Genomic DNA, 56,688 nt, shown 5'->3' on the forward strand with positions numbered 1-56,688 from the left:
CATCAGCGCCACGACGGCAATGCGGCTCATCTCGACATGCAGGCGCGACCAGACGCTGCCCCGCGCCGCAGCGAACAACCGGCGCCAGCCGCCGAGCCGCTTGACCAGCATCAGCACGCCGGAGACGGAGAGCAAGACTAGCGCCAGCGCCGCGACAGAGGCGATCACCTGCCCGCCGAAGCCGAGAAACAGCGAGCGGTGCAGTTCCGTCATGAGCACGAAGAAGTCAGACGCCTGATAGGGGCCGAGCGTCGCGCCGCTCGCCGGATCGATCCGGTCGGCCGAGGCACCACCGGCGCCCGCGCTATAGGCCGTGACCGTGCCGTTGGCCGACCGCACGATGCGGTCGATGCCCGGATGCGTCGCGGCCACAGCATCAGCCAATTGCGCCACCGTGGTCATGCCCGCGCTGCCACCTGCCGACGCATGGTCAAGCGCCGGCTGCACCGACAGCACGGCGCCGGTGATCGCCATGAAGACGACGAGAAGCCCCGCAACGAGCCCGGGCAGCGAATGCAGCTGGCGCAACATGGCCGATCTCCTAGAAGTTGACCGTCATGTGGCTGACGTAACCCGTGCCATCGACAGGCTGACCGTTCTCGGCGCTCGTCAGCGGCACAACGGCGTCACTCGAATAGCTGCCGCCATGTTCGACGGCGCTGTCGACATGCACCTCGTAGCCGGCGTCGATCAGTGAGTCGGCAATGCTGGTATTGACGGTGAGTACCTGACCGCCGCCGACACTGGCGCCGGTGATGCCATCAAGCGAGACCCCTGCGGCGGCGGCACCCTTGGCCCACTGCCGCAAGTCCCGCAGATAGCGGGTGCGGGTACCCGAGACCCACAGCGTGGAATTGTAGCTGCCGTCCGGGTTGGTGACATAAACGGCGAGGTAGGCGGGGTTGCCGCTGTATCGGACCATCTGGACGTCAACGCTGATGTCCTTGGCGATCGCGGCGCTGGGCGCGAGCAGGGCGGTTCCGAGCAGCAGGGCGCTGGTGAGAGGGCGCATGGCAAAAGTCCTTCGATTCATGTTGAACCGAAGATGGCCACCGCAAGCTGACATGAACCTGACGCGGGGCCGTGTCGATTGTCAGCTTCGCGTCAGCCTTGGGTATGGGCCCGCTAGTGCAGGGGACCACCATGATTGCGCAGCACGAGCCCGACGGCGCCCATGCAGCCGCCATTGTCGGTGAACTGGCTGGGCCTCAGGATCGTCCGCGTCTCTTCTCCTACATCGCCCGACTTGACCAGGCTGTAGCGCTCGAACGCTTCCGACAGCGGCCCCATCAGGATATCGCCAGCCGGTGCCAAGCGTCCGCTGACGACAATCAGCGGCGGATTGAACACCGACCCGATGAGACCCAGCCCGCGCCCGCCCGCATAGCCCGCGTCCTTGATCAGTCCGCGACAGAGCTCGTCACCGTCCAGCGCCATCTGCACGACATCGCTGATCCGCAGCCCCGGCTGCCCGAAATGCCGCCGCGCCTCGTCCAGCGGTTCGATGAAACTGGCATAGACTTCGAGGCAACCATGGTTGCCGCAGCGGCACAGCGGACCATCCGGATCGAGCACGACATGCCCGAACTCGCCGCCGCCGCCGGCAATACCCCGCAACACCTTGCCACCCGATACGATCGCCCCGCCCACACCCAGGTCGAGCGTGAAGACGACGAAGTCGTCAAACCCCTGCGCCGCGCCCCAGGTCATCTCGGCAATGGCCGAGCAATTGCTCTCGTTGTCGATGAACACCGGCGCGTCGAAGATCGGGCCAAAGACCTCCTGCAGATTGATGCCGGTCCAGCGCGGAATGCCGCCCCGCATCACCTCTCCACTGCTGTTCGAGACTGGTCCCCCAACCGCAATACCGACACCCAGCAGGCCGGCCTGCGAACGCCACTGCTCCGCATAGGCATCCGAGATCAATTCGCGGATCAGCCGGATGGCATGCTCGGGATCGTAATCGCGCTCGAGGTTGAGCGAGGTATCCGTCAGCACATTGTGCGCGACATCGGCAACGATGACCTGGATTTCCGACTGCCCGATCAGCAGTCCGATGCAGGTGCCCGCTTCGGGGTTCAGCGAAAGCGTCGTCGCCGGGCGGCCGACGCTGCCGGCGGCGTCGCTGCCGATCTCGATCACCACGTCGGCCCGGCGCAGCTCGGCCAATGCCATCGATACCGTCGACTTCGCCAGGCCAGTAAGTCTGGCAATCTGTGCTGCGCTCAGGCTGCCGCGGGCGCTGAGCGCACGCACAATGCGTCCGGTCGGGGTTCCCCCCGCCCGACCACTCACCAATGAGCGCAACTCCATCGTGTTCACACCGCTCCTCCAGCGCGTTGACAAGCGAAATAAGTTCACCCTAGAACTAATAGACGGTCTGCAAAATGCACACCGGCACTGAGAATGCGCAAGGGGCAAATCATCGGCCGATAAAGAGCCGGATTGTCAGTTTGCGCTAGGGAGAGAGATCGATGAATTTCAAGACCAAGGCTGCGGTTTCCGCAGCCACGTTGCTGACGGCTGCGCTGCTGTCGGGCACTGCGATGGCAGAACCCAAGGTGCTTATGCTGCACCAGTGGGCCAGCGGCAATGACGCAGCATCCATCGCTAAGCTCGGCGAGATGTTCGAGGAAAAGGGCGGCACCTGGGAGCAGACCGCCATCGCCGGTCACACTGCCAATACCCTCGCCAAGCTGCGCGCTGACGTGGTGGCCGGCAATGCACCCGCCGCCGTGCAGCTCAAGGGCCCGGAAATCGCCGAGTGGAACGCCACCGGCATGACCGCCGACATGGATGAGCTGGCCGCCGAAGAAGGCTGGGACGCCGTCGTCGCGCCGGAACTGCTCCCGGTGATGAAGCCGGATGGCAAGTGGCGCGCGGCGCCCATGAACATCCACCGCATCAACTGGATCTGGGGCAACAAGGCCGCGATGGAAGAAGTCGGCGTGACCGAACTTCCCAAGACCTGGGCCGAGTTCAATGATGCCTGCGAGAAGGCAATTGCGGGCGGCAAGGTCTGCCTCGCGCATTTCAGCGCCGACTGGTCCGACGCAACGACCTTCGAGACCGTTGTCTACGGTCAGGACATCGACCTCTACCGCAAGGCCTTCGTTGAAGGCGACGTCGACGCTCTGCGCTCGGACGGCATGGTCAAGGCCTTCGATCAGATGCGCCTGATGGTCGACAAGTACATGGATCCGGCGATCGCTGGACGCGACTACGATACCGCCGCCAACATGATGGCCAACGGCGATGCGCTGTTCTACATCATGGGCGACTGGGAACTCGGCCGCCTTGTCTCGATCGGCAAAGTGCCGGGTGAAGACATCCTCTGCGGCCAGTCGCCGACCGACTGGGAGGGTGACGGCTTCATCCTGAACTCCGACTCCGTCGTGTTCTTCCAGCAGAACGACCCGGACTTCCAGGAAGGCCAGGAGCTGCTGGCGTCCACCATCCTGAGCCCCGAGTTCCAGACGGTGTTCAATATCTCCAAGGGTTCGATCCCGGCACGTCTCGATGTTGACCTGACGGACGGTTTCAACGCGTGTCAGATCAAGTCGCAGGACGACCTCAAGGCCTCGATCGACGAAGGCACTCTGGTCCGTTCCATGGCCCACAACATGACCGTGCTGCAGAAGTATCGCGGCGCCATGATGGATCTGATCACCGAGTTCGTGAACGCGCCTGAAATGTCCTCCACCGACGCGGCCAACACCATGGCCGACTCCGTCGAAGCACAGATGTAATTCACATCTTGCATGGTCCGGCCGCGGGATTTCCCCGGCCGGACACGTCTTCGAATACAGGGGGATACGGTGGCTGTAGCCGGTTATTCTGACGTCGCGCCTGCGCCGACGATGATGGAGCGCCTGAGAAGGTGGCTACCGATCTTCGTCATCGCACCCTCGATCGTCGCATCATTTGTCTATGTTTTCGTCTTCGCGGGCTGGACGTTTTACATCTCGCTGAGCGACTCGACGCTCCTGCCGAGTTACAACTTCCGTGGCTTCGACAATTACGCCTCGCTGTGGGCCAACCGCCGTTGGGGCGTCGCCTACACAAACCTGTTCTATTTCTCCGCCTTCTACGTGACCTGCGCGATGGCGTTCGGGCTGCTGCTGGCGGTTCTGATAGACCAAAAGATCCGCGGGGAGTCCTTCTGGCGGACCATTTTCCTCTATCCTCTCGCTGTCAGCTTCATCGTGACCGGTACGGTCTGGCAGTGGCTCTATAATCCCTCCAGCGGCATCCAGTTCATGGTCAACTCGCTGGGCTGGACCGACTTCAAGTTCGCCCTGACGACCGACCGCAACTATGCGATCTGGGCGATCATCATCACCGGCATCTGGAATTCCGCGGGCTTTTCGATGGCGCTCTTCCTTGCCGGTCTCCGGTCCGTCGACCAGGACATCATCAAGGCGGCCCAGATCGACGGCGCTTCCTGGTTCCGCACCTACCGTAAGGTCATTCTGCCCACTATCACGCCGATCTTTTTGGCCGTGGCGGTGGTCTTGCTGCAGTTCGCGATCAAGACCTTTGATCTCGCGGTGGCTCTGACCAATTCAGGCCCGGGTATCTCGACGACCTTCCCGGCAACCTACGTCTACGACTTCATGTTCCAGCGCGGTGAAATCGGCCAGGGTGCCGCCGCCGCCATGATGATCCTCGCGGCCCTCGCCGTCGTGCTCATCCCCTATTCGCTCTATCTGGTCTGGCGTCGTCGCCGGGAGGCTGGTCATGGCTGACGTTGCTGTAAGCGCCAACCCGGTGGAAGATCGCGATGCCGCGATTGCGACGCGCCGCCGCCGCACGTCCCGCATCATCGTCTACGGACTGCTGGGACTGTTTTCGATCTTCTACATCGTGCCGCTGATGGTGGTGGTCACCAACGCTTTCCGCTCGAACGCGGAAATCAGCGCCATGGGATTGATCTCCCTGCCGCAGAGCTTCAGTTTCAGCGCCTGGCCCCAGGCCTGGAGCGACTTCTGTATCGGCGGGCAATGCGATGGTGTCGCCCGCTATTTCTGGAATTCGGTGGGCATGGTCATTCCCGCGACCATCATCTCGACCACCCTGGGCGCGATCAACGGTTACGTTCTGTCCAAGTGGCGTTTCCCTGGTTCGGAAATCGTCTTCGGCTTCATGCTGCTGGGCGTCTTCATGCCCGGCCAGATCGCCCTGCTGCCGTGGGCCTTCCTGCTCGGCAAGATCGGCCTGGCGAACTCGGTGTACGGCCTCGTGCTCGTTCACTGCATTCAGGGCCTGTCGTTCACCACGCTCTTTTTCCGCAACTACTACGTCAACATTCCCGATGACCTGGTGAAGGCGGCACGCATCGATGGCGCCGGCTTCTGGCGCATCTTCTACAAGATCGTCCTGCCGCTCTCGCCGCCGATCATCATCGTCACGGTCATCTGGCAGTTCACCGGTATCTGGAACGAGTACCTGTTCGGCGTCGTGCTCAACTCGGGCTCCAACCAGCCCATCACGGCGGCCCTTGTCGCCCTGTCGATGAGCGGGACCACGGTGCGCACCTATGACGTAATGAGTGCCGCCGTGCTGATCGCCGCATTGCCACCGCTGCTGGTCTACTTCTTCGGCGGCAAATATTTCGTCCGGGGTCTCACCCAGGGCGCCATCAAGTAATCCGGAGCACTCTCATGGCATCCCTCACCATCCGCAATGCGCGGAAAAACTACGGCGCCGTCGAGGTCCTCAAGGGCGTCAATCTCGAGGCGGAATCCGGCGAGTTCATTGCACTCGTCGGCCCCTCGGGCTGCGGCAAGTCCACGCTGCTGGCAATGATCGCCGGGCTTGAAAGCGTCACCGCCGGCGAGATCTGGATCGGCGACCGCATGGTCAATTCGGTCGCCCCCAAGGACCGCGACATCGCAATGGTGTTTCAGTCCTACGCGCTCTATCCGACGATGACAGTGCGCGAGAACATGGCCTTCGGCATGGAAAGCCGGAACGTCCCCAAGGACCAGCAGAAGGAAACCATCGCCCGCGTCGCGGCACTGCTGCAGATTGAGCCGCTGCTCAACCGCAAGCCGGGCCAGCTCTCGGGCGGCCAGCGTCAGCGCGTTGCCATGGGCCGCGCCCTGGTGCGCGATCCGGCACTCTTCCTGTTCGACGAGCCGCTGTCCAACCTCGATGCCAAGCTGCGCGTCGACATGCGGACCGAAATCAAGAAGCTGCATCAGCGCGTCGGCAAGACGACGGTCTATGTCACCCATGACCAGATCGAAGCCATGACGCTCGCCTCACGTATCGCCGTGATGCATCAGGGCGAACTGCAGCAGTTCGACGAGCCCGAGGTGATCTACAACCGTCCTGCCAACGTCTTCGTTGCCGGCTTCATGGGCTCGCCATCGATGAATTTCATCGATGCAGAGCTGTCGAGTGCGAACGGTCAGACAGCAGTCAGCTTTCCGCTTTCTGACGGCAACGTCGCATCCCTGCCGCTTGCCAACGACATTGGCGATCGGGCCGGTGAGCGCCGGATCATTCTGGGCATTCGTCCCGAACATCTCGCACGAAATGATGCCGACACGCCATCGCGTCCCGGCTTTGCGACCATGGACGTGCCGGTCGAAGTGGTCGAGCCGACAGGCGCCGAGACCATGGCCGTTCTCAAATTCGGTGACCGCGAGGTTGTGGGGCGCTTTTCGCCCGACACCGCCCCGCGCACCGGTGAAACCATGCCACTAGTGGTCGATATGACCCGCGCGTGCCTGTTTGATCCAAGCACGCGTCGACTGATCTGAAGGAATCACTGAAATTACTGACTTTGCGACATATCCAAGCCTCGCCGGCCGCGTTGTCTTCGTGTCTGGCGGCGCCTCCGGCATTGGCTCCGACATCGTGCGGGCCTTTGCCGCCAATGGGGCGAAAGTGGCCTTCATCGATATTCTGGAACCGGACGGCAATGCTTTGGCCGAGGAAACCGGATCGGTGTTCATCAAGTGCGATGTGACCGACATTCCCGCGCTGAAAGCCGCCATCGAAAAGACCCGTGACCAGCTCGGCAACATCAGCGTCTTGGTCAACAACGCGGCGAATGACGATCGGCACAAGGCTGATACCGTCACCGAGGAATACTGGGACCGCAATCAGGACATCAACCTGAAGCACCAGTTCTTCGCCTCGCAGGCTGTGCGGCCGCAGATGCAGGCGCTCGGCGGCGGCTCGATCATCAACTTTTCTTCAATCGCCTGGCGCGGCGGCGGGGACTCATTTCCCTCCTATGCGACGGCCAAGGCCGGCGTGCTCGGTTTGACCCGAGCCCTGGGTCGGGATTTCGGCGTCGACAACATCCGCGTCAACGCCCTCGAACCTGGTGCCGTGGCAACGCCCCGCCAGATCCGCCTTTGGTACGGCAGCGAGGACGCCGTCGAGGCGGTCACCGCGCGCCAATCCATCAAGCGGCGGCTGCTGGGCGATGAGATCGCGCGCACCGTGCTGTTCCTCGCTGCCGACGACAGTCGCATGATCACCAAGCAGGCCATCCGCGTCGACGGCGGTCTGCTCTGACCTGAACACCAGCATACGAAAGGGCGGTCGCATGAAGCTGACCACCGGCCTGAACCCCTATGGGCTGACCTACTACCTGGGGCTGCAGGGGATGGGCACCCCGCGACAGAATCCCAACGGCGCCGGCCTTGAAGGCTTTATCGCTCTCACCGAAGAGCTGGGTGGCAAGGCCATCGAGCTGTGGGAAGGCTGGTTCAAGGACATGTCGGATGCCGAATTGGCGGCGTTGAAGGACCGGCTGGACAAGCTGGGCTGGAAGCGCGTCTTGAGCTCCGGTCTGCTGCATTGCGACATGGACCTGCTGCTGCGTAGCGCCAAGGCGCTGGACGCCAAGTTCGTGCGTCTGGCGCTCACCCCGATCCTTTGCGGTGATCGCGTCGCAGCCGGCGCGCGCTGGGATGAACTGGTCAACGAGGTCAACGAAAAGCTGGCCGAATATGCACCGCGCGCCGAAGCCGCCGGTGTCGTGCTGCTGATCGAGAACCACCAGGATTTCACCAGCCACGAGCTCGTCGCCTTCTGCGACAAATACGGCCCGTCGGTGCGGATCGTCTTCGACATGGCCAACACCTTTCCGGTGGCCGAGTCGCCGATCGATTTCACCAGGGTCATTGCGCCCTATGTGCGGCATTGTCACGCCAAGGACTACCGTGCCCAGTTCACCGATGACGGCATCCGGCTGGTCCGCTGTCCTTCGGGCGACGGCTGCGTGCCGTTCAAGGAAATGTTCGAGATCCTCGGCCAGCACAACGACGAGATGACCGCCTGCATCGAGATCGGTGCGCTCGAGGCGCGGCATGTGAAATTCTATCACGCCGACTGGTGGAAAGGGTATGCGCCCAAGCAGGCCAGCGCCCTGGCGGCCTGCCTTCTGGCGGCGCGCCGCAACCATATTCCCGAGGGCGAGGAATGGCGCACGCCCTGGGAGCGCGAGGCGGATGACGAATTGATTGACTATGAACTTGGGCAATATCGGCGCGCGGCCGAAAATCTCAAGTCCCTTGGTTTGATGTGATTGGGAGGCCAGATTGGCTCAGGACCTGACAGGTAAGATTGCCCTCGTGACCGGCTCCGGCCGGGGGCTCGGCAATGTGATGGCGCGCAAGCTCGCCGCGCGTGGCGCAGACGTCATCGTGCATGATCTCGCATGGGATGCGACCAGCAAGTTCGGCGAGGCCTCAAACCTCGGCGAAGTCGTCAAGCAGATCGAGGCTATGGGTGTGCGCTCGATGGGCGTTACTGGCAACATCGGTGATCGCGATGCCGTCGCCGCAATGCGTGACGAGATCGAGAGCAAATTCGGCAATGTCGAAATTCTGGTGAACTGCGCCGGCGGTGACATCGGCGCCTCGGGCAACAAGCCCGAACCCAACAACATCCTCGGCATCACCTATGAGGATCTGACGACGCTGACCAACAACAACCTGATCGGCACCATGCTGGTGACCCAGGCGTTCGTGCCGCAGATGGTGGCGCGCGAACACGGCATCGTCGTCAACATCGCCTCCGTCGCCGCCCATGTTGGCGTCTCGCACGGCGGGATCTACGCGACGCTGAAGGCCGCCGTGACGCATTACACCCGCTGCCTCGCCGACGAGGTGCGCTCGGCTGGTGTCCGCGTCAATGCCGTCAGCCCCGGCCCGGCCAAGACCGCCCGCTTCCAGGCGACCCGGACGGTCGACCCCGACAAGATGAACTCCAATAAGGTCTCGATGGATCGCTATGCCGAGCCCGAAGAGATCGCCGACGCCGTGGTGTTCCTGTGTAGCCCCGAAGCCAAGTTCATGCATGGCCAGCTGCTGCGCGTCGATGGTGGCCTGCAGCTCTTTGCCGGCTGATAGCTAAAGCGTGGGGCGCCGCCATCTGACAGGCGCGCGCCCCTTGCCAATTCTGCCTCCGCCCCGCTAACGCTGGCGCACGCGGAGGGTTTTGAAAAATGCTGCTGACTGCACTGCTGGTGACCGTCGCGGCCTTTATCGTGGCGCTTGCCATCACTTCTGTAGTGCGGCAACGCGCGCTGAGCCGGGGCGAACTCGAGCAGGTGAATGCGCGTTCGTCGCATGTCGTGCCGACGCCCTCTAGCGGCGGCATTGGCATTGCGACCGGCGGGACGCTGGTCACCCTCGCCATCGCCTATCTGCAGCCCTGGGTAGGGATGCCGGTCGCGATCGCCGGAATCCTGATCGCGATTCTCGGCTATGTCGATGACCGCCGTCACATACCGGCCCGCTGGCGGCTGGGCGCTCAAATCATTTTGGTGGGCGTTGTCGTTTCGGTCCTGCCGCTTGATGTGCTGAGCACCGCGCTGGGTATCGCGATGCCCGACATGGTGCTCTTCGTCTTGCTGGTGATTGCCGGCGCGTTCTGGCTGAACCTGTTCAATTTCATGGATGGCATCGACGGGCTCGCCGCCAGCGAAGCGATATTCCTGCTGCTCGCCCTGACGCTGCTGCCATTCCTGATCAGTCCCGCCGTGATGATCCACCCGTCCTTCTGGTGGCCGGTCGGCGTTGCTGCTGCCTGTGGCGGCTTTCTGGTTTTGAACTGGCCACCGGCGAAGATTTTCATGGGCGATGTCGGCAGCACCTGGCTCGGTCTCATGCTGACGTTCTTCGCATTGCTTGGGCTGGTGATGGGCTCGGTAAACTTGCCGCAGTTGCTGATCCTGCCGGCCGCGTTTCTCGCCGATGCGCTGACGACGCTGGGCCGCCGGCTGGCGCGCGGCGAGCGGGTCTACGAAGCGCATCGCCGGCACGCCTATCAGCTCCTGGCGCTGCGCTTTGGCTCGCACCGAAAGGTGACGCTGCTCTATATGGCGATCAATGTCGTCGTGCTGCTGCCACTGACCTGGCACGCCAGAGATCTCGGCGCAGTGGGCTGGCTCGTCGCGCTTGCCGTCTATGCGGTGCTGGTGCCGGCGGCCTGGTGGGCCGGAGCAGGGCGGCCGCTAGACCCACAAAGTGACGAAGAACGCCCCGAGCCCGACAATCGACAGTGATGCGGCGATGGCCGCAAACAGCATGTTCTTGGTAAAATTCACCTGCTGCCGCATTTCGCGGTTCGTCAGGCTGCGGATCAACAAACGTCCCGTCTGCAACTCGTCCATTGCGTAAGCCCCTCAACCTCGCTCCGAGGAACAAAACTGCGGGCGAACTGTGTTCCCGGCCAGCGATTTGCAGAACTACAGTTAATTAAACTCAAATGCCGTGTTTTCTTGCTGGGCAGCTCGGGGGCTGTTGAACGCGCGTTTGCACGCCTTGCCGCCGCCTGCTTTTTGGCTAGGCTAGGTCATCTCGTTTCACCGGATCGAACCGCGCATGTCCTTGTCCCGCCGTGCTTTTGTGGTGCTTGGCATCGCCGCTTTCACCGCTGCTTGTTCGCCCATCGGGCCGCAGCCGGGGGTATCGACACCGCCCGCAGCGCTCACCCAGGCGCGCATCGTTTCGGCCATCAACGGCGTCCGCAAGGCCAATGGCCGCAAGCCGCTGACCTATAACTCAAGGCTCGAGGCGGCGGCCCGCACCCAGGCAAACCTGATGGCATCGAAGGACCAGTTGTCGCACAATCTGGGCAAGACCCTGCGAGAGCGGGTGCGCGAGCAGGGCTATGAGGGCGCGGTCGGCGAGAACGTTGCCGGCGGTCACAAGACGCTCGAGCAGGCGATTCAGGGCTGGCTCGATTCGCCCGGACACCGCGCCGCGCTGCTGTCGCCGAATTTCGAAGAATTTGGCCTCGCCGTTGCCAACGTCGCGCCCGGCAGAAAGTCGCGTTACGGCATCTACTGGTCGTTCATCGCCGGTGGCCCGTTCGATCCTTGGATCAAGAAGTGACCGCCACGGGCTAGCCCGTCGTCAGCGTGCGCTGCACCGCATCGCGCCATCCGGCGAGTTTGCGCTCGCGCGTCGCGTCATCCATTTGCGGCGTGAACTGCCGGTCGAGGGCCCAGCGTTCGGCAAAGCCTTCGCGGTCCGGCCAGACCCCGGCCTTCCAGCCAGCCAGCCACGCCGCCCCGAGCGCCGTCGTTTCGAGGATAGTCGGCCTGTCGACCGCCGCGTCGAGGATGTCGGCCAGGAATTGCATGGTCCAGTCCGACCCGACCATGCCGCCATCGACGCGCAGCACGGTGTCGCTGGCGCCGCCCCAATCCTTGTGCATCGCATCAAGCAGGTCACGGGTCTGGTAGCAGACCGATTCCAGCGCCGCCCGGGCGAGTTCCGGGGCACCGCTGTTGCGCGTCAATCCGGTGAGCGCCCCGCGTGCCGCGGCGTCCCACCATGGCGCGCCGAGACCGACAAAGGCCGGGACCAGATAGACATTCTGCGTCGGGTCGGCCCTAGCGGCGAGCGCCCCGGCGTCGGACGCCTTGTCGAACAGCCCCAGCATGTCGCGCAGCCATTGCACCGAGGCGCCGGCAACAAAAATCGCGCCTTCGAGCGCATATGTGGTTTCGCCGTCGAGCCGGTAGGCGATGGTGGTCAGCAGCCGGTTCTCGGACCGCACGAGGTCGCTGCCGGTGTTGAGCAGCGCGAAACAGCCGGTGCCATAGGTCGATTTCATCATGCCGGGGGTGAAACAGGCCTGACCGATGGTCGCTGCCTGCTGGTCGCCGGCCGAGCCCCGAATGGGGATGGGGGCGCCGAACAGTTCCGGATCCGTGGTGCCGAAGTCGGCGGCATTATCGCAAACCTCTGGCATCATCGATGCGGGGATGCGCAGCAGCTTCAGCAGTTCCGTGTCCCATCTGTTGGTCTCGATATTGTACAGCAGCGTGCGGCTGGCATTGCTTGCATCGGTGACGTGCTTCTGGCCGCCGGTCAGCCGCCAGATGAGGTAGGAATCCACCGTGCCGAAGGCGAGATTGCCCGCCTCGGCGCGAGCCCTGAGGCCCTCGACATTGTCCAGCAGCCAGCTCAGCTTGGTGCCCGAGAAATAGGGATCGATGACGAGGCCGGTCTTGCGGCTGATCATCTCTTCGAGGCCGTCGCGCTTCATCGCTTCGCACATGGCGTGCGTGCGCCGATCCTGCCAGACGATGGCCTTGCCGACCGGCTCGCCGGTCTTGCGGTCCCACACCACCACCGTCTCGCGCTGATTGGTGATGCCGATGGCGGCAACGTCGCTGGCTGCGATCCCGGCCGCGTCGAGCGCCGTCTTCACGCTTTTGACGCAGCTGGCCCAGATCTCGTCGGCGTCGTGTTCGACCCAGCCGTCCTGCGGGAAATACTGGGTGAACTCCATCTGCCCCAGGCCGCACAGCTTCTGCGCCTCATCGAAGACGATGGCCCGGCTCGATGTCGTCCCCTGATCGATCGCCAGCACATATCCGCCCATCACACCCGTCCTCCCAAGCGCTCCGTCACATAGTCGCCGACCCGTGCGATCTGTGTCGCGTCGAGCCGTAATCCCAGCTTGCTGCGGCGCCACAGCACATCCTCGCCGGCCCTCGCCCATTCCCGCGCGATCATGTAGTCGATCTCGCGCGCGGTGAGGCCGGCGCCGAAGGTTTCGCCCATGTCGTCGAGCGATTTTGCATCGCCCAGCACGGTCGGTGCCAGCGTGCCATAGCTGCGCAGCAGCCGATGCAGCACGTCTGGTGCGAAGCCTGGATAGGCCTTTTGCAACTTGGCGAGTTCGGCATCGAACGCCGTCGGCGCAAAGTCGCCGCCCGGCAGTTTTGCGTCATGCGTCCAATGCGCGCCGCGCTTTCCGATCTCGTGGCCGATATCGTCGACGACCTCTTCGCTGAGCCGTCGTGAGGTCGTCAGCTTGCCGCCGAACACATTGATCTGCTTGGGCGTGCCGTCGGCGCCTTCGGTCTTCAGCACATAGTCGCGCGTCGCCTCCTGCGCCGCGGTGGCGCCGTCGTCATAAAGGGGGCGAACGCCCGAATAGGTCCAGACGATATCGGCGCGGGTGACCGGTTTCGCAAAATACTCGCTGACCCCGTCGCACAGGTAGTCGATCTCGGATTCGCTGATAGTAACCGCATCCGGATCGCCGTCGAAATCCATGTCGGTGGTGCCGATCAGCGTGTAGTCGCCCTCATAGGGGATGGCGAACATGATCCGCCCGTCGGGGTTCTGGAAAAAGTAGCATTTGTCGTGGTCGAACAGCTTGTTGACGACGATATGGCTGCCTTTGACGAGGCGCACGTGATGCGCCTCATTCTCGGCGAAGGCCTGGCGGATGACCGCGTCGACCCAGGGGCCGGCAGCATTGACGACGATCTTTGCCCGTGCGGTTTCCATGCCGTCGGGACCGTTCATTTCGATGGCCCAGGCGTCGCCGTCGCGGCGGACGCTGGAAACCTTGGTCCCGACCTTCACCACGGCACCGCGATCGGCCGCGTCGCGCGCATTGAGCGCCACCAGCCGTGCATCATCCACCCAGCCGTCCGAATATTCGAACCCGGTGCGATAACCGGGCTTCAGCGGCTTGCCGGTCGGATCAGTGCGCAGGTCCAGCGTCTTGGTGCCCGGCAGCAGCTTGCGGCCCCCAAGGTGATCGTAGAGGAACAGGCCCAGCCGCAGCAGCCAGGCGGGGCGGAGGCCCTTCTGATGCGGCAGGACGAAGCGCAGGGGCCAGATGATATGCGGCGCCGAGGCCCAGAGCACCTCGCGCTCGATCAGCGCCTCGCGCACCAGCCGGAATTCGTAGTGCTCGAGATAGCGCAGTCCGCCATGCACCAGCTTGGTTGCGGCCGAAGACGTGCCGGAGGCGAGGTCGTTCATTTCGCACAGCAAGACGCGATAACCGCGCCCCGCTGCGTCGCGCGCGATGCCCGTGCCGTTGACGCCGCCGCCGATCACCAGAATGTCGTAACTGTCGGTCATTGTTCTCTATTCCAGCCCCACACAAGCCCTAGCCTGACACGGCCCATGTCACAAGTTGCAGGGTCGCCGCAGCCGTTCACGGCCACGGGCGCTCACCAATCGGTGATTGACCCCTATCAACTCAGGGTGCACTAGAAAAAGACCTTCGCCCGCCGGCTGCCCATGCTCTCCATCATCAACGTTGTCCTGCCCGTTTTCGCCCTCATGGCGGTAGGCTATCTGGCTGTGCGCTTTCGCCTCTACCCGACCGAGGGCGTGCGCGGGCTCGTGGCATTCGTCAACAATTTCGCGACGCCCTGCCTGCTGTTCCGCGCCCTCGCGACGTCGGATTTTTCGACCACCTTCAACTGGGGCGTTATCATCCCCTTTTATGTCGGGGCGCTGACGGTGTTCGTGCTGGGCATCACCTTCGCCCGCCGCCTGTTCAAGGATCGGCCGGGCGAGAGCGTCGCCTCGGGCTTTTCGGCGATGTTCACCAATACCGTGCTGATCGGCATTCCGGTGCTGCAGCGCGCCTATGGCGAAGGCGCCCTGGCGACGGCCTTCTCGATCATCGCCTTCCATGCCTCGATGCTGATCACGCTGGCGATGATCACCATGGAGCTGATGCGCCGCGACGGTGCGCCACTGCATCAGGCGCTTGGCGCCGCCGGCGTGCGCATCGTCTCCAACCCGCTGCTCTGGGGTATCGTGCTCGGCGTCGCGGCAAACTTTGGCGGGCTGACGCTGTATGAGCCGGCGCAGGCCTTTGTCGACATGATGGCGGCGGCGGTGACGCCGGCCGCACTGTTCGGTCTGGGCGGGGCGCTCAATTCCTATCGGCTGGCCGACAGCTGGGGGCAATCGCTGCTGATGGCCTTGCTGAAGCTCATTGTCCAGCCGGCAATCGCCTGGACGCTGATGGTGCCGATCCTGCATGTCGACCATGAGGTGGCGCGCTATGGTGTGCTGCTGGCAGCCATGCCGACCGGCATCAACGCCTATGTCTTCGCCACCTACTACAATCGCGGCGTCAACGTCGCGACGAACACGGTGCTGATTTCGACCGTGCTCAGTCTGCTCACCGTATCGTTCTGGCTGTTCATTCTCGGGATCAGCTAGCGGAGACCAGAGCGCCTACTGCACGGCCTCGATCTGCATGGCGAGCACTGCTGGCTCACCCACGGATGGTACGGACCGCACGGGCGTCGCGCTCGTCGCATCGAGGCCGACGGCCATCCGCACATGCCGGTCGGTCGGGCAATAGCCGAGTGACGGATCGAAGGCGATCCAGCCAAGCCCGGTGTCATAAGCCTCGGCCCAGGCGTGAAATGTGCCATCCATCGCATCGTCGGCCAGATAGCCGGTAACGAAACGCGCCGGAATGCCCAGTGCCCGCGCCGCGCCGATGAAGGCATGGGCATGGGCGACGGGATCGAAGGGCTTTGCCTCTTCAGCCGGGGCTTCCTCAGGGGGAGGTGCGGCCTCCTGGGACTGCGACTGGCTCTGTCCGTCTTGCGACTGGCTTTGGCTTTGCTTCGGAGCCTCGTCCTCGGCGCTGCCGAGGACCTCTTTCACCCGATCCATCAACGCATGCAACAGCGCGATGCGATCCGGGCCGAGCTTGGAGGAGGAGCGGAATTTCTGGGTGATCAGGCCCATCGGCTTGGTCAGCGGCGTCGACCGCATGAACAGCGCCGGGACCGGCTCGCCCGGCGGTTTGCCCAGAACGCCATTGCGGTCGATCGTATCGACCACGCCGGCAATGGTGATGACCAGTTCCGGATCGGGCTTCACCTGGGAAACCAGATGCGCCGAATTGCCATAGGCATCGGTGAACCACACCGCGTCTTCGAGGCCGGGCAGGTCGATCGACCATTCCTTGACCGATTGCGTCGGGCCGGCGCGCGGCGTCAGCAGCAGATGCTGCAGGCTGCGGGCAACGTCTTCGCCGAGGCCAAGGCTCAGTGTCTGGCGTACTTTGATATCCATCAGTAAAAATTATAGCTTTCTGCGAGCGCTTCCGTCACCCGGTTGTTGCGCGAGATGAACTCCGTCAGGAATTCATGCAGCCCGTAGTCGAAGATGCTCTCGATGGACGTGCCTTCGAGCAACTGCTTGACCCCGTCGATGGCATCATGGCCGGGTGTGTGCCCGCCGTAGATCTCTTCCAGCATATCGAGATTCTCATCGAGCCAAAGCACGCTGAAACGCAGCGAGCGCGGCATCTCAGGGCTGAGGATGAGGTACTCGGCGATGTTCTTCGCCTTGAACCGGTCGTGATAGACGTGCTGATAGCTGCGATGCGCCGAGGCGGCGCGCAGGATCATCGTCCATTGCTGGATGTCGATCTCGCCCCCGACCTGGGTCTCGCGCGGCAGCAGCACATAGTATTTCATGTCGAGAATACGGGCGGTGTTGTCCGCCCGCTCGACGAAATTGCCGACCTGGCTGAAGGCATAGCCGTCGTCGCGCAGTGAGGTCGACATCAGGGCACCGCGATAGCGATAGCTGACCTGGCGGACCCAGTTGAGCAGTTCCTGTATCTTGGCGCCGGTGACATCGCGCGGGCGGATGGCCGAGAACTCCAGCCATGCGGCGTTGATCGTCTCCCACATGTCGGTGGTGAGCGCCGTGCGCACTGCGCGCGCATTGGTACGCGCGGCCAGCAGACAGGCCCGGACGGAGGACGGATTGTCCTCGTCGAACAGCATGAACTGCGAGACGTTCTTCACGTCGGCGACGCGCTCTGTGGCGAGGAATTCCTCGTCCACCTCGGCTGCCTGCATCATCGACATCAGGTGCTCGCTGGCCCCGCCCTCGCGCCGCGAGGTGAGGCTCATGCGGTAGCCGACTTCGAGCAGCCGGGCGACGTTTTCGGCGCGCTCGACATAGCGCGACAGCCAGAACAGGCTCTGGGCGGTTCTACCGAGCATGGCAGGCCTCCCGGTTTGTCATGGACGAAATTCCGGCGTGGATCGGATCGTGTGTCATCCTCAATCCTCCAGCACCCAGGTGTCCTTGGTGCCGCCGCCCTGCGACGAATTCACCACCAGGGAGCCCTTGTTGAGCGCCACACGGGTCAGCCCGCCGGGCGTGATCCGCACGTCGTCGCCAACCAGCACATATGGCCTCAGATCGACGTGACGGGGCGCGATGCCCTTGTCGACAAAGGTCTGGCAGGTCGAGAGCGACAGCGTCGGCTGAACGATGTAATTGTCCGGCCGGGCGAGGATCTTCTTGCGGAATTCCGCATGCACGGACTTCGTCGCGGTGGGCCCGACCATCATGCCATAGCCGCCCGAACCGTGGACTTCCTTGACCACCAGTTCCTCGAGATTGTCCATCACATAGGCCAACTCGTCCGGCTTGGTGCAATTGTAGGTCGGCACGTTCTTCAACAGCGGCTTCTCACCGAGATAGAACTCGATGATCTCGGGCACATAGGTGTAGACGGCCTTGTCGTCCGCGATGCCGGTGCCCGGCGCATTCACCAGCGTCACATTGCCGGCACGATAGGCGTCGAACAGGCCCGGCACGCCGAGCATGGAGTCCGGATTGAAGGTCAGCGGATCGAGATAGTCGTCGTCGATCCGGCGATAGATGACGTCGACGCGCTCCGGCCCCGTGGTCGTGCGCATATAGACCTTGCCGCCCTCGACATAGAGGTCGTTGCCTTCGCACAGCTCCGCGCCCATCTGGTCGGCGAGGAAGGAGTGCTCGAAATAGGCGGAATTGTAGATGCCGGGCGTGAGCACGACGAGATTCGGCGTGCCGGTAACGCCCACGGGCGCCACGCTCTCCATCGTCCGCCGCAGCGTCTCGGGATAGGTTTCGACCGGAGCCACATTGTAGCGCTGGAACAGCTCGGGCGCGAGCTGCAGCATCGCCTCGCGATCCTCCAGCATGTAGCTGACGCCGGACGGGGTGCGCAGATTGTCCTCGAGCACATACCACTCGTCGGGACCGACGCGCACGATATCCACGCCGATGATATGCGCATAAACGCCGCGTGCCGGGTCGAGGCCCATCATCTGCGGACAGAACGCTTCATTGCCGACGATCAGGGCTTCGGGAATGCGCCCGGCCTTGATGATCTCCTGGCGGTGATAAATGTCGTACAGGAAAGCATTCATGGCCCGAACACGCTGTTCGATGGCCTTGCTCAGCCGTCGCCACTCCATCGCGGAAATAATCCGCGGGATGACATCGAACGGAATCAGTTTTTCCGTGCCCTCGTTGCTGCCATAGACAGCAAAGGTGATGCCCAGCCGCCGGAACAGCGCTTCGGCATCAGCTGACATCAGCTTGAGCGCCTGCGGCGGCTGTTCAGCCAGCCACTCCTGCAAGATGAGGTATGGTTCGCGGACGGAGCCGTCCGCATTGATCATTTCATCGAACGGTAACGTCGAGGTCATGACTCCCTAGTCGTTGCGGCCTGTCCCACTGCACTGACATTGCTACACGTTTGTGCGCCAGCCACAAGCTGCGTTGCGTGAAAACCGGCACTGAGATGATTTGCGCCTTTGGTTGTCTTCCCGTCTCAACGGTTCCCAACTAAAACGGTTGCCAGTAACGATGACGAGAAGAGACCATGCCGGAAGAAATTATTCAGACCCACAAGCTGCTTGACCGCTGCGAGGCCGCACTGGACGAGCGCTACACGGTGCACCGGCTGCATCTGGCGGAAGACCGCGACGCCCTGATTGCCGAGGTAGCGCCGCGCATCCGCGCCATCGCCGGCGGCAGCGTGCAGGCCGACCTGATGGATCGTCTGCCGCGGCTCGAACTGATCTCCAGCTTCGGCGTCGGCTACGACTCGATCGATATCGCCGCGGCCCGCGAACGCAACATCCGCGTCACCAACACGCCAAATGTGCTCAACGACGCGATGGCCGAAATCACCATCGGGCTGATGGTGTCTCTGGCCCGTCGCCTGCCGCAGTCGGACCGCTATGTCCGCGAGGGACGCTGGCCTTCCGGCAACTTTCCGCTGCAGACCGAGCTCAACGGCAAGACCGTCGGCATTCTGGGGCTCGGCCGTATCGGCAAGGAGATCGCCCTGCGCTGTCAGGCGATGAAGATGCGGGTCGTCTACTACGGTCGCCGCGAGCAGGGCGACGAGCCCCATGTGTACTACGACAAGCTCGAGGACATGGCGCGCGACAGTGACTGGCTGGTGATCATCGCGCCGGGCGGCAAGAGCACCGAGGGGATCGTGTCGCGCAAGGTGCTGGAGGCGCTCGGGCCGCAAGGCTATCTGGTCAACATGGCGCGCGGTTCGCTCATCGATGAGCCGGCCATGGTCGAGATGCTGGGCAATGGCGGCATTGCCGGCGCGGCGCTCGATGTCTTTGCCGACGAGCCGAATGTGCCCGAAGCGCTGTTCGCGCTCGACAATGTCGTGCTCTCGCCCCACCAGGGCAGCGCCACCCACCAGACGCGCAACAAGATGGGCGATCTGGTGGTGGCCAATCTCGAGGCGCATTTCGCCGGCGACCCGCTGCTGAGCGCCGTCGTCTGAGCCATTCGCCCGGCGGGGAGGCCGGGTTTTAGTGAGCCGCCACTGGCCCCGGAAGGGCCGGTGCGCGGCACGGAGGAGACCACCACATGCTGATCGACCTGAAATCAAAGACCGCCATCGTCACCGGTGCCGGCCGTGGCATCGGCCGCGAAATCGCCCGGACACTGGCGCGCGAAGGCGTGCGCGTGGCCATCTTCGACGCCAGTCAGGACCTGCTGGACGACGCGGCGACCGAATGGGAAGCGGCTGGCTGGGACGGCATGCAGCTGGCGCTCGACATCCGCGACAAGGCGGCGATCCGTGAGGCCGTGGATGCGGTCGAACAGCAATTCGAGCGCATCGACATCCTCGTCAACAACGCCGGGGTTGCCGGCGGTGCCAAGGTCGAAACGCTCGACGAGGCGATGTGGGACGTCAATTTCGACGTCAACATGAAGGGCATGTTCCTCGTCTGCCAGGCCGTGGTGCCGGTGATGAAGCGCCAGCGCAGCGGACGCATTCTCAATGCCTCGTCCTACGCCGCCATTACCCCCTCGGTCGGCGGCGCCGCCTATGCGGCCTCGAAGAGCGCGGTGGTCGGCTTCACCCGCGTTCTCGCCGGCGAACTCGGACCCTGGGACGTGACCGTAAACGCCTATGCCCCGGGCATGATCCCGACCCAGATGAACCGCTTCGCCGACCAGCCCGAGGCCCGCAAGGAGAAGCTGCTCGACACCCTGACGCTGCGCCGCTGGGGCGAGGCCAAGGACGTGGCGAACCTCATCTGCTTTCTCTCGTCCGATCTCGCGGGCTATATCACCGGCACGCTGATCGATGTGTCGGGCGGCAAATACGCCACGCAGATGCCTTGGCTCGCCTACGAGCAAAACTGAGACGCAGGCGGGCGCTGGCCACCGAGGCGGGTGCTCCGAGGCCACTGAACGTTTCTACCAAGTTCGTTCACTGCGTGTTTCTGGTGCGGTTCTCCCTCGTCCTCCTGGTCATGCCGGACACAGTCTAGTGCTGACGAAAGCGGCGGGGATAGGCTCGCGAAAGTGCTTGTCGATCAGTCAGTTATCGAGAGTGCTAGCGCAGGGCGCCGAAGGTCGTGTGCAGCAGGCGGCGCGGGCGCACAAAAGCGCCGCGCTGTCGCCACGCCGATGCCGCAGCGATGAACGGAAACTGCCCGGCGTGGGTGCCTAGCCGTAGACCCACTCATAGGTCACCGGGTGGTAGTATTGCGTGTCCCAGCCGTTCGGGGTGCGCACCAGAACCTGGAGGCACCCGTCGCTGGTCCGGGTGACGCGGCGCGCATCGACGCCGCGCTGGCGCAGCGCGATCATCGCCGAATAATCGTTCACATCCCGGTCTCTGATCTCATCGCCGAAATGAAAGGTGATGCCGAAACCGACGTTCACACCTTCATCGAGCTCCATCGCATCGCAGCTCGGCCGGCCCGCGGCGAGGGCGCTGGTCGGCACGGCGACGGGCGCGAGGGTGACGGCAATGAGGGCGAGGGCAGGGGCGAGGCGGCACATAGGGAAGTCTCCGGTCAATGGGGACATATGCCGCCGTGATTTGGGCAGCATCATGGGCCCGTTTCAGTCTTGCGCACCAGCATCGCGACGAGCGGAATGGCGACGGTCAGCATCAGCAGCCGGCTGACGTGATGCGCGGCGATGAAGGCGGTATCGAAGCCGAGCGCCACGCCGAGCGCCCCCATGCCTTCGAGCGCGCCGGGAGAAAGCCCGATCCAGATCTGGCCGAAGGGCATGTCCACGAACTGCGCCGCGCCCGCGGCGACCAGCGTGGTGATGGCGACGGTCAGCGCCGTCCCAGCAAGGCCGCCTACCAGCGCCCGGACGAACTCGGAGCGGGTGATGCCGGCAAAGCGCGAGCCGATCAGCGCCCCCACCATGCCGAAAGTGCCGATGAGGAACCACGGCGGCAGCGCGCCATCGAAGAATCCAAGAAATTTCGCCGTGATCGAGGTGGCCATGGCGCCGAGCGCAAAGGCGGCGGGCACCTTGAGCCAGGTGAAGAGCCAGCCGGTGAGCCAGCAGGCAACAAGCACCAGCGCTAGGCGGCTGAGCGGCATCTGCGCGATTTCGGTGGCGTGAATGGGCGCCTCGCCGACCGGCAGGAACACCGCCCCGATCGGCACGCAGATAGTGAGCAGCAGGATGCGGATGACCTGGATAATGATGATCTGGCGGCTGTCGCCGACCCCCGCCGCGGCAATCGACATGACAAAGCTCAGATGGCCGGGAAACGAGCTGAGATAGGCCGTGCCCTTGTCGAGCTTGAAGACGCGGCGCAACAGATAGCCGGTGAGCGAGATGATGAGGATCAGTTCGATCGCCAGCGCCACCAGCGTCACCGGCCATTGCGCCATCAGCTGCAGCGAGTCTTTGGCGACGCTGGCGCCCATGCTGAGCCCGGTGCAGGTGAAGATCAGATCGCGCAGCCGGTCGGGCATCGCCGTGCGGACGCCGGAGAGCGATGCGACGGCGACGGCCAGCGCCCCACCCGCCAGCCAGGACGCAGGCATGTGCAGCAGCGTCGCGACGGTGCCGCCCGCGAAGGAAATGGCGATGGTGACGAGGAGCCGGCGCAGGAGCACGTCGGCAGCAGGTGAGTCGGACATTATGCCGCAATCCTAGCACAGCGGATGACGCTGTCGCGGCGGCCGCGGCGGAAAACGTCAGTCTGCCGAGGCGGTCTCGACCAGTTTCACCCAGTAGCTGACCCCGACCGGGATCGACTCGTCGTTGAAGTCATAAGTGTCCGAATGCAGTTCCGAACTGTCGCCATTGCCGAGGAAGATATAGGCGCCGGGGCGGGCCTGCAGCATGTAGGAAAAATCCTCACCGCCCATCGTCGCCTCGGCGCTGACATTGACGCGCTCTTCGCCCGCCACCTCGGCCGCGACCCGCGCTGCAAAGTCGGACGGCCCGGGAGCATTGACGGTGACCGGATAGCCGCGGCGATAGGTGATGCTGACCGTGCCGCCGAGGCTTCCGACGAGCCCTTTGGTTACGCTCTTGAGGCGTTCCTCCATCAGATCGCGCACGTCTTCGTCGAGCGTGCGCACGGTGCCGGTCAGTTTGACGATCTGCGGGATGATGTTGAAGGCTTCCCCGGCTTCCATCATCGTGACGCTGAGCACCGCCGAACGCATCGGGTCGACATTGCGCGAGACGATGGTTTGCAGCGCCATGATCAGCTGCGCGGAAATTGTGACCGGATCGACGGCATTGTGCGGCATGGCGGCGTGCCCGCCCGAGCCCTCGATGACGATGTCGAACTGGTCGCTGGCCGCCATGATGCCGCCGTGGCGGACGCCGAAATGGCCGATCGGGGTGCCGGGCATGTTGTGCATGCCGAAGACTTCCTCGATGCCGAAACGGTCCATCAGCCCGTCCTCGACCATGGCGCGGCCGCCGGCGCCACCTTCTTCGGCGGGCTGGAAGATGAGGACGGCGGTGCCGTCGAAATTGCGCGTTTCGGCGAGATACTTTGCGGCGCCCAGCAGCATGGCGGTGTGCCCGTCATGGCCGCAGGCGTGCATCTTGCCCGGTGTCTGGCTCTTGTAGGGGCTGTCGGTCTTTTCGTTGATCGGCAGCGCATCCATATCGGCGCGCAGGCCAATGGTGCGGCCCGGTCCGCGCCCCTTGATGACGCCGACGACGCCGGTGCGGCCGATGCCGGTCACGACTTCGTCCACGCCAAAGCTCTCGAGCAGCTCTTTCACCCGGCCTGCGGTGCGATGCACGTCATAGAGCAGTTCGGGATGGGTATGGAAATCGCGGCGCCATTCGGCGACTTCGTCGGCGAATTCCGCGATGCGGTTGATAACGGGCATAAATGGATAACCTGAACGGATAAGCCTTCAGTGTAGACACGCGGCCAGACCCGTCAAGCCGCCCAGCCGTCGCAGGAGGCCTGCGCCGGGGGCATTGCGGCAGCGCCTGTCAGCGCGAGATGGTTGTGCGGCGCCCGTCGCTCAACTCAACGCTGAGAGTGCCCGGGCCGGACTGACGCAGATCACTGACCGCGTCGCCAGGCAGCGGTATGCGCGCGATCTCTTGGGCGCCGCCGGCAAAGCGCAGCAGCCGGATGGCGCTGCGGGCGCCATCGGGGATGGCGAGGTCGGCAATGCCATCGCCATCGAAATCGGCGGTCACCGCGAGGCTTTGCTGCGGCGTGCCGATCCGGTGGTTGGAGACGTCGTCAACTGCAGCGACCCGTTGCAGCGTGCCCTGCACAAGCCGCCAGAGTTCGAGCCGCTTCCACAGATGCGGCATCTGCACCAATGCGACCTCCAGATGCCCGTCGCCGGTAAAATCGGCGATGCCGGCCGGGTTCAGCCAGCGATGCGTCTGGCCGATGAACGGGGTTTGCGCGGCGATGGTGATCCCGGCATCACTCACCTCCAGCACGGCCAGTGACGCACCTTTGCGCAACGAGCTGAGCACCAGGACGATCTCGTCGGCGCCGTCGCCATCGAGATCGGCGAGCCGCACGATGCTGTCTTCGAACACCTCGGTGTCGGGGAGCATAAGGCTGAGCACCTGACCGTCCGGCAGACGCGCCCTGACGCCACCGGCCTCGACCCGGTTGGCATGGACGTTGTGATCGTAGCGATCCGTGGGCGCAATCAGCCAGGCTTCGGCAATGGAATTGCCCTTCGCCGCGACGCCGCCGGGGAGGGCATCCGGATCGGTTTTTGCGCTCAGTGGTGCAGCAAATGCACTGCCTGAAAGCGCCATAACCAACATCGCCGCGATCAGGGGCACGGTTTTCTCCAGTGTCGCCATTCGACCCTCCGGAATTTCCACCCACCGAACTTGTTCGACTTGGCTCAATTTGCAAAGACACTGCACGCAGTCGGGGCGGTCACTTTGCCCTGAACCGACGGGAGAAGCCGATGAAAATCCTCGTGGCCGTAAAGCGGGTTATCGATCATGCCGTACGGGTGCGCGTCCGCGCCGACTGCACGGGCGTCGAAACCGACAATGTGCGCATGTCGATGAACCCGTTCGACCGTCATGCGGTCGAGGCGGCGGTGCAGCTGGCCGAGGCCGGGCATGCCGACGAGATCGTCATCGTTTCGATCGGGCCCAAACAGAACAGTGACGTGATCCTGACGGCGCTTGCCATGGGCGCGCATCGCGGCATTCTGATCGAGACCGGCGAGCGCGTCGAAACGCTGGCTGTCGCAAAACTGCTGGCGGCCGTGGTCGCCGAGGAAAAGCCCGACCTGGTGCTGCTCGGCAAGCAGGCGGTGGACGACGATTCCAACCATGTCGGACAGATGCTGGCGGGGCTGCTGGACTGGCCGCAGGCGACCTTTGCCTCGGCGATTGCCGTGGTCGGCGGCGGGCTGGAGGTCGATCGTGAGGTCGATTATGGCCGCGCCACCTATGGCCTGGCGCTGCCCGCCATCGTCACCGCCGATCTGCGGCTCAACACGCCGCGCAACGCCGCGCTGCCCATGGTGATGAAGGCGCGCGCCAAGCCGCTGGCCGTGCGCCCGGTGGCTGAACTCGGAGTCGATATTGCCCCGCGGCTGACGATCGAGAAGGTCGATCCGCCGGCCGAACGCGCCGGTGGCAAGGTGCTGGGGTCGGTCGACGAGCTGGTCGCCGCCATCGACGCCGAACGCAATGAACTGGAGGCGCTGTGATGGCTGTTCTCGTCCTCGCCGAACATGATCTCGGTACGCTTTCGGCCGCGACCGCCCGCATCGTCGCCGCTGCCACCCAGCTCGGCCCCGTCGACTTGTTGGTGGCGGGTGAGGGGATTGCGCCCGTCGTCGCCGAAGCGGCGACGCTCGCCGGCGTCGAAAAGGTGCTGAGCGCCGACAATGCCGCGCTCGCAACGCAGTCGGCCGATGCGCTGACCGCGCTGCTGCTCTCGCTGGCAGGCGACTATTCGCATATCGTTGCCGCCTCCGCGGCGACGGGCCGTGACGTGATCCCACGGCTGGCCGCCGGGCTCGACCTGATGCCGGTGACCGATATCGTCGCCATTCTCGGGCCCGACCGGTTCCAGCGCCCGATCTATGCCGGCAATGCCGTCGAGACGGTTGCCTCCAACCAGCCCAGACAGCTGCTGACCATCCGCGCCTCGGCCTTCCGCCCGGCGGCCGGGGGCAATGACGCGCCGGTGGAGCCGGTGCGTGCCGAGCTCACCGCGGTAACCCGGCTCATCGCCGCGCATCGCACCGAGGGCGACATGCCGGATCTCGGCACGGCACAGATCGTCGTTGCCGGTGGCGTCAGCTTCGGTTCGGCCGAAAACTTCAAGCTGGTCGAAGAACTGGCGCAGGTGCTGGGCGCCGCCGTGGGCGCGACCCGTGCCGCGGTGGACGCCGGCTACGCGCCGAACGACTGGCAGGTCGGTCAGACCGGCAAGATCATCGCACCGGACCTTTATATCGGTATCGGCATTTCCGGCGCGCTGCAGCATCTGGCCGGTATTCAGGGCGCCAAGAAGATCGTCGCGATCAACAAGGACCCCGACTCGCCGCTGATGCAGATTGCCGATTATGCGCTGGCCGGCGACCTGTTCGAGATCGTGCCGCAGCTCATCGCGGCGCTGAAACGCGACTGAGCTGGTGAAAGGGGCAGGCGGCACGCCACTGCCACCTTTTCGCGCGCGCCTTCGGCGTCGTCAGCCGTTGCATTTTACCGCATCCCGCCTATAACAGCCCCGCCTTTCCTCATCCCCGGACCCTTCGATGTTTGAGACCCTGAAGAAGGCCACGCTCGACAAGATTTTCGTGCTGATGGCCGAATATGCCGCCGATCCCCGCAAGGAGAAGATCGATCTGGGCGTCGGGGTTTATAAAGACCCGAAGGGCATTACCCCGGTGCTGTCCTCGGTGCGCAAGGCTGAGCAAAAGCTCCTCGAGACCGAGACCACCAAGACCTACAAGGGCGTGGTGGGCAACAAGGAGTTCTCCGCCGCCATTCTGGAGCTGACGCTGGCGGGCGCGGTGGATGCTTCGCGCGTGCGCTGCGTCAACGGCAATGGCGGCACCGGCGCGCTGATGATCCTCACCCAGGTGCTGGGCCGGGCGCGTCCGGGTGGCCGGCTGTTCCTCAGCGACCCGACCTGGCCGAACCATCTGCCGCTGACCGAGAACGCCAACCTCGTTCCGCATTTCTATCCCTATTTCGACCCGGAAACCCGCAAGGTCGATTTCGACGCCATGATGCAGGTGCTCGACGGGCTGACCGGCGACGACATCGTGCTGCTGCACGGCTGCTGCCACAACCCGACCGGCGCCAACCTGACCAATGAGCAGTGGGACGTGGTGGCCGAAAGCCTCAAGCGCACCGGCGCCTTCCCGCTGATCGACCTGGCCTATCTCGGCTTCGGCGACGGGCTGGAAGAGGATGCCTATGGCACCCGCAAGGTGGTCTCGTCCGTGCCCGAGTCGATGATCGCCTTCTCGGCTTCGAAGAATTTCGGCCTCTATCGTGAGCGCGCCGGCGTGGCGATGGCCATTGCCAAGGACTCCGAGGGCGCCGAAGTCGTTTCCTCGCAGATGCAGAACGTCATCCGCGCGACGATCAGCCAGACCCCCGACCATGGCGCGGAAGTCGTGCGCATCATCCTGGAGGACCCCGAGCTGCGCGCCGAGTGGGAAGCCGAGCTCAAAGAGATGCGCGAGCGCATGAAGCGCCTGCGCACCAAGCTGGCCGATGCCATCCGCGAGCGCTCGAACTCGGCCGACTTCGATTTCATCGCCGAGCATTCCGGCATGTTCTCGCTGCTCGGTCTGCCCGAGGAGACCGTGGGGCGGCTCAAGACCGAGGATGCGGTCTATATGATCAACGACAGTCGCATCAACGTCGCGGGAATTCCCGAAGATCGCGTCGGCGAACTTGCCGACAAACTGCTCGCAGCCGTGCGCGCATAAGGACCGGCGCCACCTTGTTCTGGCGCACAATCGGCCTAACTTAGAGGTCGAACCGACAGTTTCCTGGAGGGAACGACAAAATGAAATTCTTCGTCGATACCGCCGAGATCAAGGACATCAAGGATCTCAACGAAACCGGCCTGCTCGACGGGGTGACCACCAACCCGTCGCTGATCGCCAAGTCCGGCCGCGACTTCAAGGAAGTCATCGCCGAGATCTGCTCGATCATCGAGGGTCCGGTCTCCGCCGAAGTCGCCTCGACCGAATATGACGGCATGGTCGCCGAGGGTGAGCACCTCGCCAAGATCGCCGACAATGTGGTGATCAAGCTGCCGCTGACCGTCGACGGGCTCAAGGCGTGCAAGCACTTCACGTCCAAGGGCATCAAGACCAATGTGACGCTTTGCTTTTCGGCCAACCAGGCCCTGCTCGCCGCCAAGGTCGGCGCGACCTATATCTCGCCCTTCATCGGCCGGCTGGACGACATCAACCTCGACGGCGTCGAGCTGATCGAGAACATCCGCCAGATCTACGACAACTACGCCTATTCGACCGAGATCCTCGCGGCCTCGATCCGCACCCCGAACCACATCACCGAAGTGGCTCTGGCCGGTGCCGATGTCGCGACCATCCCGCCGGCCGTGATCTACAAACTGGCTGACCACCCGCTGACCAAGGCCGGCCTCGACGCCTTCGTCAAGGACTGGAAGTCGACGGGCCAGTCGATCCTCTGATCGCTGGCGACCGGATCGCCGTCTCCCTGTGGGGGGACGGAGCTTCGGCGCCGCATGATAAATGTCCTCTCCCGGATCGCGGGGGAGGCGACCAGCGAGGCTGGTCACACGGCTGCCGAGGCGCAGCCTGTCGCCTGACCCGCACCCGCCCTTGAAGCGCCGTCCCGCGATCTGCGAGGCGGCCGCCGGGCACTATCGGGGCAAGCATTCAATGGCCAATGAGACTGTTTCAGCTGCGGTAAAATCCGCGCTTGCCGGGGTCGAAATTCCCGGTGGCGGCAATCTGGCCGATTATGGTGGCCTGTCCGATATCATCGTCACCTCGGGCGCCATCGCCTTCGCGATCTCGGTCGCGCCGGGCATGGAGGCCGCATTCGGCCCGGCCCGCACCGCGGCGCAGGCGGCGACCGAACAGGTGGCCGAGGGCCGCAAGGTCATGGTCTCACTGACCGCCGATCGTGCTCCACCGTCCGCCGCAAAACCCGCCGCGACCCGCCCACCCCCGGTGCAGCGCGAGCCGGTGAAGGGCATCCGCCACATCCTCGCCGTCGGCTCGGGCAAGGGCGGCGTGGGCAAATCCACCGTGTCGGTCAATCTGGCGCTGGCCTTTGCCGCCGAAGGGCTGAAGGTCGGCATTCTCGATGCGGACCTTTATGGCCCCTCGATCCCGCGCCTGCTCGGGCTCGAGGGTCAGCCGGCGGTGCGCGAGGACGGTATCTTCTCGCCGCATGAGGCCCATGGGCTGAAAGCCGTATCGATCGGCTCGATGCTGACCGCCAACCAGGCCGTCGTCTGGCGGGGCCCGATGGCCACCTCGGCGCTGCGCCAATTGCTGCGTGAAACCGACTGGGGCGGGCTCGACCTGCTGGTCGTCGATCTGCCGCCGGGTACCGGTGACATTCAGATCTCGCTGGTCCAGCAGGTGCCGCTTGCTGGCGCGGTGATCGTCTCGACGCCGCAGGATCTGGCGCTGATCGATGCGTGCAAGGCCATCGACATGCTGGCACGCACCAATGTGCCGATCCTCGGGCTAGTCGAGAACATGAGCTATTTCATCGCCCCCGATACAGGCGCGCGCTACGACATCTTCGGCCATGGCGGCGCGAAAGCGGCGGCGGCGGCACAAAACCTGCCGTTCCTCGGGGAAATTCCGCTGGTGATGTCGATCCGCGAAACCTCGGACGCCGGCAAGCCGGTGGTCGCCTCGAACCCCGGTGGTCCCGAGGCCGCAGCCTTCCGCGCCATTGCCGCCAGCATCCTCGCGGAGCATCCCGACTTCCGTCCATGACCACCATACGACCGGCCGGGCGCGCCGATATCGCCGCTCTCCTCGACCTCGATCCGATCGCCCGGACCGAACGCGCCCGCCGCGACGCGATCGCCCGATGGGCCGCAGCCGGGCAGTGCCACGTCGCGTTGCGCGATGGCGAGGTCGCGGGCTATGTCGTCTTCACCCATGGATTTTTCGGCCAGCCCTTCGTCGAACTGCTGATGGTCCGCGACAATGCCCGGCGCGCCGGCGTGGGCGCTGCGCTGACCAACCATTGCGTCGAGCGGGCCGGCGAGGCGCCAAAACTGTGGTGCACGACCAACACGTCGAACGCCGCAATGCAGGGGCTTCTTGCGAAACTCGGCTTCATCCGCTCGGGCCAGATCGACAATCTCGACGACAGCGATCCGGAACTGGTGTTCCTGCGCCGCAGCGACTGACCTGCTGTCAGTCTGTCTTACCCCTGAGGTGACAGATCCGTTTGTCGCTGCTATGTAATCGATTACATAAACATTCGATCCGGCGCCAAGACCGGGTCGTTTGACGACAATCATGATCTGAGCCGGCCTGCCCCGGGGGAGAAAATCGCAATGTTCACCGTCTCACGGGCCGATCTCGGGCCGGGCTTCACCTTTGGCGCGGCCACGGCTGCCTATCAGATCGAGGGCGGCCAGACCGATGGCCGTGGCCCCAGCATCTGGGACAGCTTTGCTGCAACCGGCTCCAATGTGAAGAACCACGACGACGGGTCGGTGGCCTGCGATCACTACAACCGCTGGCCCGAGGATCTCGACCTGGTGCGCGACGGCGGTTTCGACGCCTATCGCTTTTCCTTCGCCTGGCCGCGGCTGATACCCGAAGGCACCGGCGCCGTGAACAAGGCTGGGCTCGACTTCTACGACCGGCTGATCGACGGCATGCTGGAGCGCGGCATCAAGCCCTTCGCGACGCTCTATCACTGGGACCTGCCCAGCGCCCTGCAGGACAAGGGCGGCTGGATGAACCGCGACATCGCCGGCTGGTTCGCCGATTATGCTGCGCTGATCGCCCGGCGCTATGGTGACCGTCTGCACGCCGTGGCGACGATCAACGAGCCCTGGTGCGTCGCCTTTCTGAGCCATTACCTCGGTGTGCATGCGCCGGGTTATCGCGATCTGCGCGCCGCCGCCCGCGCCATGCACCACGTGCTGCTGGCCCACGGCACCGGCGTCGACGCGCTGCGCGTCGAGGGCGCCAAGAACCTCGGCATCGTGCTCAACCTCGAAAAGGCCGAGGCCGCTTCGGACAGCCCCGAGGATGTGGCTGCGGCGGACATGGGCGATGCGCTGTTCAACCGCTGGTATCTCGGTGGCGTTCTGAAGGGCGAATATCCCAAGCTGTTGACCGACGAACTGGCGCCATATCTGCCCAAAACCTATGAGCGCGACATGCCGGTGATCTCGCGATCGCTCGATTGGGTTGGGATCAACTATTATACGCGCGGCATCTACGCCGCGGCGCCCGACCAGCCTTTCGGCATCACCAAGGTGTCGGGTGATCTCGAAAAGTCCGACCTCGGCTGGGAGATCTATCCCAAGGGGCTCGAGGACCTGCTGGTCCGCGTCAGCACGGACTACACGGACCTGCCGCTCTACGTCACCGAGACCGGCATGTCGGAAGACGACGACAGCAAGCGGGTCGCCTATTACGACGGCCACCTCAAGGCCGTCGCCAACGCCAAGGCGCGGGGCGCCAATGTCGATGGCTTCTTCGCCTGGTCACTGCTCGACAATTACGAATGGGCCGAAGGCTACACCTCGCGCTTCGGCATCGTGCATGTCGATTACGACACCCAGGTGCGCACCCCGAAGGGCTCGTATCGCGCGTTTCAGGGCATGCTGCACAACACCAAGTGAGACGCGGCACGACCTGACACGGGGCTCCGGGAAGAACCGGGGCCACCGTTCTATTTGCCGGTGGGTGTCAGTCAGCCGCCGGCGTCTGCCGTCGTCCCTAGGCGTAAACGACGCGGACATCGTTGATCCCCCCGACTGGTCCGTTCGGCCTGTTGCGACTTACGCGCCATTTGGCCGCAGGAATGAGAAGCGCCATGCGCCCAGCGGACGAGGGTGATAACGATATCACAGGAGGAATCATCAAATGTACAAGGTAGATACATGAAATCCCTAAAAGTCCTCATCGCAGCGGGCCTATCGACCGTCGCCTTCGCCTCGATGGCGCATGCGGCTGATCTCATTGTCGATCCCGCACCGGTGATGCCCGGCGTCGTCGAAACGTCCGGCAATTGGGACGGTGCTTTTGTCGGCGCGTTCGGCGGCTATGCGTCTGGCGTGACGGCGCCCGATAACACAGGGTCGACATTCGATCTCGAGCCGGCTGGCTGGCAGCTCGGCGTCAATGCTGGTGTGAACTTCACCCTGAGCAACGGCATTGTAGCCGGTGTCGTTGGCGACATCGCCTGGGCCGATCTCTCCGACTCCCTGACCTTCACGGCGCCTTTTTCCGGATCCTACGATTCCAAGGTCGACTGGCTCGGCTCCCTGCGCGGCCGTGTCGGCATCGACGGTGGCGACTTCCTGCCGTACCTGACCGCGGGTCTTGCCGTCGCTCACAACACGCTGAGCGTGACGGGCAACGGCACCCTGTCCGATGATCAGACTCATATCGGCTGGACAGTCGGCGCGGGCGCCGAGTTCGCCGTCACCGACGAGCTGTCGATCGACCTTCTCTATCGCTACAGCGACTACGGCACGAAGACCTATGCGATCAGCGGCCCCGAAGAAGACGTCGGCCTCACCGCGCATCAGCTGACCGTGGGCCTCAACTACGCATTCTGATCTGTTCGAGCAGATGTGACGACAACGGGCGGCCCTTGGGTCGCCCGTTTGCATTTCGGCCGCGCGTGTCGAGGAGCTTCAGAAGCTGCAATACAAAACGGCTGGGCGATCGCGGCCACCACCGGTCGATGGGCGCCCGGGGGCATAGAGCGAGCTGTCGACGACATGACGACACTCATCGCTGAGACCTGGCCGTTCGGGCTCTCAGTCTGCCTGCAGCGCTAACGCTCTGGATTCTGCCCGAGCGCCTTAAGCTGGCGCCAGCGTGATGGCACGGGCGGTAGCGGGGCGCGCCAGGTTGCGGTCAATCCAGGCGATGACATTCGCGCAGGCATTGATTCGTTCGTCATCAAACATCCGAGCCGTCGCAGCCCAGGGTGCCGCGGCCATATCGGCGATGGAATAGTCACCGGCGATGTAATCGCGGCCGTCCAATTGCGCATTCAGAACCCGCAACAGCCGCACGGTCTCGTCCACGTAACGCTTCTCGCCATAGGGGACCTTTTCGTTAAGGCCGCGGAAGTGGTTCGCCTGTCCCGTCATAGGGCCAAGGCCGCCGATCTGCCAGTGCAACCACTGCATCACTTCAGCGCGTTCCTGCAGGGTCGTGCCGCCAAACTTGCCGGATTTTTCCGCCAGGTACTGAAGGATTGCCCCGGATTCCATCAGGGAAATGCCCGTGTCATGATCGACGATCGCCGGGATTTTCCCGTTGGGGGAGATCGCCAGGAACTCCGGCTGATGCTGTTCGCCGGCACCGATGTTGACCCACTTGATCTCGTACTCGAGCCCCATTTCCTCCAATGCGATGGGAATCTTGTAGCCGTTGGGCGTGGTCCAGAGATATGCCGTGATCATCATCCAGCCTTCTGCATCTTGTTGGTTCTGACAGCTTCGGCGGAGGCGATGATTGCGTCCTTCACCGGGATGAACTTGAAGCCGAACGTCTTTTCGGCCTTGGTGCCTGAAACGGCGAGCGTGCGGCCCAGATTGCCGGCAAGCGCCCTCGCGTCTTTGGAAATCAGTCCCATGAAACGAAGCAACCATGCTGGCGCCTCTCGACCCGGTGTCTTGAGGGAGGGATCCCACGCCTTCAACATGTTGCCCATTTCGATGAAGCGGTATGTTCCGCTCACAGCCGCAAAGCGTTCCCCCTTGGTTGCGTCCAGCTCGATTGCCGCGACATGCATCCGCGCGACGTCCCGCACATCGACTGCGACCATGTCCATGGGCGGCGCCATCGGCACCTTGCCGGTCATGAGCTGCTCGACGAGTTCCAGCGACGAACCGTAGCGGCTATCCATCGGCGGACCGAAGACCGCCCCGGGGTTGATCGTCGTCAGCGCGATCTCGGGATGCTCGGCCACGAAGTCCCACGCGGCCCTCTCCGCAAGGGTCTTCGAGGCTTCGTACGCGCCTACTGAAGGGTCATCCGGGCTCGTCCAGTTGGTTTCATCAGAGGGCGACATCTTTGCTTTGCCTGCCTGCTTGTAGATCGCCGCGCAGGAGGAGGTGAGGATCACGCGTTTGATCCCCGCGTCCCTTGCCGCCCGCATTCCACGCAAGGTGCCATCGACGGCCGGGCGGATGAGGTCCTGAGGGTCTTTCGGCTCTGTCAGTGGAAAGGGAGAGGCCGTGTGTACCAGCACATCGCAGCCCATTAGGGAATTCTGCCACCCGTCATCCTTGTTGAGGTCCAAGCTGACAAATTCCAGCACAGCATTGGGAAACATCGCCTCCAGCTCGGCCTTGCGCCCGTCCGATCGGACAGAGGCCCGCACGTCATACCCCTTCTCAAGCAGCTCGCGCAGAATGTGCTTGGCGATGAAACCGGATGCGCCGGTCAGGAAGACTTTGGTCACTGGGTCAATCCTATGGATGTGCAGAGCATTTCGAAGGCGAGATCCTCGCCTGCTCTGTCGAGGCCTTCGTTGATGACGAGATCGAGATGGAAGAAAGTCAGCTGGCCGATGAACGAGACGCTGGGTCCGCGAATGACGCCATCTTCAAGTGCTCTTCGCGTCCATGCCGTATAGGGCGCGGCGATCTCATAGACCTCCGCCTGCGTCTGGGCCGATGCGAGACCTGCATCGAGCAAGAGATGCATAACCCGGCGGGTTTCGGGGTTTTTCTCAGCCCAGCCCAGATAACCATCCCAGTTGGCACGCAGGTTGCTGCGATTGTACGGCGCCTCACCAAAACAGGGTGCCGACCTGAACATGGCCGCTTTCGCGTTTTTGTAGATTGCGTCGATCAAGGCCTGCTTGGTTGCAAAAACATTGAACAAGGTGCCATTCGACACCCCTGCGGCTTTCGCAATGCGTGCTGTCGAAACCCCCACGCCCTCGTCGAGAAAAAGCGTCGTCGCTGCTGAAATGATCTGTTGCTTGCGGTCACTCATACGATCTGCATAAGCTAGAGTGACTAGTCAGTCAATGTCGTGCTGTTTTGGATTGAGCCTCTGGCGCTGGCGGGTGGCATCGCCAATCACGGGTTCTTCGGATGGCGATGACGCGGCTGAGCGGTTGAATCCAAGCTCAAAAGCGGATGCCTGGAGACCTTGAGGCGTCGGCCAGACTGGCCCCGGAGCGGAAATCTGGGCGGTCCTTACGGGCGCAGGCAAGTGCCCCTTTTCGCATCGGTTCGATGGCGCAGCCAGCCTATGTCTGGTCGGGGGGATCTCGGCTATTCCGTCCGCAGCCAACGACTGGCGCCTGTGTCCGCCCAGAATCAATGACCCTCCGGGTGGAGACTTATCCGCGCATCGCCTTACGGGCCGTCTCTGCTGCGTCCCGGCAGAAGCATTCGGCGATGTGGTCGTTGACGAGGCCCATGGATTGCATGAAGGCGTAGCAGGTGGTGGGGCCGACGAAGCTGAAGCCGCGTTTGCGCAGGTCCTTGCTGAGCGCAGTGGAGGCGTCGGTCTTTGCCGGTATATCAGCCAGGGTTTGAGGCGCCGGACCGGGGGCGGGCGCATAGCGCCACACATAGGCAGCGAGCGAGCCGAACTCGCGCTGCAGTTCCAAGGTGCGCTGCGCGTTGTTGATGGTCGAGGCAATTTTGCCGCGATGGCGCACGATCCCCGCGTCCTGCAGCAGGCGTTCGACATCGGCCTCGGTCATTTCCGCGACCCGTGCGATCTCGAAGCCATGAAAGGCGGCGCGAAAGTTCTCGCGTTTGCGCAGGATGGTGATCCAGGCGAGACCGGACTGGAAGCCTTCGAGACAGAGCTTTTCATAGAGCCGGTTGTCGTCGGTGACCGGGAGCCCCCACTCGTTATCGTGATAGGCCTGATAGACCGGGTCGGACCCGGCCCAGCCGCAGCGAATGATGGTCTCGCTCTCGTTCATCTGGCGCCCCCGTGATGCTGGACGCTTGGCGTAGACCGGCGCCGGCCGGCGAGCAAGTCCGCGCCACAGCCGCGCATCAACCCTCTGTTCACCATGGCGCCCCGGTTTTTGCTAACCATGCCGGTTTACTGCAATTTGGGCTTTGCCGCCAATATTGGACAAAATCCTGCGGGTCGCAGGTCAATTGCCGAGGGGTAACCGATGAAGAACACACTATTCTCCCGGGCCGCTGTCTGTGGTCTGGCCGTCATCCTGTCGATGAGTTCTATGGTCGAGGTCGCACAGGCGGGTTCGCGCCTGAATTTCTTCGAGCGACTACAGCAGAGCTTCGGCGAGCGGGATTCGCGGCCCGTGGCCCGGCAGAGCTCCCGTCAGGCCAAGCTCGACCGGCGCTTCCAGCGCCAGGTGGTGCCCTATCGGACCAACCAGCCGGTCGGCACGATCGTCGTTTCGACGGGCGACAAGTTCCTCTATCTGGTGCTCGGTAAAGGCAAGGCCATGCGTTACGGCATCGGCACCGCGCGCTCCGGCTTCGAGTGGAGCGGCACCCACAAGCTGACCGCCAAGCGCAAATGGCCCGGTTGGACGCCGCCCGCCGCCATGCGCAAACGCCAGCCCGGCCTGCCGGCCCATATGCCCGGTGGCATCAACAATCCGCTTGGCGCGCGTGCCCTGTATATCGGCTCGACGCTCTACCGCATTCACGGCACCAATGAGCCCTGGAGCATCGGGCACAACGTGTCCTCGGGTTGCATCCGCATGGTCAATGCCGATGTCGAGGACCTTTACGAGCGCGTCAAAATTGGTGCCCGGGTGGTTGTTCTTTAGTTAGGACTCTTAGGCAAAATGCCGCGCGAACAATGGTGGTAAAATCACAGATGCGCGGCTTTGCTGACCTGCTACGACGCTTTCAGTCCGATGAGCGCGGGGTATTCCTCGTGATCTTCGGGCTGTTGGCCGTTGTGCTGATTGCAGCGGCCGGCGCAGTCGTCGATTTCACGTCAATTCAGCAGTCCCGCACCCGTGCTCAGCTGGCGCTGGATTCGGCCGCACTGGGCCTGCAACCAACCATTTTTCAGCAAGGTGTCACGGCTGAAACGCTGCGCACGCGCGTTCAGGCCCTCCTCGATGAAAGGCTGGCAGACACCAGCGTGACGAGCGTCGTGGGCGTGCCGACCATCGACACGCAGCTGGGGCAGTTGCGCCTCGAGGCGAGGATCACCGTGCCGACGGCCTTCGTTCAGCTTGTCGGGTTTCCGACGGTCGACGCGAACCTGGTTGCCGAGGCGCGGCGCCGCCAGCTCAACCTAGAAGTCGTCATGGTGCTCGATAATTCGGGATCCATGGGCAATTACAGCCGGATGGCCAACCTGAAGGCGGCAGCACGCTGCGCAACCAATGTGCTGCTGAACGACGACTGCGACAGCGTCGCGGTGGAGACGACATCGCCGAATGTTCATATCGGCATCGTGCCGTTCACCGAATTCGTCAATGTCGGCACCGGAAACCGCAACGCGACCTGGATGGATGGCGCCGGCAATGCCCCGGTGAGCCAGGACAATTTCGACGACGACAACAATTCCGACACCGCTTTTGCCTCGCCGGTGAACCGGTTCACGCTCTACAGCAACCTCGGCATCAACTGGAGCGGCTGCGTCGAGGCGCGCGATCACGTGCAAGCGCCGAGCGGCCTGTACTACGATACATCCGACGTCGAGCCGGACGTACTGACACCCCAGAGCCTGTTCACGCCGGTGTTCGCGCCGGATCAGCCGGACAGCGGCGGGTATGCCAACAGCTATATTTCGGACACGCCGAATGCCTGCCCGTCCCGGGCGACCTATACCTGGACGGAGGCCCGGACGGAGTGTCGCTATCAGATGTATTACGTCTCGGATTTCGGCGATAATTGCACCGGCCCGACCACCAACACCTATGAGCAGACGGTGAACGGGGTAACCACGGCAACGTCTTCAACCCGCCCTTCCGAGATCAACGGAGCGTCCGAGGTGGCCAGCTCCTCCACCTATTACAATCGTCGGGACAGCTACTACGGGTATCGGCGCTACTCGCACCTGCGCGTCCGCGAATGGACCTATGACTTCTCCGACCAGGAGAAGCAGGAGCGTCTGTGCAAATATGTGGTGGGGGCAAGCGTGAGCTGGCTCAGCAGCGGGCCGGGCGGTCGCACGGGACCGAATGCCGACTGTCCCAGTGCAGCCATGCTGCCGCTGACCGACACAAAAGCCAGCGTGACGAGCAAGATCGAAGCGATGAATTCGAATGGCGGCACGAACATCCATCAGGGTGTGATGTGGGGCTTTCACATGCTGTCCCCCACCGAGCCGCTGACCGAGGCCGGCGCCTATCAGGCTTCGCGTTCGAAGGCGATGATCATCATGACCGACGGTGAGAACACCCACAGCCGCCGCAACGATTTCGCGGGGGCCGACTGGTACACTGCATATGGCTATCCGTATTCGGGCCGGCTCACCGGGAACTCGACCTATGCGCTCGAAACGGAAATGAATGCGCGGACCGAGGCCACCTGCACCAATGCCAAGGCAGCCGGCATCATTATCTACACCGTCGGCCTCAGCCCGCCGACCCAGGCCACCCGTGACATGCTGCTCAATTGCGCCAGCGACGGTTCGAAGGCGAAGTTTCCCTCGTCACCGGACGAGCTGACCCAGGTGTTCGAGGATATCGCCACCCAGCTGTCCAACCTGCGGTTGGCGGAATAAAAAGAGCTTCAGTTCGAAAGAACGAAACGACCGCCGCCGGGGAACGCGGCGAGCGCGGCGCGCTGCTGCGATTCGTCGATGCCTTCGAAGCGGACTTTCATGACCCGCTCGGGCGCATCGAGATGCGAGATCGGGCGGGATGGCTGGCGAAGACGGCGACCGTCTGACGCGGCGAGCCACAACATCGGCCGTGTGGACTCAGAGCCATATCTGAATCTTGCGCGGTCCATGTGCTGATCTCTCCTCTTTCGCTACTGTCCTGATAACGATGGCTCGCGAGTTGAAGTTGCGTGCGCAAGATCACGGTCGCGCCATCGGACATTCTTGGTTGCCGGACAATGACGCAAAGGTGGTGAACAATCCGCGAAGACGGTGTTCATCTTCTGTTCATCTGCGGCAAGCGCGAATTGCGCCGCCGATCGTCTTGGCCGCGCCAGCAAAGTGCCGCGAAACAGACGCGCACGCGCGCCACCATGAGCCAGGCTCACGGTGCAGCGTGCAGCGAAATGCAGGAGAGAAATGGTACCGCCTCCCCGGTTTGAACGGGGGACCCCTAGATCCACAATCTAGTGCTCTAACCAACTGAGCTAAGGCGGCCCAAGGCGCGCGGAACATAGATTCTGCAGCCGCGACTGGCAAGGCCCGAATTACACCCTTTTTAAAACGCCTTGGGGGTATCACCCAACTTAACCATCGGGGGCATTAGGCAGCCCGGACGCGGCGTCGGCGCTGGACCGCCGTAACGCCCCGGGATATTTAGGATGCATTAAGTATCGCGTACGGCGTGTGTCATTCTGGCACAGCCGGAAAGAGTGTGTGTGGACGCTGAGTGGATCAAATCGTCGACGGCGAGGCGCATTGTGGCGCACTGGTCCGATGCGCGTCCCGCCTGGCTGTGGGCGCATGACGGCCAGACGCTGCTCTGGCGCAACGAGGCTGCGCGCTTCTTCCTCGGCAAGGTCAAAAAGCACGGCGTCAGGTTCATGCCGGAACCGGTGCCGATCCGCGGCCAGATCGCCAGGTTGCTGCGCCTCGGCTCGCTGGGGCGCTCGAGCCTGAGCCGTATCCAGTTGCTGGCAGGCGGCAAGCCGATCTCGATGACCTGCACCTGCACGCCGCTGAACGTGGCGGGGCAGGGGCTGGGACTGCTGATCGTCGGCGTCGACCCGATCGATCCTGAACTGCTGGTCTATGGCGAGGGCGCGACGGACGACCCGCTGGTCACCTCGCTGCTGCCCGAGGGGGCCGATTATCTGCTGGTCAATGAAGACAGCCAGATCACCGGCGGCTCTTCGCATGCGCTCGCGACCTACGCCGAGGAAATTGAAAGCGAAGGTCTGCCTGGCTTCGATGACGGCGATAGTGCCCGCGTCACCATGGCCGGGACCGAACTGACCCTCACCCGTTTCGTCGCCAGCCCGCATGAAGCCATGCTGCTGCTGTTCGAGCCGGCCGGTGTTGCAGCAGCGCGCCCGACGATCGCCGAGGTGCGCGACGACGAGGGCATGGACGCGCAACTCGAGGACCGTGAGGACGAGGCCCAGGATGAGCCCTTGAGCCTGCCGCCGGAAGTGGCGGATGAAGATGAACCGGCCGACAGCGAAACGCGCGGTAACGACAGCGTCCCGCCTGAAGAGCAGCCGGCACCGACCGGTCCGCTTGCCTCATTGTTCGATCGCCTCGCCGATGATGACGGGCTTTATGGGACGCTGAGCGCTGCGGACGAGACCTATGACGGTCCGCCACCGTCAGAACCCGAAGTCGTGCTCCGTCCCGAGGACCCCGACGCCGCGGCAGAGGGGCCGGTGGCGATCGAGGATCCGGGTGTCGTCGATCCGCCGCGCGCGTTCGAGACGGAAGACGTGCACGATATCGATGTGATCGGCGCGTTGATCGAATACGCGGACGAAGAAGACGCGGCGGATGCCGAGGTGCCTGATCCCGGGCCGATCGCTGAGACGGCACCGGAACCAGAAGCGCCCGAGACCGAGCCGGATACGGACGAGGCTGAGGCGACACCAGAACCGGCGAGCGCTGATATCTCCGAAGCGGATGAACCCGCTGCGCCGGTGGTCACCTGGCGGGTGATCGGGCGCGGCTTCGTCGCGAAGGCAGATGAAGAGTCTGTTGCGCCAACGGCTGATACCCCACCGGAAGAAACGCCTTCCGAGCCGACCGAGCCCCGGGATGAGCCGGTTGACGATGGCGCGGCCGAGATCGTGCCGTTTATGGGTGGCGGTGATGAGCAGTTGCCGGTGCCGATGGACGAGCCGGAAGCGCCGAGCGATATCGCGCTGTTCACCGAGGACGGCGCCACAGAGATGACTGACAGCGCAGAGCCCGACGCGGAAGCGGAGGCGAGCGCACCTGACGGGTCGGAGCCTCACGACTCACACGACAGCTTTTCGGGTGCACCTGATGATGCGCCTGCTGACGGGGCCGATCAGTCCGATGAGGCCGAACAGCCTGACGAAATGGACGTTCAGGACGAGGAAGCTGCATCCGGCGCGCCGCCCGATGCCGACACCGTGGACCGGGTCTCGCGCTACAATTTCGATGAGCTGACGCGCATCCTGACCGACCGCGTTGCGGCGGCCCCGACGGGCGAGCAGACGACGCCGGTTACCAATGTCACCGATGGCGGGCTGGTCAATCTCGCCGGCGAGACCTTCATCCTCAATCGCCTGCCGCTGGGTATCCTGGTGTTCCGCGACCAGCAGGTGCTATTCGCCAACCGGGCCCTGACCGAGCTGACGGGGCACACCAGCATCGAAAGCCTGCGCAATGCCGGGCTGACCTCGGTGTTTCCCAGCGAGGACAGCGCCATCGCCGGCCCGGTGACGCATTTGCTGCGCAGCGACGGTGAACTGCTGCCGGTCAGCGCGCGGCTGCAGTCGATCAGCTGGCACGGCAAGCCCGCGCTGATGCTGTCGGCCAGCGAGATCGAGAACCGGCTGGGGCACGAAGGCGCGGTGCGCACCTTCTCAGAGCTTGCCGCCGATCTGCGCGAGGACGGCTATGTTACCGCCGACCGCGCCGGTATCGTGACCCATGTGTCACTGCATGGCCGGATGATGCTGGGCCAGATCGAAGAGGATCTGATCGGCAAGCCGTTGGCCGGGCTGGTGGCATCCGGGGCCGTCAACGATCTGCGGCAGTTCCTCGAACTCCCCGCGCGCTTTGCCGAAACGGCGCGGCCTGCGATCCAGTTGCCCTCGACTGTCGAGGGCACGCAGCTGCACCTGTTTGCGGCCGGGCAGGCGGGTATCGTCAACGGCTATTTCGGCTTCATTCACCGCCGCAGCCGTCCTCCGGCCGAGGCACCGCGGCCACCGCAGGACCAGCGCGACGAGCTGGAACCCTCGATGCTGGTGCGGATCAGCCGCGGCGTGCGCCGGCCGCTGAACACTGTCATCGGCTTTGCCGAAATGATCCGCTCCGGCGCCATCGAGCCAGGAGATACGAGCCGCATCGTCGAATATGCCCGAGACATCAAATCGGCCGGCGAGGAGATTGCCGCGCTGGTCGACGAGCTCGACGACTACGCCCGGTTGCGCGAAGGGCGCTATGAGCTCAGGACCGACGAGTTGGAGCTCACCACGCTGCTCGAGACCTGCCTGATGCGGGTGCGCGGCCAGGCCGCGACGGCCCGCGTGCTGGTGCGCAGCGCCATTTCCGAACGCCTGCCCAACATCATCGCCGACCGCCCCTCGCTGACCCAGGCCCTGCTGAACCTGCTGGCCAGCGCCATTGACCAGACCCCGCCGGGCGGCACGGTGATCCTGTCCGCCCAGCTCGAGGACGACGGCGCCGTGGTGGTGAACGTGCGCGACAACGGCGCGCGGCGCAGTGACCTCGGCGAGCGCTTCGTGGTGTTCCGCGATGGCGTGGGCAAGGAGGGCGAGGCGCTGACCCCCGTCCGCTCCAGCGTCGGCCTGGCGCTGACCCGCTCGCTGCTGGCGGTCAACACGCTGTCGCTCAATGTCGATCCGGCAGCAGGGGCGGGAACGCTGTTTTCGCTGGTCGTGCCGGCCGAACTCGCCCGGCGATAATTGTCGCAGGCACGGCACCGCGCCGGAACGCCCAAGCTCTTGTAAAAAAGCACCTATCTTTTATCAGTCTGGAATGGCTCCAGACTGCTTGCTTCCAGCGGTCTGCCGGCGGCTGCCGCTTACCTTGACTGTTTGTGTCAGAGTTCGCACAAGACGCGCCGCGACCACCTGGAGGAAGAGCGATGAAGACGATTTTGATGGCGGCAATGGCGGCCCTGGCATTCGCGGGCCCCGCGGTGGCGCAAAGCTCGGTCGTCAATGTCTACAGCTATCGTGAGCCCGGGCTAATCCAGCCGCTGCTCGATCGCTTCACCGAAGAAACCCAGATTCGCACCAATGTGCTGTTCGCCGGCGATGGCCTGTTGGAACGCGTCGCGGCCGAGGGCGAACTGTCGCCCGCCGACGTGGTGCTGACCGTCGATATCGGCAATCTGGTTGGCGCCAAGGAAGCGGGGCTGACCCAGCCGATCACCACGCCCGCGGTGGAAGAGCGGCTGCCCGCCGCCTTCCGCGATGTCGACAAAGAATGGGTTGCCCTGTCGCTTCGCGCCCGCGTCTTCTATGTCAGCAAGGATCGGGTGTCGGAAACGGCGCTGACTTATGAGGACATCGCCGGCCCCGAGTGGAAGGGGCGCATCTGCACCCGCGCCGGCGACCATGCTTATAACATCGGACTGATCGCCAACCGCATCGCCGCCTGGGGGCTCGACGAGACCCGCACCTGGCTGGCCGCGGTACGCGACAATCTCGCCTTTGCGCCGACCGGCAACGACCGCGCGCAGGTAAAGGCAATTCTCGAAGGCAGCTGCGACCTGGCGATCGGCAACACCTATTATATGGGCCTGATGCTGAACAATGACGCCGAGCCCGAGCAGAAGGAATGGGCCGCTGCGGCGCGCATCATCTATCCCGACACCGATGGCGACGGCACGCAGGTCAATGTCGCCGGTGCGCTGATCGCCAAATATGCGCCCAACCCGGCCAATGCAAACAAGCTGATCGAATTCCTGCTTTCCGATGAGGCGCAGGCGCTTTATGCCAACGGCAATTATGAGTTTCCGGCAGTCGCCGGCGCACCCGTCGATCCGTTGATCGCCAGCTGGGGGGCGCTGAACCCCTCGAAGGTGACGCTGGCCGAAACGGCCGCGCACCGCGACGAGGCGGCGGCACTGGTCGACGAGCTGCGGTTCAATGAAGGGCCGCAGAACTAGTAACGGAGTGCGCCGATAACCGGCACCGTCGATAGCGCGAGACCTGAGCGAACCGGTGGATGGCAGCGTCCGCCGGTTTCCGCTATTGCGCTGACCCTGATCATGGGGCTGCCGATCATCTGGCTGACCATCGCGGCGGTGAGTGCCACCGATGGCGGTGGCGGGCTGGCCGCGACCATGCTGCCAACGGCGCTGCGCGAAACCGTGCTGCTGATGATTTCGGTGGGCGCGGCGACCGCGGTTCTCGGGCTCGTCGCGGCCTGGCTGACGGCGCATTACGAGTTTCCCGGCCGCCGCATCTTCGATTGGGCGCTGGTGCTGCCGCTGGCGGTGCCGACCTATCTCGCCGCCTATTGCTATGTCGAGTTTCTCGATTTCACCGGCCCGATCCAGCAGGTGCTGCGGGCGGTGATCGGGGCCGAGACCATCCGCGACTACTGGTTCCCGCCGATCCGCAGCGACGGCGGCGCGGTGTTTGCGCTGACCTCGGTGCTCTACCCCTATGTCTATGTCTCCTGCCGCAGCTATTTCCTGATGCAATCAGGCTCCGTCGCGGCGGCGGCGCGGACCCTCGGCGCCAGCGGCTGGCGCAGCTTTTTCGGCGTGACGCTGCCACTCAGCCGGCCGGCCCTGGTCGTCGGCGTGACACTGGCGATGATGGAGGTCGTCAACGATCTCGGGGCCGTGCAGTATTTTGGCGTCAACAGCCTGACGGCGGTGATCTATTCGACCTGGATCAACCGCTCGAATTTCGGCGGCGCGGCGCAACTGGCCGTCACCATCGTCTTGATCATCGGCATCCTGATCCTTGCCGAACAATGGGCCCGCCGCAACCGCGTCTACCTGCTGCATCGCGATACGCGGGTGGCCCCGCCGCGCGAGAAACTGGTTGGCTGGCACACGGTCTTCGCCTTCGGCTTTTGCAGCCTGCTGGTGATCCTTGGCTTCGGCATTCCATTTGGCGAGCTGCTGGTGCTGGCGCTGCGCAATCTCGGGCCCGATACGCTGGGGCTGACGCTCGCCGCCGGCTCGACCACGGTCGTACTGGCGGCGCTCGGCGCGCTGGTGACCGTTGCCATCGGCCTCGTCACCGCGCGCCTGCAACGGCGCGGCGGCGCGCAGATGCTGATCCGCATCGCGACGCTCGGCTATGCCATTCCCGGTACGGTGCTGGCGCTGGGGCTGCTGCAGCCGCTGGGGCAGGCGGACCTTTGGATCAACCGGCTGACCATGGCTGTCGCCGACTGGCGGCCGGGGCTGATCCTTTCCGGTTCGGCGGCGGCGCTGGTCTACGTCTATGCGATCCGCTTTCTTGCCGTGTCGCATTCCTCGCTGGATGCCGCGCTGAAAAAGCGCGGCGACTCGATGCTCGATGCGGGCCGGGTGCTCGGCGTGACCGGATGGCGGCTCTTGCTGCGGGTCGACCTGCCGACCCTATCGCCAGCACTATTGGCGGCGGCGACGCTGGTCTTCGTAGAGATCGTCAAGGAACTGCCCGCGACCCTGTTGTTGCGTCCATTGGGCGTCGAGACGCTGGCGACAGTCGTCTATGCCCGCGCCAATGTGAGCCTGTTTACCGAAGCGGCGCTGCCGGCCCTCGGGATTGTTGTCGTCGGGCTGGTGCCGATGATCCTCGGCACCTGGCTGAGTGACCGGCGCCAGCGTTAGTCGGTTCAAATGTAATCATTTCTTGACTAAACTGCGCCGGCTGGCCTTTTGTTGAACAGATCAGCTGGAGCAGCCCGGAAATGCAAAGCGCGGCAGCGGTGCGCCTAAAATTACGTCCACGCCGGGCTGGCCACCGGTTGTGAACCTGTTCGTGCGACGCCTGCTGCCCCGGTTTCTGCTCGTCGTCTTCGGCGCGTTGCTGGTGCTGTTCGTGCTGCTCGAATTGCTGCCCCATCTGGCGACCCGCGGCGGGCTCGACCCGCAACTGCTGCTGGCGGCGCTGCTGCGCATGCTGGCGCTGTCGCCGCCGGGCGAGGACGTGGGCGCCATATTTGGCCGCCTGGCGGTGACCCTGCCGCTGAGCCTCATGGCGCTTTGCGTCGCCCTGCTTGCCGGCCTGCCGCTCGCGGTCGTGGCCGCGGCGCGCCCCGGTGGCTGGTTCGACCGGTGGTTCGGGGCGAAATCGACCATTCTGGCGCTGCTGCCGCCCTTCTGGCTGGGGCTGGTGCTGGCATTGATGCGGACCGAATGGCTGCCTGCGCTGCCCGCAGGCGGCTTCATCCCCTGGGATCAGCCGTTGGGGGCTTTTGCCTCGCTGCTGCTGCCAGCGCTGGCCCTCGCCATTCCGCATGCCGCGGTCGTGGCGTTGAGCCTGCGCGGCGAGATCGCAGCGCGCAGCACCCAGGCCGAGATCGAACTGCTGCGTGCGGCGGGACTGACCGGCGCCGCGGCGCGCAGCCGGCTTGCCATCGCGGCGTTGCGATGCAAGGGCGCCGACATCGCGGCGACCTGTTTCGGGACCATCGTCATCGGCGCCGTGCTGGTCGAGGGCGTCTTCTATCTGCCGGGGCTGGGCCGGCTGGTCCTGGGCGCGGCGACGACACGCGACCTGCCGGTGCTGCAGCCGGGGCTCTATGCGCTGGAGCTGCTCGTGGCGCTCGGCATGCTGGTGCTGCGGCTCGGCCGGTTGCTGCTCGATCCGGATCTGGAGCGCCGCGCATGAAACTGCGGTTGCCCACAATTATCGGCCTGGGGCTGGTAGCGCTGGTCGTCGTTGCGGCGATCGCGGCGCTGTTTGCACCACTGCCGGTCGGGACACCCTTCGCGCCGCCGGACGGGACGCATCTGTTGGGCACCGATCAGACCGGACGCGACCTGCTTCAGGCGGTGCTCGGCGGTGCAATGACGACGCTTGTGATCGCTGGGCTGTCGGCGCTGGCCGGCCTCCTGCTCGGTGGCGCGATGAGCGGTCTGGCGCTGCGCCTCTGTCCGCTCCCCGATGCGGGCACGATCGCTCCGCGGCAGGGCATGGTCGCGATCATTGCCGGACTGGTGCTCGCCGGCTTGCTGGGGCCGGGCATGGCCAATGCGGTGATCGCCATCGGCATTTCCGTGACCCTGGGAGCCTGCTCGGAGCTGCATCTGCAACTGGATAGAATGCGACAGCTGCCCTATGTGCAGGCGGCGCGGGCGGCAGGACTGCCGACGATTGCAACCGTACAGCGCCACCTGATGCCCGAACTGCTGCCCTGGATTTCGGCGCTCGCCCTGCGCCAGCTCGCGGTGGCGGTCCTGCTCGAAGTGGCCCTGTCCTTTGCCGGGCTGGGCGTGACGGCGCCGGCGATGAGCCTGGGCAGCATGATGACGGGCGCGCAGACGCTGCTGACCCTCCAACCCTTGCTGGCCGTGCTACCGGGCGCGCTGGCCTTCGGGATCGCCGCAGCGCTGTTTCTGGCGGCCGCCGGGTTCTCCCCAAGACCGGGCAGGGGGGTGAACCATGCCGCTGTTTGACCTCACGCGCCCGGCGCGCGACGGCGAGACCCTGCGACTGACGCTGGAGCCGTTGGGGCGGCTGGCGGTTGTCGGTATCGGGCCTGCCGAACGGAAGATGCTTGCGCTGGCTGCTGCCGGTCTTCTGCCCGAGGGCGAGACTTTTGACGGCGCTCTGCTGCTGGCCGGAACGGCCTATCCGGTAGGTGAAAAGCCGCTGGCCAAATGGCGCGGCCGCCGCATCGGCTATCTCGGGCCACCCAAGCCGGTGCCGGGCGATGGCACGGTGGATTTTCATATCCGGCTGCTGCTCGGCGCCAAGGTGGACGCTGATGAACTACGCCAGCGCGCCGGGCTGACGCCGGAGGACGGGCGGCGGCCGCTGTCGGGCCTGACCCGGGCGCAGCAGCAGCGCTTGCGCCTCGCGATCGTCTTGTGGCCGGCGCCGGAACTGGTGGTGGCGCGCGACCCGGTAACGGGCCTCGACCCCTGGGAGTCCGCGGGTCTGTTCGACCGGCTGAAGGCGGCCGGTTGCGCCGTGCTGATGTTCACCGATGACGCCGAGGCGGCGCGATCGCTGGACGGCGAGATCGCGATCGTTGACGGCGGCCGGGTCATTGAGCGTGGACCGCAGCAGAAAATGACCGATGCCGGCCAGCAGGAGGTGACAAGGCATTTGCTGGTGCCGGAGAAGCGGCGCAGCTGGACCATGGCGCGGCCGCCGATCGGTGGCGATCTGTTGGAGGGCAGGGGCATCGAGACCGAGGCCTTCCCCGGCAGAGCGGTGGACCTGACGGTGCGGCGCGGCGAAACGGTTGGCGTGCTCGGCGAGGCCGGAGCGGGCAAGCGCGCTTTGTTGCGTGTCATCGCCCGGCTCGATCGCCCGCGGGCGGGGACGATCCGGCTCGACCGGATCACCTATTCTGGCGCTGACCCCGCAGCCCCGGCGCGCACCGGCATCGCTTTTATCGGGCGCGACCCGCACCTGGCCTTCAACCCGCAGCTCTCCGTCGGGCTGACGCTGACCGAGCCGCTGCGGGTGGAGCAGCAATTGCTGGTGGAGGAACAGGCCGAACGGCTGGCCGAGGCGGTGCGGGCCGTGGGGCTCAATCCCGATCAGCTCGACCGGCACCCCGACCGCTTCAGCCCGGCCGACCTGCAGCGGCTGGCGCTGGCGCGGGCGCTGATCGCCCGGCCGATCCTGCTGGTGCTGGACGAGCCGACGGCCCGCCTGCCGCCCGAGGCGCGCACCAACTTTCTGCTGCTGGTGCAGCGGGTGCGGGCCGATTTCGGCCTCAGCGTGCTGATTGCCAGCCGCAGTTTCGACGCGCTGCGCGACATGAGTGACCGCATCGTCGTTCTGGCGGATGGCGCCGTTGTCGAGACCGGGAAACCCGGCGACTTGATTGAATCAGCGCGCGAAGAGATCACGCGACGCCTGCTCGGCTATCCGCGTCCGGTGCCGCCTGAGTCGGAGCCGGAGCCTGAGGGGGAACGGGAACCTGAGCCTGAGGTAGAACCGGAAGCCGCAGTTTCGACTGTCGCGGTCCCTGCGGAAGAGCCTGAGACACTGCCGGCCAGTGAACCGGAAAATCCGCCGGTTGCGCCGTCCCAGCCCGTTACGGTGCCGCTGGTCCAACCCCAGCCTGCGCCAATGAACGCCGTCATTGTGGAGGTCACTGCTGCGCCAACGGCCGCGTTCACTATCGATACAGCGGCGCCTGTCGCGCCGGTCGTCTCGGAAGTTGAAATTGTGTCGGCTGAAGATGAGCCGGGTGCAGGGGCGGTCGCAGACGCCGTCGCCGCGCCGGTGCCGGTCGCGCCCGAACCCGCCGAACCCGTCGTGGATGAAGCGCAGCCGGTTGTCCCGCCGCCAGATGAGGTCGAGGCTGAAGCAACCTTGCCCGATTCAGCCGCCGTGCCGGATGAGCATTCCGAACGCGACGCTGATGAGCTGACACAGCAGGGTGAGGCCGCGCCTGAAGCTGCAGACCGAGCTGAATTTGTCGGTCCGCCGGCGCCCGAGGCGCCAGAATCGCCCGAGGAAGAAGCAGAGCCCGACCCACCGCGCGAACGCGGCAGGCCGGAGCCCTGAGTGTCCGCCTCAGGGGCGGGTCATCAGCAGGATGAGCAGCATCAGGCGGCTCTCCCTGTCTGCACCGAAAGGCAGGTCCTTGTGGGTCCTGGGATCCTTTGGGCGTGGTGCACCGAAAAGGTGCAAAAGAGTCAAAAGCATCGTCGTTCCGGCCGCGGGGTTACCGCGCCGGCTCCTTGAAAAAACTGGAAAACTGAAACGGCCGCAACCGGTCTGCCCCGCCGTCTCCGACGGGGCAGATCAGCTTACTGGTGGTCCCAGTACCTGCGGGATTCGGGCTCGGGCGGCAGCCCGAGGTCCTGTCGCAGGTGCCGGGGCACCGGTGGCGAACCGCGCGACTGATGTTGCCGGACAATGCGGCCAAGCTGCATGCGGGCTGAGATGACAGCGGCTGCAGTCAGCACCCAGCGCACCAGTCCCCGGCGGGGCTTGGCGACTTGCGTGTCCTGGCGGGTTTCAAGATCTAGAGACATGTGATCCTCCGGGCACGCGGCCCGGTCCTCTGGTTTGGTCGGAAATGAAACCGGAAGCGGCCGACGGCAGAGTCAGCTTTGCCGAGGACGGTTCAGGTCTGGTCTTGGAGAGAAGAGGCGGAAAAAGCGGGCCGAAGGCCCGGAAGGTGCATCAGGCGGTGATGCGGGTTCCGCGATGTAGAACGCCAGGACCGGTGAGGTGCATAAACATAGTCATGTAGCGCCCCTTTCCTGTTGGCGTTGAACACCGGTGCTGATACCCGTGACTGCGGGGTTTGCCAAGCCCTTATGCGACGCTCGGTCGCACCACGGCAGTGCGGCGTGTCGCCTGTTGCCGTTTCGCCACAGGTGGGTTCCTTGAGTCGGCTGGGGGATTCCGCTAGGAACCGGCACAGATTCCGGCGCGCGTGCACCAGAGAAAATGACCGTAAAACTCAAGAAAATAACACCGAGGCTGCCCCGCGGCTTCGAGGATCGCCTGCCCGCCGAGATTGCGGCCGTGAACGAAATGGTGGCCAAGATCCGCTCGGTCTACGAGCGCTATGGATTCGACCCGGTGGAAACGCCGCTGTTCGAATATACCGAGACGCTGGGCAAGTTCCTGCCCGATACCGACAGGCCCAATGCCGGTGTGTTTTCACTGCAGGACGATGATGAGCAGTGGATGAGCCTGCGCTACGACCTGACCGCGCCGCTGGCCCGGCATTTTGCCGAGAATTTCAACGATCTGCCAAAGCCCTATCGCAGCTACCGCCAGGGCTATGTGTTCCGCAACGAGAAGCCGGGACCAGGACGCTTCCGCCAGTTCATGCAGTTCGACGCCGACACGGTCGGTGCGGCGGGGCCCGAGGCCGATGCCGAAATGTGCATGATGATGGCCGACACCATGGATGCGCTCGGTTTGACCGGGAAGTATGTGGTTCGAGTCAACAACCGCAAGGTGCTGGATGGGGTGCTGGAAAGCGCGGGTGTCACCGACGACGGCCAGAAGCTGACCGTGCTGCGCGCCATCGACAAGCTCGACAAGTTCGGGCCCGAGGGCGTGAAACTGCTGCTCGGCAAGGGGCGCAAGGACGAGAGCGGCGACTTCACCAAGGGCGCCGAACTGTCGGACGCCGGCATCGAGACCGTGCTCGCCTATGTCATGGCGGCTGGTTCAGAGACCCTGTTCAACGACCTCGAGTCCGGGCCGCTGGCCGGCAGCGACATCGGCAAGGCCGGCATCGCCGAACTGCGCGCCATGGCCGACCTCTTCGCCGCCGGTGACTACGGCACCCGCATCAAGATTGACCCCTCGGTCGTCCGTGGCCTCGAATATTACACCGGCCCGGTGTTCGAGATCGAACTGACCTTCAAGGTGCAGAACGAGAAGGGTCAGGACGTGGTGTTCGGTTCGGTCGGCGGCGGTGGCCGCTATGACGGGCTGGTCAGCCGCTTCCGCTCCGAGCCGGTGCCGGCGACGGGGTTTTCCATCGGCGTGTCCCGCCTCGCCAATGCGCTGAAGCTCACCGGCAACCTGAACGCGCAGGAGCCTGTCGGGCCCGTGGTCGTGCTGGTGCTCGACAAGGACGAAGCCCCCCGCTACCAGGCCATTACTTCGGCTTTGCGCAAGGCTGGTGTTCGCGCTGAAATGTTCATGGGCAACACCAAGAACTTCGGCAAGCAGGTCGCCTATGCCGACAAGCGCAATGCCCCCGCGGTGATCATCGAGGGCAGCCAGGAACGCGAGGCCGGCAAGGTGCAGATCAAGGATCTGATCGTCGGCAAGGAGGAGGCCAAGGCCATCACCGACAACGCCACCTACAAGTCCGAACGCCCCGGCCAGTTTGAATGCGACGGCGATCTCGACGCCATCGTTGCGGCGATTTCGGCACTGCCGGCAGTGAAAACCTATCTGGATGGCGCCAAGTGAAAACGCCGGCGGAACGCTACACAGCTCTGGTGCGGCTCGTTGAGTCGCGCACCGTCACGCGGTCTGAACCGCCGCTGTTGCAGCCGGCCGGTCCCTATTTCGATCTCGCCGGTGAGGAGTTCGGTCGCAACCTGCTGCTGACCACCACCAATGCTGGCGTCGAATATTGTCTGCGCCCAGATTTCACCCTGCCGATTGCCCAGGCCTATATCGACGAGGGCATGCTGGGGACGCCACTGGCCTTCACCTACCTCGGCCCGATCTTCCGTCAGCAGGGCGGCCAACCGGTTGAGTACGAGCAGGCGGGGCTGGAACTGCTCGGTCAGGCCGACCCCGATCAGGCCATAGAGCAGGTGCTGACCTTTGCCCGCTGGGCCCTGAGCATTTTCGAGATCACCGCACCCAATGTCCGGCTGGGGGGCGTGGGACTGTTCGAGCAGTTTCTGGAAGCCGCCGAGGTGCCGCCGGCGTGGCGCGCCCGCATCCGCCACCGGTTCGGCCATCCCGATGCCATGCAGCGCCTGATGGATAGGTTGCTCAACCCCGAGGAACGCGTCACCGGCCCGGCGCCGGACAGCCGCGACACGGTGATCGAGATCGTCACCGATGCCATGCTGTCGGGCGGGTTGAGCCTGATCGGCTCGCGCACGCCCGAAGAGATCGCCGATCGCTATCTCGAAAAGCAGGCGCTGGAAGCCGCGCCGATCGATCCGCGGACCGTCGAACTGATCCAGGATTACCTGTCGATCGCCGAACCGGCGCAGACTGCGCTCGATCGTATTGGCATGCTGTGCGAGGAAACCGGCTTCGATTTTTCCGAGCCGCTTGACCATGTGCGCGGCCACGCCGCCGCACTGGCGGCGCTGTCGCCCAATGCCGAAGTGATCTTCGACGCGAGTTTTTCGCCGCGGCTCGACTACTATACCGGCCTGGTGTTCGAAATGACCGGAGCGCAGGGCACGGTGCTGGCCTCGGGCGGCGAGTATGATCGCATGATGGAACGGCTCGGCGCCGAGGAGCCCGTGAACGCGTCGGGCTGTGCGCTCTGGGTCGACCGGCTCGAGCAGGAGGCATCGCAATGAGCAACCTGCCTGTCGGCGGACTGACGCTCGCCATTCCTTCGAAGGGCCGGCTCGAGGAGATGACCCGCAAGGCCTTCACGTCGTCGCGGCTGACCATCGCCCGGCCGGGCGGTGCACGATCCTATGTCGGCTCGATCAAGAACCAGCCGCAGGTGACGGTGCGTTTCTATCCAGCGGCCGAAATCGCGCGTGAGCTGATCAACGGCAGCGTCGATATCGGCGTCACCGGTGCCGACCTCGTGCATGAGGCTTCCGAGAATGGCGCCGACAATGTCGTCTTCGTGAGGGGCCTGGGGTTCGGCGAGGCGGATGTCGTGGTCGCAGTGCCCGACGCCTGGATCGACGTGCAGCAAATGAGCGATCTCGCCGATGTGGCCTCGGATTTCCGCGCGCAGCACGGCCGCTGGCTGCGTGTCGCGACCAAATATGTGAACCTGACGCGCCGGCACTTTGCCAAATATGGCATCGCCGAATACCGCATCGTCGAAAGCGCCGGGGCGACCGAAGCGGCGCCGGCTTCGGGCTCGGCCGATCTGATCGTCGACATCACCTCGTCGGGTTCGACCCTGCAGGCCAATCAGCTGCGCATTCTCGAAGACGGGCTGATCATGAAGTCGGAGGCGAACCTCATCGTTTCCCGCACGGCCGACTGGACACCCCTGCGCAAGGCGCAGCTCGAAGCCCTGCTGTCCATCATGGGCGGCGTGCCCCCGGGGATCTCGACCCTGCTCTAGGCGTGACGCCGCGCTGCCCGGCCGCGACTTGGTAAGGGTTAATAGACGGTTTCGCGCTAGATTCGGGCCATGTCCGAGATCGAACTCACCATCCTGATGCCCTGCCTCAACGAGGCTGAGACCCTCGAAGTCTGTATCAACAAGGCACTTGGATATCTCGCGCGCAGCGGCGTCGCGGGTGAAGTGCTGATTGCCGACAACGGCTCGACCGACGGCAGCCAGCAGCTGGCCGAGGCCGCCGGGGCGCGGGTCGTTCCGGTGCCGACCAAGGGCTATGGCGCGGCGCTGATGGGCGGTATCGAAGCGGCGCGGGGCCGCTATGTCATCATGGGCGACGCCGACGACAGCTATGATTTCGCCAATCTCGACCCGTTCGTCGCCGAACTGCGGGCGGGCCGCCAACTGGTGATGGGCAACCGCTTCAAGGGTGGCATCGCGCCGGGCGCCATGCCCTGGCATCATAGATACATCGGCAACCCGGTGCTCAGCTTTGTCGGGCGGCTGTTTTTCAAGACCAAGCCGTCGGACTTTCATTGCGGGCTGCGCGGCTTCGACCGCGAGGCCATTCTTGGGCTGGGTCTGAGAACGACCGGAATGGAATTCGCCTCCGAAATGCTGGTCAAGGCGACGCTTTCTGGGCTCGATGTCTCGGAAGTGCCGACGACGCTCAAGCCGGATGGCCGCTCGCGTCCGCCGCATCTGCGCTCCTTCCGCGACGGCTGGCGGCACCTGCGCTTTCTGCTGCTGTTCTCGCCGCGCTGGCTGTTTCTCTATCCCGGCTTTGCCATGCTGGCGGTGGGGCTGTTCCTGGGCGCGCTGCTGTGGAACGGCCCGTTGCAACTGGGGCGGATCGAGATCGACATCCACACCTTCCTCGTTGCCGGCATGCTGATCATTGCCGGCCTGCAGTCGGTGTCCTTTGCGATCATCGGACGGCGCTTCGCCTCGCGCTATGGCTTCATCCCGCCGTCGCGCAATTTCGAGCGTGTCATGGAATGGCTGTCGCTGGAGCGCATTCTGATCGGCGCCGTACTGCTGGTCGTGGTCGGCTGCGTTGCGCTGATCTGGGGCTTCGACCAATGGGCCGACCGTGGGTTCGGGCCCCTGAACCCTTCGCGCACAATGCGGCCGATGATCGTCGCCATGACGACACTGGTGGCCGGGCTGCAGCTGGCGCTGACAGCATTCATGTCGTCGATGATCAATATTCCGCTGGCCGAACGGCGCGTGCAGGCGGTGCCGATGGAAGATCACATGCTGCGCCGCATGGACGACCGCTCCAACGCGATCAATCGCCTTTGAGGGTGAGCCCGAGCTCGCGCCTGGCATAGCGGGCGACGAAGCTCTCGGGCTCGATTAGCAGCGTGCCCTTCGGATTTTTGGGGCGCAGATCGGAGCGCTTCCGCAGCGCCTCGTTCCACAGGTGCAATCCGATGGTCTCATCGGTCAGATAGGACTCGGTGTCCCAGCCTGCCATCAGCGGACCATGCGCTGTCCGGGAGCCGACCGGGTAGAAAACCTCCTGTGCCCTGGCCTGTTCCGCTTCGCCGGACTGCTGTGCGAACCAGGTAAGCGCCCGCGGCCCGAACACGCCCCAGCCCATGGTCGTGACATGCCGCGGCAAGCCGATCGCCTTGCGGAAGCGCAGGAGGGCCTGCTTCTTCGGCCGATAGAACGGCGGGATGGGGTAGGGTTCGGCAGTGAATGCCAGCAGATCAGAAAGGCTTTTGCTGTCGGCGGGGAGGTGGAGCACTGCACAATTTATCAAGCTCCGATTCTGCCAGCCGAACACAGGGCCGGATGTGACTGCGATAGGAGCCAACAGCAGCATATCGGAGTCAAGCCAGAGGCCGGCTTGTTGCTGCATCAGGCGAAAACGGAACACGTCTGTTCCCAGCGCGGGACTGCCGGTGCTTGCGTGAAAAAGAAATCGACGGCGAGGAATAATGTCATTTGCATCTGCCAGTTCGACGCCTTCTGGCAAGGGCCCGATCGGGCCATAGCTGAAGATGCGCACCTTGTGGCCCTGCTTCTGCATGGAGAGCAGGCACATCAGTTCGAGCTCGCCCAGGGGGCGGCCCGTCCAGAAGCTGTTGACCTGAAACAGTTCAGCCATTCGCCGGCTCTCTCGCGGTCGCTTCCCAATCCGTGATCCGGCCAGCGAGCCGCGTGCGCACCTGTGCGCCGGTGCGCGCGCCCATGGGGGCGTCCGTAATCCGCCAGTTGACGAGATATTCGCCGATAAAGAAGTCGAGAAAGGCGCGGCGGAGCGCAGCGTCGAAGTGCCAGTCACCGACCCGGGCGACCTGTTCGGCCAGAGCCTGGCGCGTATGGGCCAGTTCAACCAGCCCGGGCATGCCGTAATTGGCCTGGCCGAGTACCAGAACCGGCACGTCGAACAACAGGCTCTGCAGCCCGACAGAGGAGTTGAGCGTCACGACGCCACGCGAGCGGCGCACCAGCTCGAACGTATCGGTCGCATTGTCGACGGCCACCCGGTCGCCGACCAGCGCCTTCAGCTGTTCGGCATTGCCGATGCGGCATGAGGGGTGTTCGCGAAAGACGATCTTCCAGCCGGCCGGCAGGGTTTTGGCCGCTGCCGCGAGGCTGGCGATGAAATCCGGCATGCCCTTCACCCAGCCGCCCTGTATCGTCACCTGGGTGTCGCCACGCACCTGGAGCGGCGCGAACAGATAGGGGCGGTCGAGATCGGTGGCACCAAGACTGTCGCGTGGCTTGCCGGCACGGGCAACGAGCCGGTCGCGCAAGCTGTCGAGATCGGTCTGCAGGCTGTTGGCGGCGCCCCAGGCACGAAAATAGTCCGGATCGCGGGGCAGGGCGCCACTGGCGTTGACGCCCACCGGATCGAGCGTGATCTTGCCCGGAAACGCCGCGAGTTCCGCATAGAGCAGCTGCAGCCCGGCGCGCTGCGCAGCATCGACCAGCACGCGGCGCCGCCCGCCGGACCCGTT

52 protein-coding genes and 1 tRNA gene (1 of these 53 only partly in view) are annotated in these 56,688 nt (G+C 64.3%); 32 read left to right on the forward strand and 21 right to left on the reverse strand.

Annotated elements, in window-relative coordinates:
- The 3 genes from ACN0TK_RS11670 to ACN0TK_RS11680 all read right to left on the reverse strand — a co-directional run.
- Window positions 1–531, reverse strand: a 531-nt coding sequence (locus ACN0TK_RS11670) for a PepSY-associated TM helix domain-containing protein (RefSeq protein WP_417309671.1), incomplete at its 3' end; no start/stop codon positions are given.
- Between the two features lie 10 nt (window positions 532–541).
- Window positions 542–1,012, reverse strand: coding sequence for a DUF2271 domain-containing protein (locus tag ACN0TK_RS11675; protein WP_417309672.1), 471 nt, complete (start codon window positions 1,010–1,012; stop codon window positions 542–544).
- Window positions 1,013–1,125: 113 nt separating this feature from the next.
- Entirely contained in the window at window positions 1,126–2,256 is a 1,131-nt protein-coding gene (locus tag ACN0TK_RS11680; RefSeq protein WP_417309673.1) for an ROK family transcriptional regulator, read from the reverse strand.
- Between the two features lie 218 nt (window positions 2,257–2,474).
- Here ACN0TK_RS11680 and ACN0TK_RS11685 point away from each other — a divergent pair, with 218 nt between their 5' ends.
- The 9 genes from ACN0TK_RS11685 to ACN0TK_RS11725 all read left to right on the forward strand — a co-directional run bounded on the left by ACN0TK_RS11685 (window position 2,475) and on the right by ACN0TK_RS11725 (window position 11,366).
- A complete protein-coding gene (locus ACN0TK_RS11685; RefSeq protein WP_417309674.1) occupies window positions 2,475–3,749 on the forward strand; it encodes an ABC transporter substrate-binding protein in 1,275 nt (424 codons plus the stop codon).
- A gap of 111 nt (window positions 3,750–3,860) precedes the next feature.
- The gene (locus tag ACN0TK_RS11690) at window positions 3,861–4,748 is read left to right on the forward strand and encodes a carbohydrate ABC transporter permease (RefSeq protein WP_417309809.1); all 888 of its coding nucleotides are present in this window, start codon (window positions 3,861–3,863) and stop codon (window positions 4,746–4,748) included.
- Entirely contained in the window at window positions 4,741–5,649 is a 909-nt protein-coding gene (locus tag ACN0TK_RS11695) for a carbohydrate ABC transporter permease (RefSeq protein ID WP_417309675.1), read from the forward strand. Before ACN0TK_RS11690 ends, ACN0TK_RS11695 begins: the two co-directional genes overlap by 8 nt.
- Window positions 5,650–5,663: 14 nt before the next feature.
- Entirely contained in the window at window positions 5,664–6,770 is a 1,107-nt protein-coding gene (locus ACN0TK_RS11700) for an ABC transporter ATP-binding protein (RefSeq protein ID WP_417309676.1), read from the forward strand.
- Window positions 6,771–6,831: 61 nt separating this feature from the next.
- Window positions 6,832–7,536 carry an SDR family NAD(P)-dependent oxidoreductase gene (locus ACN0TK_RS11705; protein ID WP_417309677.1) on the forward strand — a complete coding sequence of 235 codons (705 nt, stop codon included), beginning with the start codon at window positions 6,832–6,834 and terminating at the stop codon, window positions 7,534–7,536.
- Window positions 7,537–7,567: 31 nt separating this feature from the next.
- Window positions 7,568–8,551 carry a sugar phosphate isomerase/epimerase family protein gene (locus tag ACN0TK_RS11710; protein ID WP_417309678.1) on the forward strand — a complete coding sequence of 328 codons (984 nt, stop codon included), beginning with the start codon at window positions 7,568–7,570 and terminating at the stop codon, window positions 8,549–8,551.
- Window positions 8,552–8,564: 13 nt separating this feature from the next.
- Window positions 8,565–9,374 (forward strand): SDR family NAD(P)-dependent oxidoreductase, encoded by an 810-nt coding sequence (locus ACN0TK_RS11715; RefSeq protein ID WP_417309679.1) that lies wholly within the window; start codon window positions 8,565–8,567, stop codon window positions 9,372–9,374.
- A 98-nt stretch (window positions 9,375–9,472) separates the two neighbouring features.
- Window positions 9,473–10,534, forward strand: coding sequence for an MraY family glycosyltransferase (locus ACN0TK_RS11720; protein ID WP_417309680.1), 1,062 nt, complete (start codon window positions 9,473–9,475; stop codon window positions 10,532–10,534).
- A 319-nt stretch (window positions 10,535–10,853) separates the two neighbouring features.
- The gene (locus tag ACN0TK_RS11725) at window positions 10,854–11,366 is read left to right on the forward strand and encodes a CAP domain-containing protein (protein ID WP_417309681.1); all 513 of its coding nucleotides are present in this window, start codon (window positions 10,854–10,856) and stop codon (window positions 11,364–11,366) included.
- Window positions 11,367–11,376: 10 nt separating this feature from the next.
- Here ACN0TK_RS11725 and glpK read toward each other — a convergent pair whose 3' ends face one another.
- Window positions 11,377–12,867 (reverse strand): glycerol kinase GlpK, encoded by a 1,491-nt coding sequence (glpK, locus tag ACN0TK_RS11730; RefSeq protein ID WP_417309682.1) that lies wholly within the window; start codon window positions 12,865–12,867, stop codon window positions 11,377–11,379.
- Window positions 12,867–14,369, reverse strand: coding sequence for a glycerol-3-phosphate dehydrogenase (gene glpD, locus ACN0TK_RS11735; RefSeq protein ID WP_417309683.1), 1,503 nt, complete (start codon window positions 14,367–14,369; stop codon window positions 12,867–12,869). Before glpD ends, glpK begins: the two co-directional genes overlap by 1 nt.
- Window positions 14,370–14,531: 162 nt before the next feature.
- Here glpD and ACN0TK_RS11740 point away from each other — a divergent pair, with 162 nt between their 5' ends.
- Complete coding sequence (locus tag ACN0TK_RS11740) at window positions 14,532–15,470, forward strand: AEC family transporter (protein WP_417309684.1); 939 nt, start codon at window positions 14,532–14,534, stop codon at window positions 15,468–15,470.
- 15 nt (window positions 15,471–15,485) lie between these two features.
- Here ACN0TK_RS11740 and ACN0TK_RS11745 read toward each other — a convergent pair whose 3' ends face one another.
- Genes ACN0TK_RS11745 through ACN0TK_RS11755 form a run of 3 tightly spaced genes read right to left on the reverse strand, consistent with a single transcriptional unit; the run spans window position 15,486 to window position 18,766 of the window.
- Window positions 15,486–16,340 (reverse strand): transglutaminase family protein, encoded by an 855-nt coding sequence (locus ACN0TK_RS11745; protein ID WP_417309685.1) that lies wholly within the window; start codon window positions 16,338–16,340, stop codon window positions 15,486–15,488.
- Window positions 16,340–17,284, reverse strand: a complete 945-nt coding sequence (locus ACN0TK_RS11750) for an alpha-E domain-containing protein (protein ID WP_417309686.1) — start codon at window positions 17,282–17,284, stop codon at window positions 16,340–16,342. Before ACN0TK_RS11750 ends, ACN0TK_RS11745 begins: the two co-directional genes overlap by 1 nt.
- Window positions 17,285–17,344: 60 nt before the next feature.
- On the reverse strand, window positions 17,345–18,766 hold the full coding sequence (locus ACN0TK_RS11755; RefSeq protein WP_417309687.1) for a circularly permuted type 2 ATP-grasp protein: 1,422 nt from the start codon (window positions 18,764–18,766) through the stop codon (window positions 17,345–17,347).
- 176 nt (window positions 18,767–18,942) lie between these two features.
- Between ACN0TK_RS11755 and ACN0TK_RS11760 the strand changes: the two genes are divergently transcribed.
- Together ACN0TK_RS11760 and ACN0TK_RS11765 are read left to right on the forward strand one after the other, a co-directional pair.
- Window positions 18,943–19,872 carry a 2-hydroxyacid dehydrogenase gene (locus tag ACN0TK_RS11760; RefSeq protein WP_417309688.1) on the forward strand — a complete coding sequence of 310 codons (930 nt, stop codon included), beginning with the start codon at window positions 18,943–18,945 and terminating at the stop codon, window positions 19,870–19,872.
- A gap of 86 nt (window positions 19,873–19,958) precedes the next feature.
- Window positions 19,959–20,744 (forward strand): SDR family NAD(P)-dependent oxidoreductase, encoded by a 786-nt coding sequence (locus ACN0TK_RS11765; protein WP_417309689.1) that lies wholly within the window; start codon window positions 19,959–19,961, stop codon window positions 20,742–20,744.
- A gap of 306 nt (window positions 20,745–21,050) precedes the next feature.
- Here the strand turns inward: ACN0TK_RS11765 and ACN0TK_RS11770 are convergent, their stop codons facing one another.
- From ACN0TK_RS11770 to ACN0TK_RS11785, 4 genes are all read right to left on the reverse strand, one after another.
- The gene (locus ACN0TK_RS11770) at window positions 21,051–21,389 is read right to left on the reverse strand and encodes a hypothetical protein (protein ID WP_417309690.1); all 339 of its coding nucleotides are present in this window, start codon (window positions 21,387–21,389) and stop codon (window positions 21,051–21,053) included.
- 50 nt (window positions 21,390–21,439) lie between these two features.
- The gene (locus tag ACN0TK_RS11775; protein WP_417309691.1) at window positions 21,440–22,498 is read right to left on the reverse strand and encodes an AbrB family transcriptional regulator; all 1,059 of its coding nucleotides are present in this window, start codon (window positions 22,496–22,498) and stop codon (window positions 21,440–21,442) included.
- Window positions 22,499–22,555: 57 nt separating this feature from the next.
- Window positions 22,556–23,716 carry a M20 aminoacylase family protein gene (locus ACN0TK_RS11780; RefSeq protein ID WP_417309693.1) on the reverse strand — a complete coding sequence of 387 codons (1,161 nt, stop codon included), beginning with the start codon at window positions 23,714–23,716 and terminating at the stop codon, window positions 22,556–22,558.
- Between the two features lie 109 nt (window positions 23,717–23,825).
- On the reverse strand, window positions 23,826–24,671 hold the full coding sequence (locus ACN0TK_RS11785) for an FG-GAP repeat domain-containing protein (protein WP_417309694.1): 846 nt from the start codon (window positions 24,669–24,671) through the stop codon (window positions 23,826–23,828).
- A 110-nt stretch (window positions 24,672–24,781) separates the two neighbouring features.
- Here ACN0TK_RS11785 and ACN0TK_RS11790 point away from each other — a divergent pair, with 110 nt between their 5' ends.
- The 8 genes from ACN0TK_RS11790 (at window position 24,782) to ACN0TK_RS11825 (ending at window position 32,625) form a co-directional block, all read left to right on the forward strand.
- Window positions 24,782–25,540: an electron transfer flavoprotein subunit beta/FixA family protein gene (locus ACN0TK_RS11790; RefSeq protein ID WP_417309695.1), complete on the forward strand. Its 759-nt coding sequence runs from the start codon at window positions 24,782–24,784 to the stop codon at window positions 25,538–25,540.
- Complete coding sequence (locus ACN0TK_RS11795; protein WP_417309696.1) at window positions 25,540–26,469, forward strand: electron transfer flavoprotein subunit alpha/FixB family protein; 930 nt, start codon at window positions 25,540–25,542, stop codon at window positions 26,467–26,469. Before ACN0TK_RS11790 ends, ACN0TK_RS11795 begins: the two co-directional genes overlap by 1 nt.
- A 127-nt stretch (window positions 26,470–26,596) precedes the next feature.
- Window positions 26,597–27,784 carry an aromatic amino acid transaminase gene (locus ACN0TK_RS11800; protein WP_417309697.1) on the forward strand — a complete coding sequence of 396 codons (1,188 nt, stop codon included), beginning with the start codon at window positions 26,597–26,599 and terminating at the stop codon, window positions 27,782–27,784.
- An 80-nt stretch (window positions 27,785–27,864) separates the two neighbouring features.
- Window positions 27,865–28,518 (forward strand): fructose-6-phosphate aldolase, encoded by a 654-nt coding sequence (gene fsa, locus ACN0TK_RS11805; RefSeq protein ID WP_417309698.1) that lies wholly within the window; start codon window positions 27,865–27,867, stop codon window positions 28,516–28,518.
- Window positions 28,519–28,729: 211 nt separating this feature from the next.
- Window positions 28,730–29,806, forward strand: coding sequence for an Mrp/NBP35 family ATP-binding protein (locus ACN0TK_RS11810; protein ID WP_417309699.1), 1,077 nt, complete (start codon window positions 28,730–28,732; stop codon window positions 29,804–29,806).
- The gene (locus ACN0TK_RS11815; RefSeq protein WP_417309700.1) at window positions 29,803–30,228 is read left to right on the forward strand and encodes a GNAT family N-acetyltransferase; all 426 of its coding nucleotides are present in this window, start codon (window positions 29,803–29,805) and stop codon (window positions 30,226–30,228) included. Before ACN0TK_RS11810 ends, ACN0TK_RS11815 begins: the two co-directional genes overlap by 4 nt.
- A gap of 150 nt (window positions 30,229–30,378) precedes the next feature.
- Window positions 30,379–31,683, forward strand: coding sequence for a GH1 family beta-glucosidase (locus ACN0TK_RS11820; RefSeq protein ID WP_417309701.1), 1,305 nt, complete (start codon window positions 30,379–30,381; stop codon window positions 31,681–31,683).
- Between the two features lie 261 nt (window positions 31,684–31,944).
- Window positions 31,945–32,625: an outer membrane protein gene (locus ACN0TK_RS11825; protein WP_417309702.1), complete on the forward strand. Its 681-nt coding sequence runs from the start codon at window positions 31,945–31,947 to the stop codon at window positions 32,623–32,625.
- 249 nt (window positions 32,626–32,874) lie between these two features.
- On the opposite strand, the gene ACN0TK_RS11830 is transcribed toward ACN0TK_RS11825, so the two are convergent.
- The 4 genes from ACN0TK_RS11830 to ACN0TK_RS11845 form a co-directional block, all read right to left on the reverse strand.
- The gene (locus tag ACN0TK_RS11830; RefSeq protein ID WP_417309703.1) at window positions 32,875–33,486 is read right to left on the reverse strand and encodes a glutathione S-transferase family protein; all 612 of its coding nucleotides are present in this window, start codon (window positions 33,484–33,486) and stop codon (window positions 32,875–32,877) included.
- Window positions 33,483–34,487 carry an SDR family oxidoreductase gene (locus ACN0TK_RS11835; RefSeq protein ID WP_417309704.1) on the reverse strand — a complete coding sequence of 335 codons (1,005 nt, stop codon included), beginning with the start codon at window positions 34,485–34,487 and terminating at the stop codon, window positions 33,483–33,485. The genes ACN0TK_RS11830 and ACN0TK_RS11835 overlap by 4 nt, the downstream gene beginning before the upstream one ends.
- Window positions 34,484–35,026, reverse strand: a complete 543-nt coding sequence (locus tag ACN0TK_RS11840; RefSeq protein WP_417309705.1) for a TetR/AcrR family transcriptional regulator — start codon at window positions 35,024–35,026, stop codon at window positions 34,484–34,486. The genes ACN0TK_RS11835 and ACN0TK_RS11840 overlap by 4 nt, the downstream gene beginning before the upstream one ends.
- A gap of 352 nt (window positions 35,027–35,378) precedes the next feature.
- Window positions 35,379–35,975, reverse strand: coding sequence for a DNA-3-methyladenine glycosylase I (locus tag ACN0TK_RS11845; RefSeq protein ID WP_417309706.1), 597 nt, complete (start codon window positions 35,973–35,975; stop codon window positions 35,379–35,381).
- Window positions 35,976–36,233: 258 nt separating this feature from the next.
- On the opposite strand from ACN0TK_RS11845, the gene ACN0TK_RS11850 reads away from it, so the two are divergent.
- Both ACN0TK_RS11850 and ACN0TK_RS11855 read left to right on the forward strand, forming a co-directional pair.
- On the forward strand, window positions 36,234–36,803 hold the full coding sequence (locus ACN0TK_RS11850) for a L,D-transpeptidase (protein WP_417309810.1): 570 nt from the start codon (window positions 36,234–36,236) through the stop codon (window positions 36,801–36,803).
- A 50-nt stretch (window positions 36,804–36,853) separates the two neighbouring features.
- Complete coding sequence (locus ACN0TK_RS11855; RefSeq protein WP_417309707.1) at window positions 36,854–38,719, forward strand: pilus assembly protein TadG-related protein; 1,866 nt, start codon at window positions 36,854–36,856, stop codon at window positions 38,717–38,719.
- Window positions 38,720–38,727: 8 nt separating this feature from the next.
- Here ACN0TK_RS11855 and ACN0TK_RS11860 read toward each other — a convergent pair whose 3' ends face one another.
- Together ACN0TK_RS11860 and ACN0TK_RS11865 are read right to left on the reverse strand one after the other, a co-directional pair.
- Window positions 38,728–38,904 (reverse strand): hypothetical protein, encoded by a 177-nt coding sequence (locus tag ACN0TK_RS11860; protein ID WP_417309708.1) that lies wholly within the window; start codon window positions 38,902–38,904, stop codon window positions 38,728–38,730.
- 335 nt (window positions 38,905–39,239) lie between these two features.
- Window positions 39,240–39,316: transfer RNA gene (locus ACN0TK_RS11865), tRNA-His, on the reverse strand.
- Window positions 39,317–39,579: 263 nt separating this feature from the next.
- Here ACN0TK_RS11865 and ACN0TK_RS11870 point away from each other — a divergent pair.
- The 6 genes from ACN0TK_RS11870 (at window position 39,580) to ACN0TK_RS11895 (ending at window position 49,515) form a co-directional block, all read left to right on the forward strand.
- On the forward strand, window positions 39,580–42,771 hold the full coding sequence (locus ACN0TK_RS11870; RefSeq protein ID WP_417309709.1) for an ATP-binding protein: 3,192 nt from the start codon (window positions 39,580–39,582) through the stop codon (window positions 42,769–42,771).
- Window positions 42,772–42,953: 182 nt separating this feature from the next.
- Complete coding sequence (locus ACN0TK_RS11875) at window positions 42,954–43,982, forward strand: extracellular solute-binding protein (protein WP_417309710.1); 1,029 nt, start codon at window positions 42,954–42,956, stop codon at window positions 43,980–43,982.
- Window positions 43,983–44,084: 102 nt separating this feature from the next.
- Complete coding sequence (locus tag ACN0TK_RS11880) at window positions 44,085–45,650, forward strand: ABC transporter permease (protein WP_417309711.1); 1,566 nt, start codon at window positions 44,085–44,087, stop codon at window positions 45,648–45,650.
- 151 nt (window positions 45,651–45,801) lie between these two features.
- Entirely contained in the window at window positions 45,802–46,653 is an 852-nt protein-coding gene (locus ACN0TK_RS11885) for an ABC transporter permease subunit (RefSeq protein ID WP_417309712.1), read from the forward strand.
- Window positions 46,650–47,441: an ABC transporter permease subunit gene (locus ACN0TK_RS11890; protein WP_417309713.1), complete on the forward strand. Its 792-nt coding sequence runs from the start codon at window positions 46,650–46,652 to the stop codon at window positions 47,439–47,441. Before ACN0TK_RS11885 ends, ACN0TK_RS11890 begins: the two co-directional genes overlap by 4 nt.
- Window positions 47,428–49,515 (forward strand): ATP-binding cassette domain-containing protein, encoded by a 2,088-nt coding sequence (locus ACN0TK_RS11895; RefSeq protein ID WP_417309714.1) that lies wholly within the window; start codon window positions 47,428–47,430, stop codon window positions 49,513–49,515. The genes ACN0TK_RS11890 and ACN0TK_RS11895 overlap by 14 nt, the downstream gene beginning before the upstream one ends.
- Before the next feature lie 245 nt (window positions 49,516–49,760).
- Here the strand turns inward: ACN0TK_RS11895 and ACN0TK_RS11900 are convergent, their stop codons facing one another.
- Window positions 49,761–49,988, reverse strand: a complete 228-nt coding sequence (locus ACN0TK_RS11900; RefSeq protein WP_417309715.1) for a hypothetical protein — start codon at window positions 49,986–49,988, stop codon at window positions 49,761–49,763.
- Between the two features lie 421 nt (window positions 49,989–50,409).
- On the opposite strand from ACN0TK_RS11900, the gene hisS reads away from it, so the two are divergent.
- The 4 genes from hisS to ACN0TK_RS11920 all read left to right on the forward strand — a co-directional run bounded on the left by hisS (window position 50,410) and on the right by ACN0TK_RS11920 (window position 55,018).
- On the forward strand, window positions 50,410–51,900 hold the full coding sequence (gene hisS / locus ACN0TK_RS11905; protein ID WP_417309716.1) for a histidine--tRNA ligase: 1,491 nt from the start codon (window positions 50,410–50,412) through the stop codon (window positions 51,898–51,900).
- Window positions 51,897–52,982 (forward strand): ATP phosphoribosyltransferase regulatory subunit, encoded by a 1,086-nt coding sequence (locus ACN0TK_RS11910; RefSeq protein WP_417309717.1) that lies wholly within the window; start codon window positions 51,897–51,899, stop codon window positions 52,980–52,982. Before hisS ends, ACN0TK_RS11910 begins: the two co-directional genes overlap by 4 nt.
- Window positions 52,979–53,716, forward strand: coding sequence for an ATP phosphoribosyltransferase (gene hisG, locus ACN0TK_RS11915; RefSeq protein ID WP_417309718.1), 738 nt, complete (start codon window positions 52,979–52,981; stop codon window positions 53,714–53,716). Before ACN0TK_RS11910 ends, hisG begins: the two co-directional genes overlap by 4 nt.
- A gap of 69 nt (window positions 53,717–53,785) precedes the next feature.
- The gene (locus ACN0TK_RS11920) at window positions 53,786–55,018 is read left to right on the forward strand and encodes a glycosyltransferase family 2 protein (RefSeq protein WP_417309719.1); all 1,233 of its coding nucleotides are present in this window, start codon (window positions 53,786–53,788) and stop codon (window positions 55,016–55,018) included.
- Here the strand turns inward: ACN0TK_RS11920 and ACN0TK_RS11925 are convergent.
- Together ACN0TK_RS11925 and ACN0TK_RS11930 are read right to left on the reverse strand one after the other, a co-directional pair.
- Entirely contained in the window at window positions 55,005–55,832 is an 828-nt protein-coding gene (locus tag ACN0TK_RS11925) for a hypothetical protein (RefSeq protein ID WP_417309720.1), read from the reverse strand. The genes ACN0TK_RS11920 and ACN0TK_RS11925 overlap by 14 nt on opposite strands.
- Window positions 55,825–56,688: the 3' portion of a hypothetical protein gene (locus ACN0TK_RS11930; RefSeq protein WP_417309721.1), read on the reverse strand. 333 nt of this gene lie beyond the right edge of the window; 864 of the gene's 1,197 nt are visible here — the last part of the coding sequence; its start codon lies off the right edge, out of view; its stop codon occupies window positions 55,825–55,827. Before ACN0TK_RS11930 ends, ACN0TK_RS11925 begins: the two co-directional genes overlap by 8 nt.

The organism is Devosia sp., from assembly GCF_048261455.1.
GTDB lineage: Bacteria > Pseudomonadota > Alphaproteobacteria > Rhizobiales > Devosiaceae > Devosia_A.

Bases quoted from the DNA above. Each gene is read 5' to 3' on its own strand.
- ACN0TK_RS11815 (WP_417309700.1), top strand. From the start codon at position 29,803: ATGACCACCATACGACCGGCCGGGCGCGCCGATATCGCCGCTCTCCTC.
- ACN0TK_RS11775 (WP_417309691.1), bottom strand. From the start codon at position 22,498: ATGTCCGACTCACCTGCTGCCGACGTGCTCCTGCGCCGGCTCCTCGTC.
- fsa (WP_417309698.1), top strand. From the start codon at position 27,865: ATGAAATTCTTCGTCGATACCGCCGAGATCAAGGACATCAAGGATCTC.
- ACN0TK_RS11825 (WP_417309702.1), top strand. From the start codon at position 31,945: ATGAAATCCCTAAAAGTCCTCATCGCAGCGGGCCTATCGACCGTCGCC.
- ACN0TK_RS11900 (WP_417309715.1), bottom strand. From the start codon at position 49,988: ATGTCTCTAGATCTTGAAACCCGCCAGGACACGCAAGTCGCCAAGCCC.
- ACN0TK_RS11685 (WP_417309674.1), top strand. From the start codon at position 2,475: ATGAATTTCAAGACCAAGGCTGCGGTTTCCGCAGCCACGTTGCTGACG.
- ACN0TK_RS11820 (WP_417309701.1), top strand. From the start codon at position 30,379: ATGTTCACCGTCTCACGGGCCGATCTCGGGCCGGGCTTCACCTTTGGC.
- ACN0TK_RS11920 (WP_417309719.1), top strand. From the start codon at position 53,786: ATGTCCGAGATCGAACTCACCATCCTGATGCCCTGCCTCAACGAGGCT.
- ACN0TK_RS11755 (WP_417309687.1), bottom strand. From the start codon at position 18,766: ATGACCTCGACGTTACCGTTCGATGAAATGATCAATGCGGACGGCTCC.
- ACN0TK_RS11880 (WP_417309711.1), top strand. From the start codon at position 44,085: ATGGGGCTGCCGATCATCTGGCTGACCATCGCGGCGGTGAGTGCCACC.
- ACN0TK_RS11790 (WP_417309695.1), top strand. From the start codon at position 24,782: ATGAAAATCCTCGTGGCCGTAAAGCGGGTTATCGATCATGCCGTACGG.
- ACN0TK_RS11770 (WP_417309690.1), bottom strand. From the start codon at position 21,389: ATGTGCCGCCTCGCCCCTGCCCTCGCCCTCATTGCCGTCACCCTCGCG.
- ACN0TK_RS11925 (WP_417309720.1), bottom strand. From the start codon at position 55,832: ATGGCTGAACTGTTTCAGGTCAACAGCTTCTGGACGGGCCGCCCCCTG.
- ACN0TK_RS11740 (WP_417309684.1), top strand. From the start codon at position 14,532: ATGCTCTCCATCATCAACGTTGTCCTGCCCGTTTTCGCCCTCATGGCG.
- ACN0TK_RS11710 (WP_417309678.1), top strand. From the start codon at position 7,568: ATGAAGCTGACCACCGGCCTGAACCCCTATGGGCTGACCTACTACCTG.
- ACN0TK_RS11785 (WP_417309694.1), bottom strand. From the start codon at position 24,671: ATGGCGACACTGGAGAAAACCGTGCCCCTGATCGCGGCGATGTTGGTT.
- ACN0TK_RS11860 (WP_417309708.1), bottom strand. From the start codon at position 38,904: ATGTTGTGGCTCGCCGCGTCAGACGGTCGCCGTCTTCGCCAGCCATCC.
- ACN0TK_RS11700 (WP_417309676.1), top strand. From the start codon at position 5,664: ATGGCATCCCTCACCATCCGCAATGCGCGGAAAAACTACGGCGCCGTC.
- ACN0TK_RS11830 (WP_417309703.1), bottom strand. From the start codon at position 33,486: ATGATGATCACGGCATATCTCTGGACCACGCCCAACGGCTACAAGATT.
- ACN0TK_RS11890 (WP_417309713.1), top strand. From the start codon at position 46,650: ATGAAACTGCGGTTGCCCACAATTATCGGCCTGGGGCTGGTAGCGCTG.
- ACN0TK_RS11695 (WP_417309675.1), top strand. From the start codon at position 4,741: ATGGCTGACGTTGCTGTAAGCGCCAACCCGGTGGAAGATCGCGATGCC.
- ACN0TK_RS11855 (WP_417309707.1), top strand. From the start codon at position 36,854: ATGCGCGGCTTTGCTGACCTGCTACGACGCTTTCAGTCCGATGAGCGC.
- ACN0TK_RS11760 (WP_417309688.1), top strand. From the start codon at position 18,943: ATGCCGGAAGAAATTATTCAGACCCACAAGCTGCTTGACCGCTGCGAG.
- ACN0TK_RS11690 (WP_417309809.1), top strand. From the start codon at position 3,861: ATGATGGAGCGCCTGAGAAGGTGGCTACCGATCTTCGTCATCGCACCC.
- ACN0TK_RS11720 (WP_417309680.1), top strand. From the start codon at position 9,473: ATGCTGCTGACTGCACTGCTGGTGACCGTCGCGGCCTTTATCGTGGCG.
- hisS (WP_417309716.1), top strand. From the start codon at position 50,410: ATGACCGTAAAACTCAAGAAAATAACACCGAGGCTGCCCCGCGGCTTC.
- ACN0TK_RS11895 (WP_417309714.1), top strand. From the start codon at position 47,428: ATGCCGCTGTTTGACCTCACGCGCCCGGCGCGCGACGGCGAGACCCTG.
- glpK (WP_417309682.1), bottom strand. From the start codon at position 12,867: ATGGGCGGATATGTGCTGGCGATCGATCAGGGGACGACATCGAGCCGG.
- ACN0TK_RS11745 (WP_417309685.1), bottom strand. From the start codon at position 16,340: ATGGATATCAAAGTACGCCAGACACTGAGCCTTGGCCTCGGCGAAGAC.
- ACN0TK_RS11750 (WP_417309686.1), bottom strand. From the start codon at position 17,284: ATGCTCGGTAGAACCGCCCAGAGCCTGTTCTGGCTGTCGCGCTATGTC.
- ACN0TK_RS11725 (WP_417309681.1), top strand. From the start codon at position 10,854: ATGTCCTTGTCCCGCCGTGCTTTTGTGGTGCTTGGCATCGCCGCTTTC.
- ACN0TK_RS11810 (WP_417309699.1), top strand. From the start codon at position 28,730: ATGGCCAATGAGACTGTTTCAGCTGCGGTAAAATCCGCGCTTGCCGGG.
- ACN0TK_RS11780 (WP_417309693.1), bottom strand. From the start codon at position 23,716: ATGCCCGTTATCAACCGCATCGCGGAATTCGCCGACGAAGTCGCCGAA.
- ACN0TK_RS11795 (WP_417309696.1), top strand. From the start codon at position 25,540: ATGGCTGTTCTCGTCCTCGCCGAACATGATCTCGGTACGCTTTCGGCC.
- ACN0TK_RS11800 (WP_417309697.1), top strand. From the start codon at position 26,597: ATGTTTGAGACCCTGAAGAAGGCCACGCTCGACAAGATTTTCGTGCTG.
- ACN0TK_RS11850 (WP_417309810.1), top strand. From the start codon at position 36,234: ATGAGTTCTATGGTCGAGGTCGCACAGGCGGGTTCGCGCCTGAATTTC.
- hisG (WP_417309718.1), top strand. From the start codon at position 52,979: ATGAGCAACCTGCCTGTCGGCGGACTGACGCTCGCCATTCCTTCGAAG.
- ACN0TK_RS11875 (WP_417309710.1), top strand. From the start codon at position 42,954: ATGAAGACGATTTTGATGGCGGCAATGGCGGCCCTGGCATTCGCGGGC.
- glpD (WP_417309683.1), bottom strand. From the start codon at position 14,369: ATGACCGACAGTTACGACATTCTGGTGATCGGCGGCGGCGTCAACGGC.
- ACN0TK_RS11675 (WP_417309672.1), bottom strand. From the start codon at position 1,012: ATGCGCCCTCTCACCAGCGCCCTGCTGCTCGGAACCGCCCTGCTCGCG.
- ACN0TK_RS11845 (WP_417309706.1), bottom strand. From the start codon at position 35,975: ATGAACGAGAGCGAGACCATCATTCGCTGCGGCTGGGCCGGGTCCGAC.
- ACN0TK_RS11840 (WP_417309705.1), bottom strand. From the start codon at position 35,026: ATGAGTGACCGCAAGCAACAGATCATTTCAGCAGCGACGACGCTTTTT.
- ACN0TK_RS11765 (WP_417309689.1), top strand. From the start codon at position 19,959: ATGCTGATCGACCTGAAATCAAAGACCGCCATCGTCACCGGTGCCGGC.